This is a genomic window from uncultured Croceicoccus sp. (genome assembly GCF_947496385.1).
Classification (GTDB): Bacteria; Pseudomonadota; Alphaproteobacteria; order Sphingomonadales; family Sphingomonadaceae; genus Croceicoccus.
In genome coordinates this window covers 55,082-112,752 of the sequence record NZ_CANMCP010000001.1, presented here as the reverse complement: position 1 = coordinate 112,752, position 57,671 = coordinate 55,082, and the positions used below count along the sequence as shown (strand labels likewise).

The 57,671-nt window shown below is 65.1% G+C and carries 52 protein-coding genes, 1 tRNA gene and 1 riboswitch (2 of these 54 running past the window's edge); of the genes, 20 read left to right on the top strand and 33 right to left on the bottom strand.

What is annotated here, in order from left to right:
• The 6 genes from Q0897_RS00585 to Q0897_RS00560 all read left to right on the top strand — a co-directional run.
• Positions 1–119: the final stretch of a replication-associated recombination protein A gene (locus Q0897_RS00585; protein WP_299306953.1), read on the top strand. 1,219 nt of this gene lie to the left of the window's left edge; only the last 119 of its 1,338 coding nucleotides appear in the window; its start codon lies beyond the left edge, outside the window; its stop codon occupies positions 117–119.
• The gene (locus tag Q0897_RS00580) at positions 116–994 is read left to right on the top strand and encodes a hypothetical protein (protein WP_299306952.1); all 879 of its coding nucleotides are present in this window, start codon (positions 116–118) and stop codon (positions 992–994) included. The genes Q0897_RS00585 and Q0897_RS00580 overlap by 4 nt, the downstream gene beginning before the upstream one ends.
• Positions 995–1,253: 259 nt before the next feature.
• Entirely contained in the window at positions 1,254–4,004 is a 2,751-nt protein-coding gene (locus Q0897_RS00575) for a DNA methyltransferase (RefSeq protein ID WP_299306951.1), read from the top strand.
• Positions 4,005–4,054: 50 nt separating this feature from the next.
• The gene (locus Q0897_RS00570; protein WP_299306949.1) at positions 4,055–6,124 is read left to right on the top strand and encodes a DEAD/DEAH box helicase; all 2,070 of its coding nucleotides are present in this window, start codon (positions 4,055–4,057) and stop codon (positions 6,122–6,124) included.
• Positions 6,117–7,301, top strand: coding sequence for a GIY-YIG nuclease family protein (locus tag Q0897_RS00565; protein ID WP_299306947.1), 1,185 nt, complete (start codon positions 6,117–6,119; stop codon positions 7,299–7,301). Before Q0897_RS00570 ends, Q0897_RS00565 begins: the two co-directional genes overlap by 8 nt.
• 344 nt (positions 7,302–7,645) lie before the next feature.
• A tRNA-Thr gene (locus Q0897_RS00560) sits at positions 7,646–7,721 on the top strand.
• A 321-nt stretch (positions 7,722–8,042) separates the two neighbouring features.
• Here the strand turns inward: Q0897_RS00560 and Q0897_RS00555 are convergent.
• Positions 8,043–8,345, bottom strand: a complete 303-nt coding sequence (locus Q0897_RS00555) for an alkylphosphonate utilization protein (RefSeq protein ID WP_299306945.1) — start codon at positions 8,343–8,345, stop codon at positions 8,043–8,045.
• Between the two features lie 413 nt (positions 8,346–8,758).
• Here Q0897_RS00555 and radC point away from each other — a divergent pair, with 413 nt between their 5' ends.
• The 3 genes from radC to Q0897_RS00540 all read left to right on the top strand — a co-directional run bounded on the left by radC (position 8,759) and on the right by Q0897_RS00540 (position 14,782).
• Positions 8,759–9,487: a DNA repair protein RadC gene (gene radC, locus Q0897_RS00550; protein ID WP_299306943.1), complete on the top strand. Its 729-nt coding sequence runs from the start codon at positions 8,759–8,761 to the stop codon at positions 9,485–9,487.
• Positions 9,488–9,847: 360 nt separating this feature from the next.
• Positions 9,848–11,308 (top strand): methyl-accepting chemotaxis protein, encoded by a 1,461-nt coding sequence (locus Q0897_RS00545; protein WP_299306941.1) that lies wholly within the window; start codon positions 9,848–9,850, stop codon positions 11,306–11,308.
• Positions 11,309–11,443: 135 nt separating this feature from the next.
• Positions 11,444–14,782: an amidohydrolase family protein gene (locus tag Q0897_RS00540; protein ID WP_299306939.1), complete on the top strand. Its 3,339-nt coding sequence runs from the start codon at positions 11,444–11,446 to the stop codon at positions 14,780–14,782.
• A gap of 99 nt (positions 14,783–14,881) precedes the next feature.
• Here Q0897_RS00540 and rplT read toward each other — a convergent pair whose 3' ends face one another.
• The 8 genes from rplT to Q0897_RS00500 all read right to left on the bottom strand — a co-directional run bounded on the left by rplT (position 14,882) and on the right by Q0897_RS00500 (position 21,181).
• Positions 14,882–15,241 (bottom strand): 50S ribosomal protein L20, encoded by a 360-nt coding sequence (gene rplT, locus Q0897_RS00535; RefSeq protein ID WP_202083415.1) that lies wholly within the window; start codon positions 15,239–15,241, stop codon positions 14,882–14,884.
• Between the two features lie 13 nt (positions 15,242–15,254).
• Positions 15,255–15,458, bottom strand: coding sequence for a 50S ribosomal protein L35 (rpmI, locus tag Q0897_RS00530; RefSeq protein ID WP_239806162.1), 204 nt, complete (start codon positions 15,456–15,458; stop codon positions 15,255–15,257).
• Positions 15,459–15,592: 134 nt separating this feature from the next.
• Positions 15,593–15,763 (bottom strand): hypothetical protein, encoded by a 171-nt coding sequence (locus tag Q0897_RS00525; protein WP_202083409.1) that lies wholly within the window; start codon positions 15,761–15,763, stop codon positions 15,593–15,595.
• A gap of 117 nt (positions 15,764–15,880) precedes the next feature.
• Entirely contained in the window at positions 15,881–16,663 is a 783-nt protein-coding gene (gene hisN / locus Q0897_RS00520) for a histidinol-phosphatase (protein WP_299306935.1), read from the bottom strand.
• Positions 16,663–17,598 (bottom strand): ribose-phosphate pyrophosphokinase, encoded by a 936-nt coding sequence (locus Q0897_RS00515; protein ID WP_202083405.1) that lies wholly within the window; start codon positions 17,596–17,598, stop codon positions 16,663–16,665. Before Q0897_RS00515 ends, hisN begins: the two co-directional genes overlap by 1 nt.
• Positions 17,599–17,803: 205 nt before the next feature.
• The gene (gene glpX / locus Q0897_RS00510; protein ID WP_299306932.1) at positions 17,804–18,781 is read right to left on the bottom strand and encodes a class II fructose-bisphosphatase; all 978 of its coding nucleotides are present in this window, start codon (positions 18,779–18,781) and stop codon (positions 17,804–17,806) included.
• A gap of 109 nt (positions 18,782–18,890) precedes the next feature.
• Positions 18,891–20,207, bottom strand: coding sequence for a homoserine dehydrogenase (locus Q0897_RS00505; RefSeq protein WP_299306931.1), 1,317 nt, complete (start codon positions 20,205–20,207; stop codon positions 18,891–18,893).
• 137 nt (positions 20,208–20,344) lie between these two features.
• Positions 20,345–21,181, bottom strand: coding sequence for a hypothetical protein (locus tag Q0897_RS00500; RefSeq protein ID WP_299306929.1), 837 nt, complete (start codon positions 21,179–21,181; stop codon positions 20,345–20,347).
• A gap of 430 nt (positions 21,182–21,611) precedes the next feature.
• Here Q0897_RS00500 and Q0897_RS00495 point away from each other — a divergent pair, with 430 nt between their 5' ends.
• The 4 genes from Q0897_RS00495 to Q0897_RS00480 all read left to right on the top strand — a co-directional run bounded on the left by Q0897_RS00495 (position 21,612) and on the right by Q0897_RS00480 (position 24,327).
• Positions 21,612–22,304, top strand: coding sequence for an energy transducer TonB (locus Q0897_RS00495; protein WP_299306927.1), 693 nt, complete (start codon positions 21,612–21,614; stop codon positions 22,302–22,304).
• 76 nt (positions 22,305–22,380) lie between these two features.
• Positions 22,381–23,196, top strand: coding sequence for a MotA/TolQ/ExbB proton channel family protein (locus Q0897_RS00490; RefSeq protein ID WP_299306925.1), 816 nt, complete (start codon positions 22,381–22,383; stop codon positions 23,194–23,196).
• A gap of 177 nt (positions 23,197–23,373) precedes the next feature.
• A complete protein-coding gene (locus Q0897_RS00485; RefSeq protein WP_299306923.1) occupies positions 23,374–23,862 on the top strand; it encodes a biopolymer transporter ExbD in 489 nt (162 codons plus the stop codon).
• Positions 23,863–23,874: 12 nt separating this feature from the next.
• On the top strand, positions 23,875–24,327 hold the full coding sequence (locus Q0897_RS00480; RefSeq protein WP_299306922.1) for a biopolymer transporter ExbD: 453 nt from the start codon (positions 23,875–23,877) through the stop codon (positions 24,325–24,327).
• 55 nt (positions 24,328–24,382) lie between these two features.
• Here the strand turns inward: Q0897_RS00480 and Q0897_RS00475 are convergent, their stop codons facing one another.
• Positions 24,383–26,824, bottom strand: a complete 2,442-nt coding sequence (locus Q0897_RS00475) for a ligase-associated DNA damage response DEXH box helicase (protein WP_299306920.1) — start codon at positions 26,822–26,824, stop codon at positions 24,383–24,385.
• Here Q0897_RS00475 and Q0897_RS00470 point away from each other — a divergent pair.
• Positions 26,726–27,034, top strand: coding sequence for a hypothetical protein (locus Q0897_RS00470; RefSeq protein WP_299307594.1), 309 nt, complete (start codon positions 26,726–26,728; stop codon positions 27,032–27,034). The genes Q0897_RS00475 and Q0897_RS00470 overlap by 99 nt on opposite strands.
• Positions 27,035–27,144: 110 nt before the next feature.
• Here Q0897_RS00470 and pgmG read toward each other — a convergent pair whose 3' ends face one another.
• The 3 genes from pgmG to Q0897_RS00455 form a co-directional block, all read right to left on the bottom strand.
• Positions 27,145–28,557: a phosphoglucomutase/phosphomannomutase PgmG gene (gene pgmG / locus Q0897_RS00465; RefSeq protein WP_299306919.1), complete on the bottom strand. Its 1,413-nt coding sequence runs from the start codon at positions 28,555–28,557 to the stop codon at positions 27,145–27,147.
• Between the two features lie 119 nt (positions 28,558–28,676).
• Positions 28,677–28,964 (bottom strand): DnaJ domain-containing protein, encoded by a 288-nt coding sequence (locus Q0897_RS00460; protein WP_299306917.1) that lies wholly within the window; start codon positions 28,962–28,964, stop codon positions 28,677–28,679.
• A complete protein-coding gene (locus Q0897_RS00455; protein WP_299306915.1) occupies positions 28,961–29,872 on the bottom strand; it encodes a division plane positioning ATPase MipZ in 912 nt (303 codons plus the stop codon). Before Q0897_RS00455 ends, Q0897_RS00460 begins: the two co-directional genes overlap by 4 nt.
• A gap of 30 nt (positions 29,873–29,902) precedes the next feature.
• On the opposite strand from Q0897_RS00455, the gene panC reads away from it, so the two are divergent.
• Together panC and Q0897_RS00445 are read left to right on the top strand one after the other, a co-directional pair.
• Positions 29,903–30,763 (top strand): pantoate--beta-alanine ligase, encoded by an 861-nt coding sequence (gene panC, locus Q0897_RS00450; RefSeq protein WP_299306913.1) that lies wholly within the window; start codon positions 29,903–29,905, stop codon positions 30,761–30,763.
• A 227-nt stretch (positions 30,764–30,990) separates the two neighbouring features.
• On the top strand, positions 30,991–35,670 hold the full coding sequence (locus tag Q0897_RS00445) for an NAD-glutamate dehydrogenase domain-containing protein (protein WP_299307548.1): 4,680 nt from the start codon (positions 30,991–30,993) through the stop codon (positions 35,668–35,670).
• A gap of 83 nt (positions 35,671–35,753) precedes the next feature.
• On the opposite strand, the gene Q0897_RS00440 is transcribed toward Q0897_RS00445, so the two are convergent.
• From Q0897_RS00440 to Q0897_RS00400, 9 genes are read right to left on the bottom strand one after another with little or no spacing between them, the layout of a single operon-like run.
• Complete coding sequence (locus Q0897_RS00440) at positions 35,754–35,990, bottom strand: hypothetical protein (RefSeq protein ID WP_299306911.1); 237 nt, start codon at positions 35,988–35,990, stop codon at positions 35,754–35,756.
• Between the two features lie 56 nt (positions 35,991–36,046).
• The gene (locus tag Q0897_RS00435; RefSeq protein WP_299306909.1) at positions 36,047–36,487 is read right to left on the bottom strand and encodes a chemotaxis protein CheW; all 441 of its coding nucleotides are present in this window, start codon (positions 36,485–36,487) and stop codon (positions 36,047–36,049) included.
• A 14-nt stretch (positions 36,488–36,501) separates the two neighbouring features.
• Entirely contained in the window at positions 36,502–36,879 is a 378-nt protein-coding gene (locus Q0897_RS00430) for a response regulator (protein ID WP_202083377.1), read from the bottom strand.
• Positions 36,880–36,899: 20 nt separating this feature from the next.
• Positions 36,900–37,454 carry a chemotaxis protein CheD gene (locus tag Q0897_RS00425; protein ID WP_236672058.1) on the bottom strand — a complete coding sequence of 185 codons (555 nt, stop codon included), beginning with the start codon at positions 37,452–37,454 and terminating at the stop codon, positions 36,900–36,902.
• Positions 37,451–38,482: a chemotaxis-specific protein-glutamate methyltransferase CheB gene (cheB, locus tag Q0897_RS00420; RefSeq protein ID WP_299306903.1), complete on the bottom strand. Its 1,032-nt coding sequence runs from the start codon at positions 38,480–38,482 to the stop codon at positions 37,451–37,453. Before cheB ends, Q0897_RS00425 begins: the two co-directional genes overlap by 4 nt.
• Positions 38,482–39,357 carry a protein-glutamate O-methyltransferase CheR gene (locus tag Q0897_RS00415; RefSeq protein ID WP_299307547.1) on the bottom strand — a complete coding sequence of 292 codons (876 nt, stop codon included), beginning with the start codon at positions 39,355–39,357 and terminating at the stop codon, positions 38,482–38,484. The genes cheB and Q0897_RS00415 overlap by 1 nt, the downstream gene beginning before the upstream one ends.
• A gap of 2 nt (positions 39,358–39,359) precedes the next feature.
• Entirely contained in the window at positions 39,360–41,465 is a 2,106-nt protein-coding gene (locus Q0897_RS00410; RefSeq protein WP_299306901.1) for a chemotaxis protein CheA, read from the bottom strand.
• Entirely contained in the window at positions 41,462–41,725 is a 264-nt protein-coding gene (locus tag Q0897_RS00405) for an STAS domain-containing protein (RefSeq protein ID WP_299306899.1), read from the bottom strand. The genes Q0897_RS00410 and Q0897_RS00405 overlap by 4 nt, the downstream gene beginning before the upstream one ends.
• A gap of 21 nt (positions 41,726–41,746) precedes the next feature.
• Positions 41,747–43,087, bottom strand: coding sequence for a methyl-accepting chemotaxis protein (locus Q0897_RS00400; protein WP_299306897.1), 1,341 nt, complete (start codon positions 43,085–43,087; stop codon positions 41,747–41,749).
• A 420-nt stretch (positions 43,088–43,507) separates the two neighbouring features.
• Here Q0897_RS00400 and Q0897_RS00395 point away from each other — a divergent pair, with 420 nt between their 5' ends.
• The 3 genes from Q0897_RS00395 to Q0897_RS00385 all read left to right on the top strand — a co-directional run bounded on the left by Q0897_RS00395 (position 43,508) and on the right by Q0897_RS00385 (position 46,077).
• Entirely contained in the window at positions 43,508–44,551 is a 1,044-nt protein-coding gene (locus Q0897_RS00395; protein WP_299306896.1) for a response regulator, read from the top strand.
• 107 nt (positions 44,552–44,658) lie between these two features.
• Complete coding sequence (locus tag Q0897_RS00390; protein WP_299306894.1) at positions 44,659–45,198, top strand: GAF domain-containing protein; 540 nt, start codon at positions 44,659–44,661, stop codon at positions 45,196–45,198.
• Between the two features lie 9 nt (positions 45,199–45,207).
• Positions 45,208–46,077, top strand: a complete 870-nt coding sequence (locus Q0897_RS00385; RefSeq protein ID WP_299306892.1) for a TorF family putative porin — start codon at positions 45,208–45,210, stop codon at positions 46,075–46,077.
• Positions 46,078–46,099: 22 nt separating this feature from the next.
• Here the strand turns inward: Q0897_RS00385 and Q0897_RS00380 are convergent, their stop codons facing one another.
• The 10 genes from Q0897_RS00380 to Q0897_RS00335 all read right to left on the bottom strand — a co-directional run bounded on the left by Q0897_RS00380 (position 46,100) and on the right by Q0897_RS00335 (position 54,021).
• Positions 46,100–46,534, bottom strand: a complete 435-nt coding sequence (locus Q0897_RS00380) for an ATP-binding protein (RefSeq protein ID WP_299306890.1) — start codon at positions 46,532–46,534, stop codon at positions 46,100–46,102.
• Positions 46,518–46,835, bottom strand: coding sequence for an STAS domain-containing protein (locus Q0897_RS00375; RefSeq protein ID WP_299306889.1), 318 nt, complete (start codon positions 46,833–46,835; stop codon positions 46,518–46,520). Before Q0897_RS00375 ends, Q0897_RS00380 begins: the two co-directional genes overlap by 17 nt.
• A complete protein-coding gene (locus Q0897_RS00370) occupies positions 46,832–48,112 on the bottom strand; it encodes a SpoIIE family protein phosphatase (RefSeq protein WP_299306887.1) in 1,281 nt (426 codons plus the stop codon). The genes Q0897_RS00375 and Q0897_RS00370 overlap by 4 nt, the downstream gene beginning before the upstream one ends.
• Before the next feature lie 91 nt (positions 48,113–48,203).
• Positions 48,204–48,710 carry a bifunctional adenosylcobinamide kinase/adenosylcobinamide-phosphate guanylyltransferase gene (gene cobU, locus Q0897_RS00365; RefSeq protein WP_299306885.1) on the bottom strand — a complete coding sequence of 169 codons (507 nt, stop codon included), beginning with the start codon at positions 48,708–48,710 and terminating at the stop codon, positions 48,204–48,206.
• A gap of 36 nt (positions 48,711–48,746) precedes the next feature.
• Positions 48,747–49,703 carry a threonine-phosphate decarboxylase gene (locus tag Q0897_RS00360; protein ID WP_299306883.1) on the bottom strand — a complete coding sequence of 319 codons (957 nt, stop codon included), beginning with the start codon at positions 49,701–49,703 and terminating at the stop codon, positions 48,747–48,749.
• Positions 49,700–50,410: an adenosylcobinamide-GDP ribazoletransferase gene (locus tag Q0897_RS00355; RefSeq protein ID WP_299306882.1), complete on the bottom strand. Its 711-nt coding sequence runs from the start codon at positions 50,408–50,410 to the stop codon at positions 49,700–49,702. Before Q0897_RS00355 ends, Q0897_RS00360 begins: the two co-directional genes overlap by 4 nt.
• Positions 50,407–50,973, bottom strand: coding sequence for a histidine phosphatase family protein (locus tag Q0897_RS00350; protein ID WP_299306880.1), 567 nt, complete (start codon positions 50,971–50,973; stop codon positions 50,407–50,409). Before Q0897_RS00350 ends, Q0897_RS00355 begins: the two co-directional genes overlap by 4 nt.
• A complete protein-coding gene (cobT, locus tag Q0897_RS00345) occupies positions 50,970–51,986 on the bottom strand; it encodes a nicotinate-nucleotide--dimethylbenzimidazole phosphoribosyltransferase (RefSeq protein WP_299306878.1) in 1,017 nt (338 codons plus the stop codon). Before cobT ends, Q0897_RS00350 begins: the two co-directional genes overlap by 4 nt.
• Before the next feature lie 200 nt (positions 51,987–52,186).
• A riboswitch (cobalamin riboswitch) is annotated at positions 52,187–52,382 on the bottom strand.
• Positions 52,383–52,455: 73 nt separating this feature from the next.
• Positions 52,456–53,109: a dienelactone hydrolase family protein gene (locus Q0897_RS00340; protein WP_299306877.1), complete on the bottom strand. Its 654-nt coding sequence runs from the start codon at positions 53,107–53,109 to the stop codon at positions 52,456–52,458.
• 387 nt (positions 53,110–53,496) lie between these two features.
• Entirely contained in the window at positions 53,497–54,021 is a 525-nt protein-coding gene (locus Q0897_RS00335; RefSeq protein WP_299306875.1) for a nuclear transport factor 2 family protein, read from the bottom strand.
• Between the two features lie 503 nt (positions 54,022–54,524).
• Between Q0897_RS00335 and Q0897_RS00330 the strand changes: the two genes are divergently transcribed.
• Entirely contained in the window at positions 54,525–56,729 is a 2,205-nt protein-coding gene (locus Q0897_RS00330) for a CHRD domain-containing protein (protein ID WP_299306873.1), read from the top strand.
• A gap of 369 nt (positions 56,730–57,098) precedes the next feature.
• Here the strand turns inward: Q0897_RS00330 and Q0897_RS00325 are convergent, their stop codons facing one another.
• Positions 57,099–57,671: the 3' end of a sorbosone dehydrogenase family protein gene (locus Q0897_RS00325; protein WP_299306870.1), read on the bottom strand. The gene runs 780 nt beyond the window's last position; only the last 573 of its 1,353 coding nucleotides appear in the window; the start codon falls outside the window, past its right edge; it ends in the stop codon at positions 57,099–57,101.

The following is a 57,671-nucleotide window of genomic DNA, read 5'->3' as shown; positions in this document are numbered from 1 at the left end:
TGGCGGCGCAGGAATATTACCGCCCCGTCGCGCGCGGTTTTGAAAAGCGCATAGCCGAACGCATGGAATGGTGGGACGCGCGCCGCCGCGACATGCGCGGGCCGTCCGGCGAGGGATGAGCCGGTTTCGCCATTTCGCGGCGATCGACTGGTCCGGCGCGAAGGGGGAACGCCAACGCGGTATCGCCGTCGCGCAATGCACAGGCGATGGCCCGCCGACGCTCGTCCAAAGGGACAGGCCGTGGTCGCGCGGCGAGGTTCTGGAATGGTTGCGCAACGAGCTTGCGCCCGGCACGCTGGTCGGCATGGATCTCGGCATTGCGCTGCCCTTTGCCGATTGCGGGGCGTATTTCCCCGGTTGGTCGGATAGCCCCGCCAATGCCCGCGCGCTGTGGCAGATGGTCGATACGATCTGCGCCGATGACCCCAATCTGGAGGTCGGCAGCCTTGTCGATCATCCCCGGCTCAGCGCGTATTTCCGGCGGCATGGCGGGCGCGAGGGGGCGGCGTTCCACCACCCCCATGCCACCCATCGCCGGGGCCGGTTCCGGGTCACCGAATGGGCGCAGGAACAGCAGGGGTGCAAGCCCTACTCCAACTTCAACCTCGTCGGCGCGGCGCAGGTCGGCAAATCCAGCCTGACGGGCATGCGGGTCCTTGCACGGCTTGGCGGGGCGGTTCCGGTCTGGCCGATCGATCCCCTGCCCGAAGGCGGTTCGGTGATCGTGGAAATCTATACCGCGCTTGCGGCGATCGCCGCCGGACGCACCGCCGCGCGCAGCAAGATGACCGATTGCGCATCGCTGAACGCAGGCCTTCACGCCCTGGGCAGCGCCGCGGTTGCGCGCCGCGGCCCGATCGACGACCACAGCGCCGACGCGCTCCTTACCGCGGCATGGCTCCGCACCGCCGCGGATCGCCCCGAATTATGGGAGCCACAGAGCCTGAGCGCCGCGATTGCCGCGACCGAGGGGTGGACCTTCGGCGTGCCCTGACCCACGACCGGGCGGGCGCCCGAACGCTTGCATTCGCGCAAAGGCTCGCGACGCGGGCAGGTATTTCCGGTCGCGCATTACGAACCAAAGCCCTGCCCCGGCCATCCCCTTCACGGGACGGGCGCGGCCCGTTCGTCTTAGGCCCGGACCGGACCCCACCCCCGCTCCTCGCCAGAGAGCACGACAAGGCGCGCAAGCCCCGGCCCGCCGCCCGCTTCGGCCGCGTGACACCGGCGTGGCCAGGCGATAGAGAGTTGGCATGAACCCCGTCGAGATCGAAGACGCTGTCACCCAGCTCGCCGCCGCCCCGTTCGATGGTGCGGAATTCCCGTTTCAGTTCCTCGCCGCCTTCGGGAACAGGAAAACCACGATCGACCGCCTGAAAAAGGGCAACACCAATCAGTCGGACATCGCCGGCGGCGTGCTTCAACGCAGCAATATCCACATGGCGATCGCCGCACCGGGCCGCGTCGCCGCGACGCTCGATGCCCTGCGCAACAGCCCGAAAAGCGTCACCCACAAGGCCAAGTTCATCCTCGCCACCGACGGCCACGACTTTCAGGCCGAGGATATGGTCAGCGGCGAAACGGTCGTCTGCGAATACGCCGCATTCCCCGATCATTTCGGCTTCTTCCTCCCGCTCGCCGGCATCACCACGGTCGAACAGATCCGCGAAAGCTCGTTCGACATCCGCGCGACGGGGCGGCTCAACAAGCTTTACGTGACGCTGCTGCAGGACAATCCCGAATGGGCCGCGCCCGAACGCCGCACCGACATGAACCATTTCATGGCCCGGCTGATCTTCTGCTTCTTTGCCGAGGATACCGACATCTTCCACCCCGGCCACCGCTTTACCGCCACGGTGGAGAGGATGAGCGCAGGCGGCGCGGACAATACAGCGGACGTCATCGCGGAGCTTTTCCGCGCGATGAACACGCCCATCGCGGCGCGGGCGGAGGCGGGCATCCCCCGCTGGGCCGACGGCTTCCCCTATGTGAACGGCAATCTGTTCAGCGGCAGCATCGACGTCCCCCGGTTCAGCAAGATCGCCCGGTCCTATCTCATCCACATCGGCAATCTCGACTGGACCAGGATCAACCCCGATATTTTCGGCAGCATGATCCAGGCCGTCGCCGATGACGAGGAGCGCGGCGCGCTCGGCATGCATTACACGAGCGTGCCGAACATCCTCAAGGTGCTGAACCCGCTGTTCCTCGACGATCTGCGCGGGCGGCTGGAGGAGGCGGGCGACAATGCGCGCAAGCTGCGCAACCTGCGGGCGCGGATGGCCAAGATCCGGGTGTTCGACCCGGCCTGCGGGAGCGGGAATTTCCTCGTCATCGCGTATAAGGAAATGCGCGGGATCGAGGCGGAGATCAACCGCCGGCGCGGCGAGCCCGACCGCAAGACGGACATTCCGCTGACCAATTTTCGCGGCATCGAACTGCGCGATTTTCCGGCCGAGATCGCGCGGCTCGCGCTCATCATCGCGGAGTATCAGTGCGACGTCCTCTATCGCGGGCAGAAGGAGGCGCTGGCCGAGTTTCTGCCGCTGGATTCGGACAACTGGATCACCTGCGGCAATGCGCTGCGGCTCGACTGGCTGAGCATCTGCCCGCCGACCGGGACGGGGGTGAAGATGCGCGGCGACGACCTGCTCGAAACGCCGCTGGACCAGTCGGAGATCGATTTCGAGAATGCCGGGGGTGAGACGTATATCTGCGGGAATCCGCCTTATCGAGGGAGTCAGCAGCAGTCGTCCGAACAGAAAATTGATCTCGAAATTGCGTTCGAAGGCATCTCAGAATCTACTAAGGCTCTAGATTACGTTGCAGGCTGGTTTGCCAAGGCAACGAAATACATCACTGAAAACGATGGGCTGGCGGCATTCGTTGCCACAAATTCCATAAACCAAGGAAGACAGGTCGAGTTTTTGTGGTCCCCCATATTTTCTCGCGGCATCCGAATTTTTTTCGCGGCTCCTTCTTTTCTTTGGAAAAATCTTGCTTCTCATAACGCTGGTGTGACCGTTTCCATTGTTGGGCTTAGTCCACACAAAGAGAGGTCCGCCACCTTGTATTTCGATGTCGACGGCGAACACGTCATTAAGGAAGCTGAGAACATCAATGGATATTTGGTCGCGGCCCCAAACATAGAAGTTTCGGCTTCGCGCGCTTCACTATTCGACGCCCCGGAAATGTCATTTGGCAATATGCCGAACGATCGAGGTGCGTTATTGTTATCCCGTGAGGAAGCACGCTCTGCAAAGTTAGAAGCTGACGCAGATGAGCGATTTATCCGACAGTTCATTGGTTCGCAGGAGTTTATCAACGGGATTCAAAAATATTGCATTTGGGTACGGGCCGAGGATGCCTCAACCGCATCTGAAAACCCATTCTTCAACTCTCGGTTTGAGCAAGTTCGATCCGCAAGATTGGCTTCAAACCGTTCAGCGACAAATGCTTTGGCAGATACTCCTTTCGCTTTCGGAGAAGTGAGACAAAAGGGAAATGAGGCTGCAATTATAATCCCTAGGATAACTTCAGAACGCCGACCGTATTTGCCGGTAGGTCTCATTGAGGAAGGGGCCATCGTAAGCAGTCAGAATTTTGCGATATACGACCCAGACCTTTGGGTTCTTGCGTGTTTGGCCTCCCGCATACATCGCACGTGGATTGCTACCGTTTGCGGAAGAACCCGTACTGACTTTGCATACTCCAACACGCTCGGCTGGAACACCTTTCCCCTTCCCAAACTCACCGAGCAGAACAAGGCCGACCTCACCCGCTGTGCCGAGAATATCCTGCTCGCCCGCGAAGCGCATTTCCCGGCCACCATCGCCGATCTCTACGATCCCGACGCCATGCCCGACAATCTGCGCCGCGCGCATGAGGAGAATGACGAGGTGCTCGAACGCATCTATATCGGGCGCCGGTTCCGCAACGACACCGAACGCCTTGAAAAGCTCTTCGAACTCTACACGAAAATGACCGCCAGGGCCGCCGCGTAGACGACGCCCCCGCATGGCGCCCGCATGGCCCCTGCCCAAGGAACCGTATCATGACATCCGCCAAGCCGATCCCCGCCGTATCCATCGCAACGGCGCGCACGGGCGTTTCCTCCCGCGCGAACGAGATGGGCATGCGCCCGATGCAGGAGCGCGCCTATTCCCGGCGGGGCGAGCAATATCTGCTGATCAAGTCGCCGCCGGCGTCGGGCAAATCGCGCGCGCTGATGTTCATCGCGCTCGACAAGCTCCATCATCAGGGGCTGCGCCAGGCGATCATCGTGGTGCCGGAAAAATCGATCGGCGGCAGCTTCTCGGACGAGCCGCTCAGCCGGTTCGGGTTCTGGGCCGACTGGACCGTGAAGCCGCAATGGAACCTGTGCAATGCGCCCGGCGCGGACGAGGAGCGCGTCGATTCCTCAAAGGTCCGCGCGGTGGGACAGTTCCTCGACAGCGAGGACCGCGTGCTGGTGTGTACCCATGCGACGTTCCGTTTCGCGGTGGAGAAGATGGGCGTGGAGGCGTTCGACGGTCGGTTGATCGCGGTGGACGAATTTCACCACGTTTCCGCCAGCGAGGACAATCGCCTTGGCAGTCAGCTTGCCGAATTCATCCGCCGCGACAAGGTGCATGTCGTGGCGATGACCGGAAGCTATTTTCGCGGCGACGCGGTGCCCGTGCTCACCCCGGAGGACGAGGCGAAGTTCGAGACCGTCACCTACACCTATTACGAGCAGCTCAACGGGTACGAGCATCTCAAAGCGCTCGACATCGGGTATTTCTTCTACACCGGTCGCTATCTCGACGCGATCGAGGCGGTGCTCGACCCGGCGCGCAAGACGATCGTGCACATCCCGTCGGTCAACGCGCGCGAAAGCACGAAGGACAAGGTGAAGGAGGTCGAGCATATCATGGAAAGCGTCGGGGACTGGCAGATGGCCGACCCCGTCACCGGCTTTCATCATGTGCGCACGGCGGACGGGCGGATCGTGAGGATCGCGGATCTCGTCGACGACAGCGACCCGTCGCGGCGGAACAAGGTGCTCTCCGCGCTCAAGGATCCGGCGCAGCGGGGGAACCGCGATCATGTCGATATCATCATCGCGCTCGGCATGGCGAAGGAGGGCTTCGACTGGATCTGGTGCGAGCATGCGCTGACGGTGGGATACCGGTCGAGCCTGACCGAGATCATCCAGATCATCGGGCGGGCGACGCGCGATGCCCCCGGCAAGGCGCGGTCGAGCTTCACCAATCTCATCGCCGAGCCGGACGCATCCGAAGCCGCCGTCGCAGGCGCGATCAACGATACGTTGAAAGCGATCGCGGCCAGCCTGCTCATGGAGCAGGTGCTGGCCCCCCGCTTCACCTTCACGCCGAAGGATACAGGCCCGCTCGACGATTTCGACTATGGCCCGGGCGGATACAGGGACGGCGAAACGAACGTCGGCGTGCGCGAGGATACGGGGCAACTGCATCTCGAAATCAAGGGGCTGGTCGAGCCGAAGAGCGATGAGGCGCAGCGGATCTGCAAGGAAGATTTGAACGAGGTCATCACGCAATTCGTGCAGGACAAAAGCAGCCTGGAGCAGGGACTGTTTAACGAGGAAACCGTGCCGCAGGAGCTGACCCAGCTCAAGATGGGCAAGATCGTTCGCGATCGCTATCCCGATCTCAGCACGGAGGATCAGGAGGCGGTGCGGCAACACGCGATCTCCGCGCTCAACCTCACGCAAAAGGCGAAGGCGGTGGCGAGCGGCATGGCCGACGGTGATACGGAGCGGTCGAACACCGCGCTCATCGACGGGGTCCGCAGGTTTGCCATGGATGTCCGCGATCTCGACGTCGATCTCATCGACAGCATCAATCCGTTCGACGCGGCCTATGCCGTGCTCGCCAAGGCGATGAACAAAACCGTGCTGCAGCAGGTACAATCCGTCATCACCGCGAAGAAGATCAAGATCCCGCCGGAGGAAGCGCGCGAGCTTGCCGAACGCGCCTTGCGTTTCAAGAAGGAGCGCGGACGGCTCCCCGAAATCACGTCGCAGGATGCGTGGGAGAAGCGGCTGGCCGAGGGTGTCGCCGCTTTTGCCCGCCATCGCGCGCAGGCGGCCGCCCATGGCTGATCTCTCCGACGACGAACTGCTGTCCGAGCTCGGCGTCGACATCGCACCGGTCAAGGCGCGAACCTATACGCCGCGCGAGGAACGGATCATCGCAGGGTTCGAAGATATCGTCCGTTTCCGCGAACAGAACGACCGCGCGCCGCAGCATGGCGAGGATCGCGACATATTCGAGCGGATCTATGCCGTCCGGCTCGACCGCTTGCGCGCACTTGACGAGGCGCGCGAACTGCTCGCGCCGCTCGATACGCACGGGCTTCTCGCCGCGCCGGCGGTCGACGACAGTTTCGAGCCCGAAACCTTCGACGATTCCATGCTGCTGTCCGAACTGGGGGTCGAGCCTGTGGGCGGTGACGACATTCGTGTCCTGCGCCACGTGCCATCGGGCGAGGACCGGCGCGCGGCGGAGGAGGTTGCCAACCGCGAAAAATGCAAGGATTTCCGAACGTTCGAGCCGTTGTTCAAACAGGTTCAGGCCGAACTCGACAGCAAGGAACGCACCACCCGCCCCTTCGAACTCCAGGCCGAAATCAGGCCGGGCGCGTGGTTCATCGTGAGCGGCCAGATCGCCTATGTCGCCGAGATGGACGACATCTTCACGAATGCGCAGGGGCGGTCCGATGCCCGGCTCCGCGTGATTTTCGACAATGGCACGCAGAGCAGGCTCCTGATGCGCTCGCTTCAACGCGCCCTGCACAAGGACGAGGCGGGCCGCCGCATCACCGACCCGGATGCCGGCCCGCTGTTTTCGGACGAAAATGGCGAAGACGATCAGGCCAGCGGCACGATCTACGTCCTGCGCAGCAAGTCGGACCACCCCCTCATCGCCGACCACCGGGATCTCGTGCACAAGATCGGGGTCACCAATATGAGCGTCGAAAAGCGCGTGGCGGATGCGCGGCGGCAACCGACCTTCCTGATGGCGGAGGTCGAGATCGTCGCCGAATATCACCTTTTCAACATCAACCGGACAAAGCTGGAACGGCTCATCCACCGCGTCTTCGGTGCGGCGCAGATCGACATTTCGATCGCCGACCGTTTCGGCAATCCCGTGCAGCCGCGCGAATGGTTCCTGGTCCCGATCCACGTGATCGGCGAGGCTGTCGAACGCATAAGGGATGGGTCGATCACCCGGTTCGAATACGATGTCACGCAGGCTCGGCTCGTCGAAAGGGACTGAACCGATCGCTTGCGCGGCGGGCTAACGACCGGATGCGCGCGCCGCGCCGGAACGCGCCCCCGCGTTTGTATATATGCGGATCCTTTTTCGTGACAGGTATGCTGCCGCGACGAACGAAGCCACCTGAGGCCCTAGCGAACAGGCTCCTCCGCCGATGACCTCGTGTTTTCTGGCGTTGACTCATCAGCCGAAGCAGATCATCAGCGGCGTGTCCTGCCTGTCGCCACGTCGGGCCTGGGCGCGATACGGATGGAATAACAATGGAACCAGGCGCATTCGAAGGATCCTCGCGGCCCTTCCGATCTGCGCCTGAAAGTCTCAGGAACCGCAGACTTGTGCGGTATGCCGGCTTAGCTCAGTTGGTAGAGCACCTGATTTGTAATCAGGGGGCCACGGGTTCGAATCCTGTAGCCGGCACCAGCCCCCCTTCCCACAAGCGTCTGGCGAGGCATGAAGGCCGTACTTCTCGGTCGCAGCACTGCCAAAAACCAATCCCGCGCGCAGATTGGTCGGCTGAGATCGGGGACATCCGACGCAATTCAGCCGGGGCGTCAAGACCGTCCGTCTCTTGCCCAACGGCAAAAGCACGCAACCGGCGTTGGCGCGCGAGGATACGATGCGACAGCATGGAAACGTGCTCACCGGGCGGGGCCGGGCGCAAGCAGCGCCGAACGGTAGCCGTCCGGTCATCGCCGGTATCGTCGGGAGGGCGGGTACCATCCGCAGCCCCGCCCCGGCACGTCATCGCTTGCGAACGAACTCGGCGCGCAGGACCAGTCCCTTGATGCCTTCATATCGGCAATCGATTTCCTGTTCGTCGCCGGTCAGGCGGATCGACTTGATCACCGTGCCGCGTTTGAGAGTCTGCCCCGCCCCTTTCACGTTCAGATCCTTTATCAGCGTGACCTGGTCCCCATCGGTCAGGATATTGCCGACCGCATCGCGAACCTCGACCGTCGTGCGCGCCGCCGTGCGGTCCGCCAATTGCGAGGCGGGCATCCATTCGCCGCTCTCCTGGTCGTAAACATAGTCTTCGTCGCTCATGCAAAATCCCGTTCGATTGCATTGTAATCATTCGGCCCGTTTCCGCCCCGCCGGTCGCGCGTCCAACGAATTTCCCGGCAGCAGGCTCAGCCTGTCGGCCCCGATAGGCGCTTCACGCGCATGCCGTCCATCGGCATCGGTCATCGTGGCGGCCCGATTGATCGCGCACGGCGGCTGCGCTCCCCCGTGGCGAACCTGCCGCATCATGCCGCACCGGTACGCCCTCGGCACGTGCGGCACGTTCTGCGGCGCGCCCAGCCTCGCCCGGCGTGATCGACGTGGCGAAAATCGAAGGTGGCCAACCTGCCCGCGCCGGTTATCGTGAGCGGCACGAATTTTTCCGAATCGCAGCGGATCGAATCTATGCAGGACAACGACCAGCCTTTCGAGGATCCCGCGCCTGGCGCAGCAGGATGCCCGCCTCGCTCAACGAGCAGCGGCCCGGTCGCCCCGCCGACACAGGCCGAAAAACGCATGCCGGATGGGGTCACCGCGCCCGTCTGCGCAAGCGGCTGATCGAGGGGGACCATGACTCGCTGGCCGATTACGAGGTGGTCGAATTCCTCCTCTTCGCCGCGATCGAACGGCGCGATACCAAGCCGCTGGCCAAGAGGCTGCTCGAACATTTCGGGTCGATCTCCGCCCTGCTCAACGCCGATCCGAACGAATTGCGGCGGATCTACGGGGTCGGCGACATGGTGATCGGCGCGTTGAAAATCGCGCTCGTCGCGTCGAAACACCTCGCCGCGACCGAATTGCGCCAGGCGCCGGTGCTCAACAACTGGAAGACGCTGCTCGATTATCTTGCCACCGATCTCAATCATCTGAAGCGCGAGCGGGCGCGCGTGCTCTATCTCAATGGCAAGCTGGAACTTATCAAGGATGAGCACCTGAGCGACGGATCCATCAGCGAATCCAGCATGCACCCGCGCGAGGTCATTCACCGGGCCTGCAACCTCGGGGCGACCGCGCTGATCCTCGTGCACAACCATCCGAGCGGCGATCCCGAGCCGAGCCAGGCCGATATCAAGCTGACCAATCGCATTGCCGAGGCGGGACGATTGATGGACGTCAGCGTCGTCGATCACATCATCATGAGCAGCAGCGGCCACGTCTCGCTCAAGGAGCGGGGCTACGTCTGACCCGTCGGCGGCGAAAGGTCCGTAAGCGGACCCGATAGTACGGAACCGGCCACCGCATTACGCGATTGCCCCTATCCGTCTTGCAAGGCGGGCTTTCCCGATTTCCGCATAATCATCGTCATGTCAGATGCGCCGCAGTGATTTGGTCACCGGACAGGTTTTGATTTTTCCGGAGAAACGCATTCGGCGTTCTTCGGGTACAAGCGGGCGGACCCGATCCGCGCGGGGTATCAGGATGACACGCAGGATGCATCCGGGCGCCATGTCGGCGAACCGGCCTTGCCCGAAATGGCGCCGTCAGCCGAATGAACTGGATCGCTCATTCACCCCGTGTTTCCCGACGGTTCCTGGGGGCAGAACATGAAGAATTCCATTCACGATCGCGTCGCATTTTACGAGCTGGACGCTTCCGATGGCCGTTTGCAGAAGCTGGGACGCAAGCTCGACAAGTTCCTCGACAGCGCGATTTCGCGATTTTACGCCAAGATACAGGGTACGCCCCATCTGGCCTCGATGTTTTCGGGAGGTCAGCAGATCGCCCGCGCCAAGTCGGCACAGAAAACCCACTGGCAAAAGCTGTTCTCGCAAGGGCTGAACGATGCCTATCTCGAACGCTCGAAGGTCATTGGCGAGGTTCACGCCCGCATCGATCTGAAGCCGAAATGGTATATCGGCGGCTATTCGCTCATACTCGATGAAACCATCCACGCGCTCATCGCGCCGGGGGTCCAACGCTTCCTGCCCGGACGCAAAAGGCTGGCGGAGGATGTCTCGCTCCTAGTGCGCGCATCGCTGCTCGACATGGATATCGCGCTCTCCACCTATTTCGACCGGAACGAGCAGAACATCCATCTCGTCATCGAATCGATGAGCAAGTCGCTCGCCCGCCTGGCCGAAGGCGATCTCACCACCCGCATGTCCGAACTGCCCAGCGAGTTCGCGCAGGCGGAAAAGGATTTCAACACGGCGATGGAATCGTTGCAGGAAACCATGCTGGCCGTGATTTCCGGGGTGCAGTCGATGTCGACCGCCTCCGCCGAAATCCGCGCCGCATCGGACGACCTTGCCAATCGCAACGAACAGCAGGCCGCAAGCCTCGAGGAAACCGCCGCGGCCATGAACCAGGTCACCGGCATCGTGAAGGAAACCGCCGGCCGCGTCATCGAGGTGCAGCGCTCGATCAGCGCCGCGCATGAAGAGGCAACCGACGGCGGCAAGGTGGTCGAAAAGGCGACCGCCGCCATGGGCGAGATCGAAACCTCGTCGCAGGAGATTTCCCAGATCATCAGCGTGATCGACGGCATCGCGTTTCAGACCAACCTCCTCGCGCTCAACGCCGGGGTCGAGGCAGCAAGGGCCGGCGACGCGGGCAAGGGCTTTGCCGTCGTCGCGAACGAGGTCCGCGCCCTCGCACAGCGGTCGGCGGATGCGGCCAAGGACATCAAGGATCTCATCACCAACAGCTCCAAGCAGGTCACCAATGGCGTGAAGCTGGTAGGCGAAACCGGCGAGCTGCTGACCAAGATCGTCGGCCGCGTGGGCGAAGTCAGCGCGTCCGTCGACGAGATCGCGGTGTCGGCGGAAACGCAATCCACCAATCTGACGCAGGTGAACCTCGCGGTCGGCCGGATGGACACCATGACGCAGCAGAACGCCGCCATGGTCGAGGAATCCACCGCAGCGGCCCGCAGCCTCGCCAATGAATCGCAGGAGCTCACCGAACTGGTTTCCACCTTCCGGACGAGCGAGGGCGGAACGGCGACCCGCCCCTCGCTCGCCAACGACAATATGCGCGGCAATCGGACGGGGACGCACGGCTGACCGCGCGCGGACGGCACCATTTGCGCGACAAGGGGCGCGGCGGTTCGGCACCGCCGCGCCCCTTTCGCATCGCATCCTTGCAGTCGGTCGGTTCCGGTCTAGGGTGGCGATCCTTTTGATGCTTCGGGATCGTTCATGAAACTCGCAATCTGCCTTCTTACCTCCACGCTCCTTTCCACCACCGCCTTGGCGCAAGCCGCCGCCCCGCAGGAGCGGACGAACCCTGTCGAACAGACCGAAACGACGGAGGATCAAAACCGCCGCCCCGTCACCGCCCCCGACCCGCTCCCCCGGCAAACGGCCGAGGATGGCCCCACCGGTGCTTCGATCGCGGCGGATGCCGAAGCCGCGTCCTGGGACGTGAACGCCCCGCCGGGCGTTGCGCTCAAACAGGTGCCGATCCGCACTGACGAGGGCACCTGGATCGACATCGACGTGTCGCCCGATGGTCAGACCCTCGCCTTCTCCGTGCTCGGCGATATCTACACCATGCCCATCGCGGGCGGCACGCCGACGCGCATTGCCGAAGGGCTGGCCTGGGAGGTGCAGCCGCGCTTTTCGCCCGACGGGCGGCGCATTGCCTTCACCTCCGACCGGGGCGGCGGCGACAATATCTGGCTGATGAATGCGGACGGATCGGACAAGCGGCAGCTGACGAAGGAGGATTTCCGCCTTCTCAATCAGCCGACATGGTCCCCCGACGGGCAGTTCATCGCCGCGAAGAAGCATTTCACCACCGGCCGCTCGCTCGGCACGGGCGAGGTGTGGCTCTATCACGTATCCGGCGGAAGCGGCGTCGCGCTGGTCGAACGCCCGAACGAGCAGCATCAAAAGGAACTGGGCGAGCCGATCTACGCCCCCGATGGCGAGGCGATCTATTATACGCGCAATGTAACGCCGGGACCGATTTTCGAATATGCGCAGGATTCCAATACCGACCTGTTCGATATCGAACGGTACGACCTTCTCCGCGACGAGGTGACCACGGCGGTCAGCGGGCTCGGCGGCGCGGTGCGGCCCACCCCCTCCCCCGACGGGTCGAAGATTGCCTTTGTCCGGCGCGAAAACACGCGCTCGAAGCTTTACGTAAAGGATCTGAGGACCGGCGCGACGCGCAAGATCTACGACGATCTCGATCAGGATGTGCAGGAAACCTGGGCGGTCACGGGCGTCTATCCCAACATGGACTGGACCCCCGACAGCCGGTCGATCGTGTTCTGGGCCGGCGGCAAGATCCGGCGCGTGGACGCGGACGGATCGAACGCCCGCATCATCCCCTTTGCCATCGACGACACGCGCGCGATCGCCAGCGCGCCGCATCCCGCCATCCCGGTCGAGCAGGCCAATGTCGCGGTGACCATGCCGCGTTTCGCCGCGGTATCGCCCGATGGGCGCACGGTCGTGTTCGAAAGCCTGGGCCGGCTCTATACCATGCCGGCGGGCGGCGGCACGATGCGGCGGGTCACGGGGGACGACGCGCTCGAACTCTACCCCAGCTGGTCACGCGACGGATCGCGCATCGTCTATGTCCGCTGGACCGACGAGGGGTTGGGCGAAATCCGCACCATCGGCGCGAACGGGCGCGGCGGGCGCACCGTCACCGACCGGCCCGGCCATTATGCGCGGCCTGTGTTCTCTCCCGACGGCGGCACGATCGTGTTCGAACGCGGCGAAGGCGGCTATCTTACCGCCCCGGAATATAGCGACGATCCCGGCGTCTATCGCATCGCGGCGACGGGCGGGGCGCAGGTGCTGATCGGGCGGGGCATGGCGGCGCCCCATTTCGGCGCATCGAACGATCGTATCTTCATGACAGGCTCTGACGACGGGACGCAGAATCTGGTCTCGACCGACCGCAACGGCGAAGCGCAGCGCGTTCATGCCAAGGGCGAACTGGTCACCGGATATAGCGTGTCGCCATCGGGAAAATATTTCGCGTTCACAGAAAACTTCGACGCCTATGCGATGCCGCTGATGCCGGGCGGGCAGGCGGTGACGATCTCGGCCACGGCCAAGGATCTGCCGGTCGTCGAATTGTCCGACACGGCGGCGGATTACGTCCACTGGTCGAACGATGGGGAGCGTATCCACTGGTCGCTCGGTCCGACGCTCTATACCGCGCGATTGTCAGAGGTTTTTCCCGCGGCTCCTCCCGTGGAGGGGCAGGATCGCGCCGCCTTCACCCCCCCGCAGACCGGCGTGTCGATGCTCCGCACCGAACCGGCGGCGATCGCGTCGGGCATGCTGGCGATTACCGGCGCGAAGGTCGTCACCATGGCGGGCGGGGATGGCGGCATCGTCGACAATGCGGTCGTGCTGATCCGTGACGGGCGCATCGTTGCGGTCGGACCGGCGGCAACGACGACCGTTCCAGCGGGCACGCCGACCATCGACGCGGCGGGCAAGACCATCGTCCCCGGCTTCGTCGATGCGCATGCCCACGGCGCCTATGCCGATGGCGAGCTGGTTCCGCAGCAGAACTGGAGCCTTATTCAGAACCTCGCGCTCGGCACCACGACGATCCACGACCCGTCGAGCGGGACCACCTTTTTCGTGGCGGAGGACATGCAGCGCACCGGCCGCCTGCTCGGCCCGCGCATGTTTTCGACAGGGCGCATCATCTATGGCGCGCGGGCGCCGGGTGCCTATGCGCAGATCGACACGCTGAACGATGCGCTCGACCATGTGCGCCGGTTGAAGGCCGAGGGCGCGCCGAGCGTGAAGAACTACAACCAGCCCCGCCGCGACCAGCGGCAGATGGTGGTGGAGGCCGCGCGGCAGGAAAACATGCTCGTCGTGGCGGAGGGCGGCTCGCTCTACGGCATGGACATGAACCTCGTCGCCGACGGCAATTCCACGCTGGAGCACAATATCCCGGTCGGCACGATCTACGCCGACGTGCTGCAATTCTTTGGCCAGTCGAACACCAATTACACGCCGACGCTTGTCGTGGGTTATGGCGGGCTGGCCGGCGATCCCTACTGGCGCCAAGCGACCGACGTGTTCGCGCAGCCCTTGTTGCAGGCACATACCCCGCCCGCGATCCTGCGCGCCGCCAATGCCCGGCGCACCACCGCGCCGGAGGGCGATTTCATCGACGACGATGTCGCGCGCGAGGCAAAGAAGATCGCCGATACCGGCGTGCTCGTCTCCATCGGCGCCCATGGGCAGCAGGCAGGGATAGGCACGCACTGGGAAATCTGGTCCTTTGTGCGCGGCGGCATGACCGAGCTTGAGGCATTGCAGGCGGCGACCATCGTGCCCGCGCGTTCGCTGGGGATGGACCGGGAAATCGGCTCGCTGGAACCTGGAAAGCTGGCCGATCTCGTCATTCTGGATGGCGATCCGCTGGCCAATATCCGCAATACGGAGCGGGTCGACACGGTCGTTCTGGGCGGGCGCGCCTATGATGCGGCGACCATGAACGAGATCGTCACCGGCGATACGGTGCGTGCGCCCTACTGGTGGGAGTGACGGAAAGGCGCCGCCCCTTCACCGGGGTGGCGCCCATGAAAAAAGGCGCGGGAGGCATCTGCCACCCGCGCCTCTTTGCGTTCGGTTGCCGGCGTGGTCTTACGCGGGCAGTGCCTTCTTCGCCTGAGCGATGATCGCAGCGAAGGCCGCGCTTTCGTTCATGGCGAGATCGGCCATCACCTTGCGGTCGAGTTCGATGCCGGCAAGCTTCGTGCCGTGCATGAACTGCGAATAGGTCAGGCCTTCGGCGCGGACCGCGGCATTGATGCGCTGAATCCACAGGGCGCGGAAATTGCGCTTCTTAACCTTGCGATCGCGATAGGCGTACTGGCCGGCCTTTTCGACGGCCTGACGCGCGACGCGAATCGTGTTCTTGCGGCGGCCCCGGTAACCCTTGGCCTGTTCGAGAAGCCTTTTGTGCTTCTGACGCGTGGTCGTACCACGTTTGATGCGTGCCATTGTCTATGCCTCCTCAGTTCAGCCCGTAGGGCGCCCATTTCTTGATGGTCGCGGTGTCCGCATCGGACAACACCTTCGTGCCGCGCTGCTGGCGGATATACTTGGCGTTATGGCTCATCAAACGGTGGCGCTTGCCGGCCACGCCATGCTTGACCTTGCCGGTCGCGGTGAGCTTGAAGCGCTTCTTCACGCCGCTCTTCGTCTTGAGCTTGGGCATTTTCGTCTCCTTGAATAGAAACACGTCCGACCAGCCCTGGCAGCCCTTGTCGCCAGGCCGGCTTTGGAAATCACGTGTCGATGGAAGCCGCGCGCATAACCGGGCGCGACGAACATTGCAAGCCTTCGCGCACCCTATCGCAGGGAATCGAGCATGAAGGTGATCGACCAGCACAGGCCCAGCGCAATGCCCATCATCGGCCACGACCAATAGGTGCTCCAGTCGCCGATGATCACCCAGTGCACGTTAAGCACGCCGGCGCGCGTCCCCTGCATCGCCGCGACCTTCGCCACGATCCAGGTCATGAGGGCCGCCGGAAAAATCGCCTTGAACAAAGATATCACGATTCGTCCGCCCGTCATCCCCGGCCCATGCAGATGGCAGGGTTGCATGGGGATGCTTAACAACCCGTGACGGGCAGCCTAGTGATGACAGGCGAGCGCTTCAACCACCTCTTCGAGCCGCGCCGGTTCGCCCAGCGCGATCACGTGCCCGTCGCTCGTCGCATTGAGCGGATCGCCGTTCCAGTCGGCCATGGTCCCGCCTGCGCCCTCGACAATCGGGACCAGCGCGGCCCAGTCGTAAAGCTTCAGCCCGGCCTCGGCCACGATGTCGAGCTGCCCTGTCGCCAGCATGGCATAATTGTAGCAATCGCCGCCCATCACCATGCGCTTGTGATCGGTCTTTGCCGCAAGCCCCATGAAATGTTCGCCGTCGTGATCGTCGAAATAATGCGGCCCGGTGGTGGCCAGCGTCGCCTCGCTCAGCTCGCGGCACCGGCGCGTGCGCACCTCGGCCCCGTTCAGCGTCGTCTGCAGCCCCGCCGCCCCGATCCAACGCTCACCCGCGATCGGCTGATCCAGCACGCCGAGCACCGGCCAGCCATCCACCATCAGCGCGATCAGCGTGCCGAACATGGCCCGCCCCGCGAGGAAACCCGCCGTGCCGTCAATGGGATCGAGCACCCATTGCCGTTTCGCCCCGGCCCGTTCGACGCCGTATTCCTCGCCGATGATGCCGTCCTCGGGCCGCTCGGCGGTGAGAATGTCGCGCATCGCGGCCTCCGCCTCCCGGTCGGCGACGGTGACCGGGCTGGCATCGCCCTTGCGCTCTGTGTCGAGCGCGGTGCGGAAATACGGCCGGATCGCCGCCCCCGCAGCATCGGCGAGGCGCTCCGCCAGCGCGATATCGTCCGCGATCCGCATCAGTCGAACAGGCTCGACACGCTGCTTTCATCGGCGATGCGGCGAATCGCCTCCCCGATGAGCGTGGCGATGGACAGGATGCGGATCTTGTCGCTGTCGCGCGCGGCGTCGGTCGCGCGGATCGTGTCGGTAATGACCAGCTCGGTCAGCGCGCTGCCCGACACCTTGGCCACCGCGCCGCCCGAAAGCACGCCGTGGGTGATATAGGCCGCGACCGATTTCGCCCCCTGATCGAGCAGCGCCTGCGCCGCGTTGCACAGCGTGCCGCCCGAATCGATAATGTCGTCGATGAGGATGCAATGCCGCCCCTCGACCTCGCCGATGATGTTCATCACCTCCGATTCGCCGGGCCGGTCGCGCCGCTTGTCGACGATGGCGAGCGGCGCATTGTCGAGCCGCTTGGCCAGTGCCCGCGCACGCACCACGCCGCCGACGTCGGGGGATACAACCATGAGGTCCTGATCGCCGTAGCGCGCCTGAATATCCGCGGCCATCGCGGGCGCGGCGTAGAGATTGTCGGTCGGGATGTCGAAGAAACCTTGAATCTGTCCGGCGTGCAGATCGACCGACAGCACCCGGTCCGCCCCGGCGCGGGTGATGAGATCGGCAACCAGCTTGGCCGAGATCGGAGTGCGCGGGCCGGGCTTGCGGTCCTGCCTTGCATAGCCGAAATAGGGGACGACCGCCGTGATCCGCCGCGCCGACGCGCGTTTCAGCGCATCGATGCAGATCAGCAGCTCCATCAGATTGTCATTGGCGGGAAAGCTGGTCGACTGCACGACGAACACGTCCTCGCCGCGGACGTTCTCGTGGATTTCGACGAAGATTTCCTCGTCCGCGAACCGCCGCACGCTGACATCGGTCATCGGCGTTTCGAGATAGCCCGCGATGGCCCGCGCCAGCGGCAGGTTGGCATTGCCCGACATGATCTTCATTGCGCGTTCCCGCTATTGGTCGAAAGCGGCACCGGTCCGGGCCGTCCGTTGGTGATCCCTCAATGGCTTGCGTCCCTAGCGCACGGTCGCACAATTGCAACATTGGGCACGCGCCCCGCACGATAAAGGGGCCGTCACGGTCATCCCGCGCGGCCCCTCTCGTCCCATTCGGTTACAGGCGCAGGGCATCGGCCCCGTCGCCGCCTCACCCGTTGTGATGTTCGCCCCGGACCCAGCGCACGGTGCCCGACGATGCGCGCATCACGACGCTCTCGGTCGTGACCAGACCGCCCTTGCGGCGCTTCACCCCCTGAAGCAGCGAGCCGTCGGTCACGCCGGTCGCGGCAAAGATGCAGTCGCCCTTCGCCAGATCGGTGAGATCGTAGATCCGGTCGAGATCGTCGATCCCCCATTTCGCCGCACGCGCCCGTTCGTCGTCGTTTCGGAACAGCAGCCGCCCCTTGAACTGCCCCCCGACGCAGCGCAGCGCCGCGCAGGCCAGCACGCCTTCGGGTGCGCCGCCCGACCCCATGTAGATGTCGATCGTGGTGTCGGGATCGGTCGTCGCGATCACGCCGGCAACGTCGCCGTCGGGGATCATCACGATGCCGCACCCTATCGCGCGCAATTCGGCGATGATCTTTTCATGGCGCGGCCGGTCGAGCACGCAGGCGATGATCTCGTGCGGTTCCACGCCCTTCGCCTTGGCGACCGCCTTCACGTTATCGGTCGGGCTCTTGTTGAGGTCGATCACGTCCGCGGGATAGCCGGGGCCGACCGCGATCTTGTCCATGTAGACATCGGGCGCGTTAAGCAGGCACCCTTCTTCCGCCGCGGCCAGCACGGCGAGCGAATTCGGCCCCGCCTTCGCGGTGATCGTCGTCCCTTCGAGCGGGTCGAGCGCGATGTCGATCTTCGGCCCCGTCCCCGGTGCCCCGCCGACCTTCTCCCCAATATAGAGCATGGGCGCCTCGTCGCGCTCGCCCTCGCCGATGACGACGGTGCCATCCATGTACAGCTCGTCGAACGCCTTGCGCATGGCTTCGACGGCGGCGGCATCGGCGGCCTTTTCATCGCCGCGCCCGACCAGCCGGGAGGCCGCCATCGCCGCCGCCTCCGTCACGCGGACCATTTCCAGAACGAGCACGCGGTCGAGGGCATTGCTGGGGGCGGGCTTGGTCACGTTGGTCTTCCTGTCGCTATGGCCGGGATGGCGGCGTTCGGCGCCTATGCATGGGCGCCGGCCCGCGCGTTATGATACGAATGCAGACCGGGATAAAGCCCGACGCACCCTATTGCTTGAGAATATGCATGACGAGCGGCGCCTCGACGAGGCTGGGCGAGCCGGAGAGCAGCTCGACCGCCTTGTCGACGCAGGCTTCCTCGCCCTCGTGCGTGACCATCGCGACGAGCACGGGGCCGTCGCCCGCGCCCTTTTGGATGAGGCTTTCGATCGAGACGCCCGCATCGCGCATCGCGGCGGCGAGCTCGGCCAGGACGCCCGGCTTGTCGACCACCTGAAACCGCAGATAGGCCTTGCCGGTGCGGTGGCCGGTCTGTGCCGGCGCAGTGGGGTTGAGCTCGGACACGGGGATGGAGAACGGCGCGCCGATTTCGCCCCGCGCGATGTCGATGATGTCGGCAACGACAGCGCTGGCCGTCGGCCCGTCGCCGGCGCCTGCCCCCTGAAACAGCAGGCGGCCCGAAAAATTGCCCTCCGCGACGACGGCATTGGTCGCGCCGTCGACATGGGCGAGCGGGTGATCCTTGGGCACGAGAAAAGGGTGCACGCGCTGAAACAGGCGGACCGTGTCGCCGTCCGCGGCATCGGTGGCCGGTTCGACATTCGCCATGCCGAGCAGGCGAATCACGTAGCCCAGCGCATCGGCCTGCGCGATGTCGGCGGACAGGATGCGGCGGATGCCGTCGGCCCCGACATTCGCGAAATCGAGCTCGGTTCCAAAGGCGATGCTGGCCATGATCGACAGCTTGTGCCCGGCATCGATCCCGTCGATGTCAAAGCTGGGGTCCGCCTCGGCGTAGCCCATGGCCTGCGCCTCGGCGAGAACGTCGGCGAAATCGGCGCCGGTATCCTCCATCGTCGACAGGATGTAATTGCACGTCCCGTTGAGAATCCCGTAAACCCGCTCGATCGCGTTGGCCGCGGCCCCTTCGCGCAGGCCCTTGATCACCGGAATGCCGCCGGCGACCGCGGCCTCGAACTTCATGGCGACACCTGCGGCCTCCGCCTCGCGGGCGAGCGCGAGGCCGTGATGCGCGACCATGGCCTTGTTCGCGGTGACGAAGCTCTTGCCCTGCGCCACCGCGCGCCGCGCAAGCGTCAGCGCCGGCCCGTCGGACCCGCCGACCAGCTCGACCACGACATCGACATCGTCGCGCGCGGCCATCGCGGTCATGTCGTCTTCCCAGGCATAGGGCGACAGGTCCACGCCGCGATCCTTGCCGCGGTCGCGCGCGCTCACGGCGGTAATGCGGATTTCGCGCCCGGCCCGGCGGGTCAGCAGATCGGCATTGGTCTCGATCAGGCGAATGACCCCGGCACCCACGGTGCCAAGGCCGGCAAGGGCGATGCGCAGCGGCTCGGTCATTGAATAGTGTCCTCCATTTGGCCGGTGCGGGTTAGGCGAGCAAACGCCCGTTGGCCAGAGGGGAACCGCAATAGTGTTGCGCGACGGTGGTCGCGGACATCATCGGGAGCGCGAAGGAACGCGCCCCGATCGCAATTTCAGAATACCCGGGTGCGCCCGCATTCGCCCAGCTGTTCGATGACGAGCGCATAATCGGCCACAGCGGCCTCCCGTTGCGCCGGATCGCCGGAGGACAGCGCCGATTGCGGCAGGTTCGCCGGAAGCGCGCAGGCGAGCCGGTACCATGCCAGCGTGCCGCGTTCGGGCGGGCGGCTGTCGGAATTGACCAGTTCCCCGATCGACAGGCCCCATCGCGGCGCCTGCCCCGGGCGGCGGACGATGGTGATGGAGGCCGCTTCCTCGCCCGGCGTGTCGAGGAAGATCTGCGTCTCGCCCTCCCCGGCGAGATTACCGGGCGTGTGCCACGCATCGCGCACGCCCGTCACGACAGGCGGCGCCGCGGGGTCGAGCAGCTGCGCCGACAATTCGCGCAGCCGGGCCGTGCCGACCGCCTCGACCGGCAGCATCGCATCCGGCGCGACAAGCTGCAACTCGCCGGGACGTCCGGGTACGGGGCGCGCGAACAGCACGACGTCGCGATTTTTGAGCTTGGGCACCTTGCCGCGCCCATCCCGGCGCACGTCCGCGAGGAACTTGAGCTTTTGCCCCACCGGGGTCGTGCCCGCGATGAGGCGATTCGTTTCGACCTCCACATACACCCGCGCCCAGCCTGCGCGCACCGGCCCGGTGCGGTCGGCATCGAGCGTGCTGGCGCGCCGCACAGTGCCCAGCACGGTCAGCGGCGCCCCGGCCGCCAGATCGACGAGGTCGGCATAGGGAAGCTGCGATTCGACGGCGGCGTTCGCCTGCGTTGCGGCAGGCTGCGCCGTGGAAGGTTGCGCGGTGGCCGGGACGGAGAGAGCCGCCAGCGGCATCGTCCCTATCAAAAAGGAGAGGGCCAGACCGCGACCGAAGGATATTTGCATAAAGCTACACCAGGTTTGCGGATGCTCCGCCCATAGGTGGCGCGAGAGCATCGAACCGGGGCAGGCCTCCATGTCATAAACTGTTCAGGCAAAGAACAACAGACGTGCTGAATTAAGGGTTAATCGACAAAGCAATTGCGTGGCTGACGCTTCGCCGTTAAAGCTTCGAACATCAGCCGGCTTGAGACCGGTTTGCGTTTTGCGCGGGTTCAACGGTTTTCGAGGCTTCGAAGTCTCGCTGGCCGGCAGCCCTCGCCCGGTACAGCCGGCAGGGGTATACATGGGGCGTACGATCCGGTCGACAAGACTGGTTCGTTCTTTTTACACGGCCGTTCGCATCCGCGTTCTGCCCGGGGAAGTAATGGAGTGATGCATCTGAATGGCTTACGCTGACCAACAGATGAGCGGCAACAAGATTGCCGCGATCGTGATTGTCGCCTTGCTGCACATTGTGGCAATCTACGCCCTGGTCACCGGCCTGGCGTTCGAGGCGGTCGAGAAACTCAAGGAAACGGTGACCGCGGTCAATATCGAGGATCCGCCGCCACCGCCGCCGCCGCCGCCGCCGCCGGAGGAACCGCAGCCGCAGCCGGTTGCGCCGCCGCCGCCCGTCGCGCCGCCGCCGGCGGTCCGGATCGAACGGCCCGCGCCGCAGATCGACACCGTCCGCACACCGCCGCCGCCGGCTCCGCCCGTGCTGCGCATCCCGCCGCCGGCGCCCGTTCGCGCACCGGCACCGGCACCGGCACCGCCGGCTCCGCCGCCCGCCCCCTCGAAGGCACGCGGTGCGAGCCCCGACGGACAGGGCCGCTGGGCCGCCCGGATTCAGGAAAACTATCCGAGCCGTGCGATCCGTAACGAAGAAGAAGGCACCGTTGGCGTTCGCGTCACCGTGGGAACCAACGGGCGCGTGACCGCCTGCTCCGTCACCCGGTCGAGCGGTTCGTCCAGCCTCGACGAGGCGGCATGCGAAGGCATGGAGCGTTATGCACGCTACGATCCCGCACTGAACGATGCCGGAAACCCGATTTCTTCGACGGTGAACACCGCCATTACCTATCGTCTCAATTGATCGGTGGGGCGGATGGACCGACATCCGCCCGGCCATATCCGACTCATCAAATATTCGATCATAAGGAATTAACCCAATGCTCATCGAAATCCTTGCCGCGGCCGGCGAAGCCGCTCCGCAGAACAAGTTCGGTTTTGCCGAAGCGCTCGAGCAGGGCGGTTTCATCGCCTACGCCACCGTCGCCATTCTCGGCGTGATGTCCTTCGGTTCGTTCTACATCCTGTTCACGAAATGGTTCGAACAGAACAAGATCCTGAAGCAGGGCCGCGAAGTGCGCACGTCCTTCTGGCGCGCGCCCTCGCTGCGCGAAGGCGCTGGCAAGCTCGGCAAGAACACCGCCTATCGTCAGCTCGTCGATGACGGCATCGCCGCTCAGGAACAGCACACCAAGATGACCGACAGCCTCGAAGCGCACGACTGGCTGCACGGCTCGCTCGCCCGTTCGGAAGCGATGGTCAACGCCCGCCTCGCCGGCGGCCTGCCCTTCCTCGCCACCGTCGGCGCGACCGCACCGTTCATCGGTCTGTTCGGCACCGTGGTCGGCATCTACCGCGCGCTGATCAACATCGGCATCGCTGGTTCGGCCTCGATCGACAAGGTCGCCGGTCCCGTTGGTGAAGCTCTGATCATGACCGCGCTGGGTCTGCTCGTCGCCGTTCCGGCCGTGCTCGCCTACAACTACTTGCAGTCGCGCAACAAGCGCATCGCCGAGCAGCTGAACGGCTTCTCGACCGACGTGCTCGCCAACATCACCTCGGGCGGCAATGTGAAGCCCGCGGTTGCGACCGCTTCGACCAAGACCGCGACCACTTCGGCCGGTGCCACGACGAAGAAGCCGGCCACCGCGCCCGCGACCGGCACGACCACGACCACCACCACGGTCAAGAAGTAAGCGTTACCCGGCGGCATCGTGATCGGTGCCGCCGGTCTGCCCCTCGGGGCCAATTCTCCTGTCGCCCTCGCCATGCGGGACACGACAGGCGGCATGTTCCCGAACAGGGAGCGAACAAGTACGAGATAGGATGAGATAATGGCGATTTCTGCGGGATCCGGCGGCGAAGGCGCCCCGATGTCCGACATCAACACCACGCCTCTCGTCGACGTGATGCTGGTGCTCTTGATCATCTTCCTGATCGCGGTTCCCGTCGCGATCCAGACGATCGAAAATCTGGAGATACCGGTGCTGGTGTCCGAGGAATCGCAGGACAAGGTGGAAAACCTTCTCCTGTCGGTGACCTCCACGGATTCGGCCGGCCGCAGCCCGGGTGAACCCGGCTATACCGGTGCATCGCGCGACGGCCAGTGCCGCGTGTATTTCAACAATATCGTGCCGGTCAGCTCGGATGAGTTGCAGGAGCAGGCGTTCAATCGTCTCGACGCAATCATCGAACGCGAAGGCGGGCCCGAAGCGATTGCCAACGACCCGGACAAGATCCCGCAGGTCCACATTCGCGGTGACGTCGACGCACCGTGGAAATGCGTGGCCGGCGCGATCTATCAGATCCAGGCCGCAGGCTATCCCACTGTCGGGTTCATTTCGAACCCAGTCGAACCCTAAGGAGACGATACCATGGCAATGTCAGGTGGTTCCGACGATGGTTCGCCGATGATGGAAATGAACACGACGCCGTTGATCGACGTCATGCTCGTTCTCCTCATCATGTTCATCATCACCATTCCGGTCGCGACGCATGCGGTCAATATCGACCTCCCCGCGCCGAGCGACAATCCCTCCAACCCGCCGGTCAACCCGGTGAAGAACAAGGTTGTCCTGACCCAGAACGACGAGATTCTATGGAACGGCGAACAGGTTTCGGACAATCAGCTGGTCTCGCTGCTCAATGAATCGCTGGCCCTGCCGGTGGAGCCCGAGCTGCAGTTCCAGCCCGAGGAATTCGCGCGCTACGAACTGTCCGCCAATGTGCTTGAAATCATCAAGGCATCGGGCGCCACGAAATTCGGTTTTGTCGGCAACGAACAATATCGCGATTTCGGCAAGGGCGGTGTCCAGCCCGGCGTGTGATGCGCCAGATACCAACGGATGCAAAGGGCGGGCCATTCGGTCCGCCCTTTTTTTGTCAGCGTTCCCGCCGTTCCCCCGGCGTCATCGCAGCGGACGCAAGCGATTCCGCCTCCACCAGAAGGTCGTCATCCGCCGAACCGGTCGGCGTCCGTTCCCGCCCGATGCCCACCATCACCGGCACTGCCATCGGACTGACGCGGTCGAGCTCCACATGCACAAGCTGCCCGGCCGCGCGGTCGAGCAGGTCGCCGACGCGGCCCACATCGGTCATGCGCGTGCGGGCATCGGCCCATGCCGCCTCGATCAGCACATGTTCCGGTTCGTATTTTCGCAGCACGTCGTAGATCAGATCGGTGGAGAAGGTGACCTGCCGCCCGGTCTTGCGCTTGCCGGGCTGTTGCCGTTCCACGAGCCCGGAAATCACGGCCACCTCGCGAAACGCGCGGCGCAGGAGATGCGAATTCTGCACCCATTCAACGAATTCATGCGCGAGGATATCGGGCGAAAGAAGCGCAGCCGGTTCGCGAACGGGTTTCAGCCCCCACACCGCCAGCGAATAATCATTCGCAACGAAGCCCAGCGGTGACAGGCCGCGATCCTCCATCCGCCGGGTGATCAGCATGCCGAGCGACTGGTTCGCGTTCCAGCCTTCGAACGTATAGAACACGCTATATTCGCGGCCCCCGTGGGGAAAACTTTCGACCAGCAACTCGCCGGGGCCGGGCAGGTGCGAGCGCCAGTCCTGTACCTCCAGCCATTCGCGCACATCGTCGGGAAAGCGGGCCCAGCCCGGCCGGTCGATCAACATCGCCCGTACCCGGTCGGCGAGATGGGTGGTGAGCGGCATGCGCGCCCCGCCATAGCTCGGGATCATGGCCGATTTCTTCGCGGCGCGGACGATCACCTCCGATTCCTTGACCGCCTCGACCTCCAGATCCATGCCCGCAAACTGAAACGTATCCTTGGGCGAAAGCGTCGCGGCAAAGCGTTCCTCCACCTTGCCGAGCGCGCGGCCGTTGCGAAAACGCACCGTCATCATTTCGCCATCGAGAATGATCCCGGCATTCAGCCGATGGCGCGCCGCCTGGTCCGGATGGGTCAGCCGCCACCAGCCGTCCTTCTCCCGCGTGATGCGTTGAAAGCGGTCATAGGCCCGCAGCGCATAGCCGCCGTTCCCTACGAACGACAGAACACGCTGCCACACCGCATCGTCGACCCAGGCATAGGCGAGCGAGGACCGTATCTCGCGCAGCAGCGCGTCTTCCTGAAACGGGCCGGCACATGCGCAGGCCATGACATGCTGCGCGAGCACGTCGAGCCCGCCCGGACGGAAATCCTCGCCGTCGCGCTGCCCCTCGTCCACCGCGTCCAGCGCGGCCTGCGCCTCGAGGAACTCGAAACGGTTGCCGGGCACGAGGATGGCGCGGCTGCGCTGATCGAGGCGGTGATTGGCCCGGCCGATCCGCTGCAACAGGCGTGACGAGCCCTTGGGCGCGCCCATCTGCAACACGCAATCGATGTCGCCCCAGTCCACGCCGAGATCGAGGCTCGCCGTCGCAACCAGCGCGCGCAACTCGCCGCGCGCCATCGCCCCTTCGACCTTGCGCCGCGCCTCCACCGAGAGCGAGCCGTGATGCACCCCGATGGACAGCGTATCCTCGTTCACGCTCCACAATTTCTGGAAGATATATTCGGCCAGAAAGCGCGTATTGGTGAAGATCAGCGTCGTGCGATTGCGGCGTATCTCCTCGTAGATCTGCGGTATCGCCCAGGTCGCGGCATGCCCGCCCCATGGCACGCGCTCCTCCACCGGGAGCATGATCTCCACGTCGGGCGGTGCGCCGGGTTCGCCGATGACATGGCGAACCGCGTCGATATCGCCCCACGGCGTAAGCCATTCGCGATACGCATTGGGCGAGGCGACCGTCGCGGACAGGCCGATCCGCCGCATGTCCGGGGCCAGCGCCTCCAGCCGCGACAAGGCGAGCGCCAGAAGATCGCCCCGCTTGCCGGTGGCGAAGGCATGAATTTCGTCGATGATGACCCGCTTCACGCCTGCGAAAAGCGCGGCCGCATCGGGGTAGGATATCAGCAGCGACAGCGATTCCGGCGTGGTCAGCAACACGTGCGGCGGTTTGCGCCGCTGACGCTGCTTTCGGTTCGACGGCGTGTCGCCGCTGCGCGTTTCGACCGCGATCGGCAGCCCCATCTCCTCGATCGGCGCGACGAGATTGCGGCCCACATCGGTCGCCAGCGCCTTGAGCGGCGAGATATAGAGCGTATGCAGCCCCTCCGGCGGGGCGCGCCCGTCGAGGCGGTCCGTGCTGAATGCCGCCAGGGTGGGCAGGAACCCGGCCAGCGTCTTGCCCGCGCCCGTGTCGGCGGTCAGCAATGCGTGATGGCCGGCATCGTCAACCTCGAGCATGTCATGCTGATGCCGGCGGATGCGCCATCCTCGGCTGTCGAACCAGCGCGCAATCTGTTCGGGAACCGCCATGCATTCTCCCAACGCACGAACCCGCTCGATGGGTTCGGCGAATCTGATCGCAGCCTGATGGAATGGGACGAAAAAAAGGCCCGGCGGTTCGAAACCGGCCGGGCCGTGAAGTTTGGGAGAGGATGCCTAAAAGGCTCATTCTTTGTGCACCGCAGCACCCATCTTCGCAACCGCAAAATAAACAAGAGGCTTTGTAATTTGCGCAACTAACGGCAAAGCCCGGTAAATCAATGTCTTAGCGTGAGGCGCCGCTCATATTTTATATGACGTAAGCGGAAATTCGCGACACGATACGTATAGCGTGCCGCGAATCGCCCTTATCAGTGGCCGGCCTGTTCACCGCGTTCGAGACCGCTCTGCGCAAGCTGCCCGTCGATCTGCGCCATCAGCCGTTCCAGCCCCGCCTCGCTCTCGCTCTCCGCACGCGCGACGAGGACGTCCTGCGTATTGGACGCCCGCAACAGCCACCAGCCATCGTCATTGGTGACGCGCACACCATCGGTGTCGTCCACGTCGTCGGGGCTGTCGGCGAGCCGGGCCTTCACCTCGTCGATGACGGCGAACTTGCGGCTCTCGTCGACCTGGAAGCGCATTTCGGGCGTGTTGATCATGTCCGGCATCGCGCCGCGCATGGCCGTGACGGACCGGTCGAGACGCGCGCTCGCCGTGAGCAGGCGAATCCCTGCGTAGAGCGCATCGTCGAAGCCGTAATATTCATGCTTGAAAAACACGTGCCCGCTCATCTCTCCGGCGAGCGGCGCGCCAGTTTCCTTCATTTTGGACTTAATCAGCGAATGGCCCGTCTTCCACATGACCGGCGTGCCACCTTTTTCCGAAACCAGGTCGAAGAGCGCCCGGCTGGCCTTCACATCGGCTATAATGGTGGAGTTGGGGACGAGCTTCAGGAGATCCTCGGCATAGATCATGAGCAGCTGGTCACCCCAGATGACCCGCCCCTCGCCGTCGATCGCGCCGATCCTGTCGCCGTCACCGTCGAAAGCAAGTCCGAAATCGAGGTTCTTGTCGGCGACAATCGCCTTCAGATCGGCAAGGTTCTTCTCCTCGGTAGGATCTGGATGATGATTGGGGAAATTGCCATCAACGTCGGTAAACAAAAGGAAGTGCTCCCCGGGGAGCTTGGCCGTGAGCAGTTCGAGCGCGGGACCCGCCGCGCCGTTCCCGGCGTCCCACGCGACCCGAAGGGAGGCCAGCCGATCCTGGCAGACGGCGGGGAGTTGCCGGATGGGTTCGAGGAGGCGTTCGATATACTCGTCCATGATGTCCCGGGTCTCGGTCGTGCCGGATCCGTCGATCCAGTCTCCATTGAGAGCCAGCTCGCCGAGCTTGACGATATCGGACCCGAAAAACGGCCGGCCCTGAAATACCATCTTGAAGCCATTGTAATTGGCGGGATTGTGGCTGCCAGTTATCTGAATGCCGCCATCAACATCTTCGGATGACGCCTCGGCATAATACAGCATCGGCGTCGGCCCCATGCCGACGCGCACCACGTCGCAGCCGCTCGCCGTCAATCCCTCGCACAACGCATGCTCCAGCGTCGGGGAACTGACCCGACCGTCATAACCGACCGCGACCTTGCGCCCCCCCGTCTGGCGCAGCAGTGTGGCAAAGCCCCGTCCGATCGCGCGTGCATCGTCGGGACCGAGCGTTTCGCCGATGATGCCGCGAATGTCATATTCGCGAAGGACGGTGGAATCGAATGTATGAGCCATAATAACCTTTCAACAGGAGCGAAATCCGGTCGGGATTTCACGGTTTCGAAAACTGCCCGAATGGCAAGCAACCTCTGCGCCCCTGCGATACGAAACGCTGCGCGGCGTTGTTATGCCGGTCAGCGCGCTTCGCCGCCTTTATGTTCCAACAATAAATCGCGGGCCGCGTCAATTTCGTGAACCTTGCCCGCGCTGCCGCCGCGATCGGGATGCGCATCGTACATCAAACGCCGATGCGCCGCGACGATTTCCTCCCGCGTGGCCGAACGCGACACGCCGAGCAAGCTGCGCGCCTGTGCCCGTTGCTGCGAGCGTTCGCTCCTGCGCCACAATTCCCACGGCCATGCGCGGAACAGCATCCGGCAGATGACGGCGAGGGCAATGGCTATGACGACGAATTTCATCATCCCGCCATCGCCGCATCGGCGCGGGCGCCCACCTCCGGCAGGTTGAGCCCCTTGAGCAGCCCGCGCAATTCCTGCCGCGCGACGAGATGGCTCGTCGCGAGATCGCCGAGATGCCCCTTGTCGAGCAGGGTCAGCCCGCTCGGAAACAATTCGCGATAGATCACGCGTTCCGAAAGGCCCGGCGTCGTGCGAAAGCCCACGCGCTTCGACAATTCGGCGAGCGCCTCGTTGATGCGGCGCATGTTGCGCGCCTCGATATGCTGGGTGCGGTTGCGCACCACGACCCAGTCCATTTCCTTCGCCCCGTGGTGAAGCGTGCTCAACCCCCGCTTCTTCCGCGCGTCCCAGATCAATTCTGCATAAAAGGACAGGCGTTTGACCTTGAAGGTTTCGGAATCCACCTGCCCGATGAGGTCGAAATCGACGAAGCTGTCGTTGAGCGGCGTCACCAGCGTATCCGCCTTGGTCGCGACGTGGCGGGCATAGGGGTCGTCCTTGCCCGGCGTGTCGAAGATGAGGAAATCGCAGCCCTCCCCGATCTCCTCGCTCAACGCGTCGAGCTCCTCGATCGAGGGACCGTCGAACACCGCGACCGCCGCACCGGGAAGCGCGATGTCGCGCCTTTGTTCGGTGCCGACGCGGTTCTCGAAATAGCGATAGAAGGTGCGCTGCCGCGGGTCGAGGTCGATGGCGGCAACCTTTGCCCCCTGATAGGCGAGCGCCACCGCGATATGGACGGCGGTGGTGGATTTTCCGGTTCCGCCCTTCTCGTTCGCGAAGACAATACGATGCGGCTGGTTCACTGGGTCGCTCTCGCTCGATTGCTGTTGTGGTTCGTTCTTCCCACCCTGCTTGCCGGTGCGGCAGGCGGGGCGTAGGTATCGCATGAAACGGTCCTGCGACCGCATATATCGTTCCTTACGGAAGGCTTTCGACCCGTGCAAACCATCCACGCGCTCAATCCACTACGCCGCGCCATCGCGGAGTTGCGCGAAAACGCCGGTGCAGGGTGCAGACTTGCGCTCGTGCCCACGATGGGCGCGCTGCACGAAGGGCATTTGACGTTGGTAAAGGAGGCGCAACGGCGCGCCGACCTGACCGCCGTGTCCATTTTCGTGAACCCGCGTCAATTCGGCGCGAACGAGGATCTCGACGCCTACCCCCGCACGCTGCAACGCGATGCCGCCATGCTTCGCGATGCGGGCGTCGATGTGTTGTGGGCGCCCGATGCCGGTGAAATCTACCCCGATGGATATGCGACGAACGTGTCGGTCGACGGGGTGAGCGCCGGGCTTTGCGGTGCAGACCGGCCCGGCCATTTCGACGGGGTGGCGACCGTGGTGCTGAAGCTGTTCAACCAGGTCCGGCCCGATCTCGCCCTGTTCGGGGAGAAGGACTGGCAACAGCTCGCCGTCATTCGCCGCATGGCGCGCGATCTCGACCTGTCCCATCCGCATGTCGATGCCATTCACGGCGTTGCCATCGTGCGGGAGGCAGACGGCCTCGCGCTCAGCTCGCGCAATCGCTATCTCTCGCCGGCGCAACGCAGCGATGCGGCCGCCCTGCCCGCCGCCATGCGCGCCGCCATTGCGGACATGGCGCAAGGCACGCCGGCGGATGCGGCGCTCGCAACATTGCGGTCCACGTTGCGCGGGGCGGGCTTCGACACCATCGACTATGCCGAAATGCGCCACGCCGATACGCTCGCGCTCGCCCGGGCGCCCGGCCCGCATATCCGCCTGTTCGTCGCGGCGCGGATTGGCGGCACGCGGCTGATCGACAATATGCCGGTGCAATAGGTCCGGGCCTGCGCCGCGCCCGATTGGTGCTTTCGCCGCGCGGCCAGATTGCTATGGACCGGGCAAATGCGGGAACGATCGCTGCGCACCCGTGTAATAAAATAACGGGCCTTTGGAAGGCAGGAACGGAGACGATAATGGGTTCGAATGATCAGGATGAAACCGGCGGCATCGACCATGGCGCGGACAACCGCGCGGACGGGACGCACGCACCGGCGGATCCCGTCATGATCGCGGCGATCACGACCCATATCCGGCAATCGCTGCTCTCCGGCGATACGCCGCTGTCCGATGACGAGCTGTCCGACGTGGCGCAATTCCTGCTGGAGACGGCGGCGTGCCGCAAGGACGGTCCGGCGATCGGGCTGGCCTCGGCGAGCGAGGGACGCCGTTTCATCCGCATCGCGATCATCAATGACGACATGCCGTTCCTCGTCGATTCGCTGGCGCTGGCCATTGCGGAGCAGGGGCTTGTCATCGACCGGCTCATCCATCCGGTCGTGCCGGTGCGGCGCGACGGCGACGGCATGTTGCACGAGGTCGGCGCCGGCCCTGCGGAGGATGCGGCGCCCGATACCGCGAGCGAATCGATGATCTACATCGAAACCTCGCGCGTGGATGCGAAGCAGCGCCGCGCACTCGAACAGGCCGTTGCGGTCACGGTGGGCGACGTGCGCGCCGCCGTGAACGACTGGGCCGAGATGCGCGCCTTGCTGTCCGAGGATGCGGACAGCATCGCGGACGAGGAAGGCGCCGCCCTCCTGCGCTGGCTGAACGACGGGATGATGACGCATCTTGGCCATATTACCCGCCGCCGCGACGGGACCGAGGCGCAGACGATGGGCATCTGCCGCCGCAGCACGCGGCAGATTCTCGCCGATGCGTCCTATGACGCGGCGTTCGACTGGTTCGATCGGGAAACGCACGGCGGGCGCGGGCGGGCGCCGCTCGTGGTGAAGGCGAACCGGATTTCGCTCGTCCATCGGCGGGTTCCGCTCGACCTCTTCATCGTGCCGGTGATGGAGGATGGCGTGGTTGCCGCCCTGTCGATCCACGCCGGTATCTGGACCAGCGCGGCGATGAACACCCCGCCCGACCGCGTGCCCCGCATGCGCCGGCAACTTGCCAAGCTCATGGACAAGCTGGGCTTCGACCCCGGCGGACACACGGGCAAATCGCTGCTCAACGCGCTCACCAAACTGCCGCACGATCTCGTCATCGGATTTTCGGACAGCGACATCGAGCGCGTCGCGACCACCATGACGAGCCTGACCGACCGGCCGCGTCCGAAACTGACCTTGGTGGAGGCGCCGCTTGCGCGCCATCTGTTCGCGTTTGTCTGGTTGCCGCGCGACATGATCTCGACAAGCGCGCGCCAGCGGATCCAGACCCTGTTGAGCGAGGCGACGGGGGCCGAAATCCTCGACTGGAGCCTGCAGGTCGAAGGCGGCGTGCTCGCGATGATGCGCTTCGTCCTCGACATTCGCGACGCACAGACGGTGCCCGATGAAACCGCGCTCGACGACAAGCTTCAGGCGATGCTGCGCGGCTGGCCCGACGCGGTGGAGGCAGAGCTTGCCAAGGACGAGGAACCGGGCCGCGCCGCCGCGATTGCCGCGCGCTTTGCCGATGCGTTCCCCAATGGCTACCGCGCCGAATATGGCGCAGCGGAGGCCGCGCTCGACATTCGCCGCATCCGCCGGCTCGCCGCGGGCGAGCTGGAGGTGATTTCGGGCGGCACCGCGACGCGCGATGCGCGGCTGTACAGGCTCGATACCGATGCGCCCGAACGGCTGCGCCTCAAAATCTATCAGCATGAAGGCAATCTGCCGCTGTCCGACGCGGTGCCGGCGCTGGAGAATTTCGGCTTCCGCGTGCTCGGCGAGGTACCGACCATGCTGGAGGAAGGGAAGCTCGGCACGATCCACGATTTCACGCTCGCCCTGCCATCGGGCGACGATGCCGCGCCGCTGCTGAACCGCGCCGACATGATCGAGGGCGCCATCACCGCGGTGCTTAACCACGCGGCGGAAAACGACGTGTTCAACGGGCTGGTCGTGTCCGCCGCGCTGCAGGCCGAAGAGGCCGAGTGGATGCGCGCCTTCTATCGCTATTTGCGGCAGGCGGGCGCCAGCTTCACCATCTATACCGTGGTCGACGCGCTCGGCCATTCGCCCGACATTGCCCGCGCGCTGATCGACCTTTTCCGCGCGCGCCACGATCCCGCCTTTGCCGGGAACCGCGACGCCGCCGCCGACGAGGCGCGCGAAACCATCCGGGTCGCGCTTGTCAACGTGATGGCGATCAATGACGACCGGCTGCTGCGCCGCTATCTTTCGGTGATCGAGGCGATCCTGCGCACCAATGCGTTCGCCCCGGCGGCGAAGGAAGCGCTGGCGTTCAAGCTCGATTCCAGCCTCGTGCCCGGCCTTCCCAAGCCGGTGCCATGGCGCGAAATCTTCGTCTATTCCCGCCGGGTGGAGGGCATTCACCTGCGCGCCGGGCCGATCGCGCGCGGCGGATTGCGCTGGTCCGACCGGCGCGACGATTTCCGGACCGAGGTGCTCGGCCTGATGAAGGCGCAGCGGGTGAAGAACGCCGTGATCGTGCCGACAGGTGCGAAGGGCGGTTTCTATCCCAAGCAATTGCCCGATCCCGCCCGCGACCGCGCCGCCTGGGCCGCAGAAGGCCAGGCCAGTTACGAGGTGTTCATCCGCACGCTTCTGTCTATCACCGACAATATCGTCGATGACACGGTGGTGCATCCGCAGGACGTCGTCATCCACGACGGCGAGGATCCCTATTTCGTGGTCGCCGCGGACAAGGGCACGGCGCGCTTCTCCGACGTGGCCAATGGCATCGCGGAAAGCCGGGATTTCTGGCTCGACGATGCCTTCGCGAGCGGCGGGTCCAACGGGTACGACCACAAGGCGATGGGCATCACCGCGCGTGGCGCATGGATTTCGGTGCAGCGGCATTTCCGCGAAATGGGTATCGACGTACAGAGCGATACGGTCCGCGTGGTCGGCTGCGGCGACATGTCGGGCGACGTGTTCGGCAATGGCATGCTCCTGTCCAAAGCGATCAAGCTGGTCGCCGCGTTCGACCACCGCCACATCTTCATCGATCCCGACCCCGATCCGGCGCAAAGCTGGGACGAGCGCAATCGCCTCTTCGCGCTCCCCCATTCGAGCTGGGACGATTATGACAAGGCGCTGATCTCGGAGGGCGGCGGCGTATTCGCCCGCACGATGAAGCGCGTGCCGCTGTCCCCCGAAGCGCGCGCCGCGCTCGGCATCGAGGCCGAGGAGATCGAACCCGAAGCCTTGATTTCGGCGATTTTGCGCGCGCCGGCCGATCTGCTCTGGTTCGGGGGCATCGGGACTTATGTCAAATCGTCGAAGGAAAACAACGTCCAGGTCGGCGACACGGTCAACGATGCACTGCGCGTGGATGGCGAAAACCTGCGCGTGAAGGTCATCGGCGAAGGGGCGAACCTCGGCATCACGCAGGCCGGGCGTATCGAATTCGCGCTGAACGGTGGGCGGATCAATACCGATTTCATCGACAATTCGGCGGGCGTCGACTGTTCCGACAACGAGGTGAATATCAAGATCGCGCTGGCCGCCGCCCGCCGCGCGGGGGAGTTGTCGGAGGAGGAGCGCAACCGGCTTCTTGAGGACATGACCGACGAGGTCGCCCAGCTCGTGCTCGAGGACAATCGCCTGCAGGCTCTCGCCCTGTCCGTCGCGTCGCGCGGCGGCGCGCAGAGCGCGGCGTCCCACATGCGGCTGATCGAGATGCTCGAGGATAGCGGCGATCTCGACCGCAGGACCGAGGGACTTGCCGAATCGGAGACGCTGGCCCGCCGGGCGAGCGAGGGAATGGGCCTGACCCGTCCGGAGCTGGCCGTGCTGCTGTCGAGTTCCAAGCTGGTATTGCAGGACGCGGTCGAGAACAGCACCCTGCCCGACGATCCTGCGCTGGTCGACCTGCTGCTGTCCGCGTTTCCCACGCCGATGCGGGAAAAATACCGCGAATTCATCGAAGGGCACCGGCTGCGCCGCGAAATCATCGCGACGAAACTCGCCAATCGCGTCGTCAACCGGCTCGGTCTCGTGCACCCGTTCGAACTGGCCGAGGAGGAAGGCGCCGAATTGTCGCAGGTCGTGGCGGCCTTCGTCATGGCCGAATGGCTGTTCGACCTTTCGCCGGTATGGGACCGGCTCGAACATGCAGACATGTCGGAAGATGCGCGGCTCTTGATGCATGACCGGCTCGCGCTGGGCATCCGCAGCCACATGGCCGATCTGCTTCGTATTGGCGGGGGCCGGATCGAACCGTCGCAACTCTACGCCCGGCTGCGGGAGCCGGTCGCCGCGATTTCGAGCGATACCGACGAATTGCTGGGCAGCGAGGCGCGCGATCATTCGGTGAAACTGCGCGAGAGTTTCGCCGCGGCGGGCGCTCCCGACGAATATGCCCGGATCGTATCGCATGTCTTCGACCTCGACGGGGCGGTCGGCATTGCCGATCTCGCCGCCGCCGTGGGCATGGATCCGCGCCGCGTGACGCATTCGTTCACCGATCTGGGCGCACGACTGCGGCTGGACTGGGCACAGGGGACCGCGGCGATCATGAACCCGTCCGACCCGTGGGAACGGCTGCTGGTGGCGGGGCTCGCCCGCGACTTTCAACAGATGCGCCTCGATTTCCTGCGCGCCCTCGCCCGCGGCGAAGCAGCGCAGCGCGCGCCGGGCGACGCCGTGCAGCAATGGGCGGTCGAGCATGAAAGCGCGATTCGGCAGTTCCGCGCGATGGTCGGCCGTGCGCAGGCCAGCACGCCGGTGACGCCCGCCATGCTGGCGCAGATCGCGAGCCAGGCGCGGAACCTGCTCTCGCGCTAAGGGCTGACGCGTTAAGCCCTGAAACGAAAGGGGCCGTGCCTTGGGTGAAAGGCACGGCCCCGATTGTTGTCCGGACGGGTTCTTTACTGGCAGGCGACGCGAACCGGCTCCATCTCCGCCGCTTCCTGCAACTGATGGCGCAGCGCGTCGATGCCGACGTGTTCCACCGCATCGGCGGGATGTTCGGCGTCGAGCACGGTGGCGAGCTGCCGTGCGACCTGCGCGATGCGGTCCACATCCTGCAGGCTGTGGGCATGGCGGGCGGCAATCTCCGCATCGGCGCACAGCGACGCGCCGAGCGCCTCTATGTCGCGTGACATCACGTTCAAAGCCTCGACCACGCCTGTCACCAACGGCCGTGTTAAACGGGCTTGGATCATGCCGCGATGTCCATTTCTTCGTCCATCATCAGCTTCTGCAGGTCGAGCACCATGACCATGTCCTCCTCCATCGGGGCGACCCCCTTCAGGAAGTGGGAGATGCCGTCCTGCGCGGCGGCGTCGGGCTGCTGTATGGTATCCTCGTCGATCGAGACGATATCGTTCACCCCATGCACGATGAGACCGCGCGACTGCCCTTCGTGTTCGGCCACGATGATCGGATTGCGCGGCGTCGCCTCCATCGCGTCCCAGCCGAGCCGCACCGAAAGGTCGAGCACGGGCAACACCGCACCGCGCAGGTTGACCACGCCGGCCACGTATTTCGGCACGTGGGGAAGCCGGGTCACGGGCGACCAGGCCCGGATTTCGCGCACCGCCATGATGTCGATCCCGAACAGCTGTCCGGAGACCTGAAAAGTTATGAGTTCATAAGTCATTGTCTGGTCCTCGTTCAGGCCGAATGGGTCACGCGCCTGACCGCATTGGTCAGTTTTTCCGCATCGAAAGGTTTCACGATCCAGCCGGTCGCCCCGGCATCGCGGGCCCGGCGCTTCTTCTCGTCCGAGCTTTCCGTGCTCAGCACCAGGATGGGGCGGTTCGAATGGCGCGCGCTGCTGCGCAGCCTTTCGATCAGCCCGAACCCGTCGAGGCGCGGCATGTTGATATCGGTCAGCACCACATCGACCTCGTTGGAAGCAAGCCAGTCGAGCGCCTCCTGTCCGTCTTCGGCCTGTTCCACCTCGAAACCATTGGTGGTCAGCGCATTGCGGAGCAGGGCTCGCATGCTCGGACTGTCATCCACGGTCAGTATTCGTGTCGCTTGCTTCATGGCGTGTGCTCCCTCGCCCCTCAAAATAATGTCACATCGCCACTGCCGGCTTTCCGGGGCGCTAGTGGTTGTTGCGTAGGTGCCGCGGTGTTTACCGTGGTGCGGCAACGCACCTGTCCGCTGGCGGGAAGGAAATGGACGCGGCGCGCATTGCGCCCTTCCATGTCCTCGTGAACCATCTCGATTCCCTCATCCCTGAGGAATTTGCGCGCAAAGGCGGCGTTGACCGACCCGATCGCGGCCATCCCCTCGCGCAGATTGGCGCCGCCATACAGACGCGCCTTCATCCGCGCCTTGACCGCGCCGAGGCTGAACATTTCGTTCACCAGCAATTCCATGAGGAAGAGCCCATAGTGATCGTCGAAGGTCGTCCGGTCGGCATAGGATGGCGGTTCGGCGAGGAGGAAGTGATTCATGCCCCCGATTCGCGCGACGGGATCGAACATGCATGTCGCCACGCAGCTTCCCAGAACCGTACTGAATTCCACGTTCGGATCGTCACTGGCCTTGGCTTCGCCCTGCAGGATGGTGACGCGGACCCGTTCGGCGACCTCCGGAATAGCGGCGTGTTTCACAGGCAAGCTCCTTCGCTTGTAAAAATATGCTCGGCGATCCGGGTCAGCGGCCTTACCGCGCACGCCCCACCCATCTCGATCGCCGCCTTCGGCATGCCGAACACGACGCAGCTTTCCTCGTCCTGCGCCACGGTCCAGGCGCCGGCCTGCGCCATCTGGTACAGGCCTTTTGCCCCATCCTGCCCCATGCCGGTCAGGAGAACACCGATCGCGCGCGCGCCCATGTTCTGCGCGACGGATGCGAACATCACGTCAACGCTCGGCCGGTGGCCCGATACGGGCGGACCGGGGCGCAGCAGGCTGATGATGCCGCGCTGTGTCGCGGAAATGCGCAGGTGCCGGTCATTGCCCGGCGCGAGATAGACATGCCCCGGTTTCAGCACGGTATCGGTCTGCGCAAGCACGACCCGCGGCGGCGCGAGCGCATCGAGCGCATCGACGATGTCGCCGGCAAAGCGCGCCTTGACATGCTGCACGATGACGGTGGGCGGGCACATGCGCGGAAAATCGACCAGCAGCTCCCGCAACGCCTCCACCCCGCCGGTCGACGATCCAATCGCGATCAATTCGGGCAAGCCGGGCGGCCGCGTGCGGACCGGCGCGGCCCGCGCCGATGCCGCCAGACCAGCCCGCCCGGTTCGCGCCGCCTGACGCACCAGGGACACGAGCGGATCATCGCGCCCGTCGAACGGCCCGAGCGGCGCCATGTCGCGCGCGCAACACCCCACCGCACCCAGCTGTCTGGCGCGGGCCGCGGCCGGATTGCCCGGCGTGGCCATGTCGGCGACCATCACGACTGGCGTCGGGCGCAGCGTCATGATCTTTTCGAGAAAGGCCAGCCCGTCGAGACCCGGAAGCTTTGTATCCATCACGACGACATCGGGGTCGAGCGCCTTGATCATGGCGCGCCCCTCCTTCGCATCGCGGGCGTAATCCACGATTTCGAGATCGTCATGCGGCGACAGGCGCGCGGCCAGCCGCCGTTGCACGACGGTGGAATTCTCGACAATGAGGATGCGAATCGTCATCAGTCACGGCGCCGGTAGACGGTCGGCCCCACCAGTTCGAGCATGTCGGCGGCCTCTCCCGACACGCGTTCCGAATGACCGATATAGAGATAGGCCCCCGGTTGCAGTTGCTGCGCGAGGCGCAGAACGAGCTGTTCCTTCGTCGGCTGATCGAAATAGATCATGACGTTGCGACAGAATATCACGTCGAACAGCGTCTTGAACGGCCAGGCCCGCAACAGGTTGAGCCGGCGAAACCGGACCATGTTCCGTAACGCGGCGTCGACCTGCGTTTCCTTGCCCCCGTTCGTGCACCAGTTCCGGCGAAGGGCTTCGGGAACCGCCTCCATCGCCTTGCTTTCGTAGCGCGCCTCTGCCGCCGCTTTGAGGGCATGATCGGCGAGATCGGTGGCGAGCGCCACGATGTCGCGGTCCGCGATGTGCCGGCCCGCCGCCTTGTCCTCCCCCAGAAGGACCATCATCAGCGTCCAGATTTCCTCCCCGCTGGAACAGGCCGCGGACCACAGGCGTACCGGCTGCCGCGCCTCCGCCAGCTGAAGGAGGTGCGGGCGCACGACCTTGGCAAAATGCTCGTAATGATGCGATTCGCGGTTGAAATAGGTGTGGTTCGTCGTGAGCGCGGCGACCGTGCGCGTGCGCAGGGCGGCATCCTCGCCGATCTTGCGCAGATAGGCGTCGAACGTTTCGCAATGCGTTTCGCGAAGCAGCGGCGCGATCCGCGAATAGGCCAGCATCTTCTTGTTGTCGGACAGCACGATCCCGGCCTCGTCGCGCAGCAGCCGGGCGATCGCCTCGAAATCGGCGGACGAGTAGATTTGCGGGCTGACACCGGGCACGAGCGAGCGGGTATCGGCCACGGCGGCGGGAACGCCCATCGTCACGCAGCCGCCTGAAGGGTGGGATGGGCGTTTTCGCTCTGCACCAGATTGTCGACATCGATGATCAGCGCGACCCGCCCGTTGCCCAGGATCGTCGCACCCGCCACGCTTTCGACGGCGCGGAAATGGGTGTCGAGATTCTTGATCACGAACTGACGCTGATCGGTGATGGAATCGACGAGCAGCGCCGCCTGTCCGCACCGTTCCGTATCCACGATGACCAGTACGCCCTTGCACGGATCGTCGATGGCGAGTTCCTCACCCGCCAGATGGTCGAGCCGGACGATCGGCACGAAATTGCCGCGAATGTTGATGAGCTGCCGGCTCGTGCCCATGCCCTTGAGGTCGGAGGCGAGCGGGCGCAGGCTTTCGACCACATGCGCGAGCGGCAGGACCAGCGACTGCCCGCCGACCTGCACCACCATGCCGTCCGAAATCGCCAGCGTCAGCGGCAGGGCGAGCACGAAGGTCGTCCCCTTGCCGGGGCAGGATTCGATCGTGATGCGCCCGCCCAGTTCCTTCACATTCTGGCGCACGACATCCATGCCCACGCCGCGACCCGAAATATTCGATACCTGCTCCGCCGTGGAGAAGCCGGGCGCGAAGATCAGGTGGTCGATTTCCTCGTCAGGCAGATCCGCATCGGGCGAGATCAGGCCATTGGCGACCGCCTTTGCAAAGACGCGTTCGCGGTCGATTCCGGCGCCGTCGTCGGCGATGCGGATGACGACCCGGCCCGATTTCTGTTCGGCCGAGAGAGTCAGCGTGCCTTCGGGATCCTTGCCCGCGGCCTTGCGCCGTTCGGTGGATTCGATGCCGTGGTCGACGGCGTTGCGGATGAGATGGGTGAGCGGCTCGCTCAACCTGTCGACGACCGTCTTGTCGAGCTCGGTCGTTTCGCCCGTCACCTCCAGGTTGACATGTTTTCCCGTGCTCGACGCGAGTTCGCGCAGCAGGCGGGGCACGCGGCTGAAGACCGCGCTGATCGGCTGTGCGCGGAAGGCCATCGCATGTTCCTGCACATCGCGGACGAGCGCGTCGAGCACGGCCAGTTCCTCGATATGCATCAGGTTTTCATCGGCAAGCCGCTGCGCCAGCATGGCCTGCGCGATGACCAGCTCGCCCACCCCGTCGTTCATCTTGTCCAGCTTTGCGAGATCGACGCGGATCGATTGCGGTTTGGGCGAACGGGAGGCGGCCTGTGCGGCGTCGGGGCGCGCGTCCTTTGCTTCTTTGCCAGCATCGTCGCCTTGCGCCGGCACCGGACCGGCCGCGGTTTCGACGCTTGCCGTCGCGGCCTGCTCGACGGCGTCGGGATGCATCGGGGGAATGCCTTCCTCCGCCCCGAACGCGAGCGCGCAATCGTCGCCGACGAAGTCGAAGATTTCGCTCACCTGCTCCCGGCTTACCGAAGCCGGCATCGCGAAGCTCCAGCCCAGATAACCATGCTGCACGTCGAAATCGTCGAGCGGCGGGACGTTCGCGCTGTCGCATGCAACGCATTCGCCACCCATTTCCTGCAATTCGCGCAGCCAGTAAAGCGGTTCGCTGCCATTGTTCATGGAGCCGCCGTGCGGCCGCATGTGGAACAGCCACGGTTCCTTCGGCGCGGCAGGCGTTGCCGGGCCGAGCAGATCGTCGAGCATCGCATCGAGATCGTCGTCTGCCGGGACAGCCGCCGGTGCCGCTTCCCCACCGGCGCTGCTATCCGGCGCGTCGGCGGTGCCTGCCTTCTCGTGCGCCTCGTTCAACTGCGCCATCAAGGCCGCATCGTCCGGCGCAGTTCCGCCAAAGCGCGCAGCCTCAACGTGATCGCGCACGCAATCGAGCGACAGCAGCAGGAGCCCCGTCAGATCGTCGGTGATCGCAACCGTGCCCTCGCGAACATCGGCAAGCAGGGTTTCGAAGACATGGGTGAACGCCTGAAGCGGGCCATATCCGAACGCACCCGCCCCACCCTTGATCGAATGCACCGCGCGAAAGATGGCATTGATGGTTTCGCCATCGTGCGTTCCGTTCCGGCACGCCTCCAGCCCAGCTTCGGCCGCTTCGAGCGATTCCTCGCACTCGACGAAGAAGATGTTCTGAATGTCTTCGCTGTTCACGCTGTTTCCCCGCGATTGAATTTCGATGCGAGGCCCGCAATGCGCAGCGCCTCTTCAAACTGGTCGGACGGGTCGACGACGGCGACCCCCCCTGCCGTATGCGCGGCAGACACCAGCAACTGGAGCATTGCGACGCCGATGCGCTCGACCGCGGATGCGTCGACGCGGACGGGCTGCTCACCCACCGCTTCGCGCAGTTCGGGACATATCGCGATGGCCGCATCCCGGTCGCACAAGGCTGGCAATTCAATCACTGACATCTGCTTTTCCTTCCTCGCGAGTTAGAACTCGCTCCAGTCCTGATCGTCATAGGATTCCGCAACGGCCAGGTTGCCCTCGACACGGGGGACGGCGCGGGCCGGTGCGGCGGTGGCGACCCGCTTGATCGCGGGCACGGCGTTGGCGGCGGACGGCACCCGCTTCGCAGCGGTCTTTGCGCGCGTCGCACCCGGCTTGGCGGCGCCGGTGCGGAATTGCTTGACCAGCTCGCCCAGCTCGTTCGCCTCTTCGGCAAGGCTGCGGGCCGCTGCGGTCGACTGCTCGACCATGGCGGCGTTCTGCTGTGTCATGCGATCCATGTCGGCCACCGAACCATTAACCTGTTCGAGGCGCGAGGCCTGCGATGCGGCCATCTGCGCGATATTGTTGACCTGCGTGTGGACGTCGTCGACCCCGCTGACGATCTGCGAGAGCAGCCCGCCGGTTTCGCCGACCAGTTGCACGCCGGCGCCGACCTGCTTGGAACTGGCGTTGATCAGCTCCTTGATGTCGCGCGCGGCATCGGCGCTGCGCTGCGCAAGAGCGCGGACCTCGTTGGCGACCACGGCAAAGCCCTTGCCCGCGTCGCCCGCCCGGGCCGCTTCGACCCCTGCGTTGAGCGCAAGCAGATTGGTCTGAAACGCGATGCCGTCGATGACGTCGATGATCTGCGTGATTTCGTTGGCGGATTTTTCGATCGCGGCCATCGCGGACACGGCCTTCTCGACCACTTCGCCGCCATTGGTGGCCTGCTGATGCGTTTGCGACATGGCGGTCTGCGCATCGGCGGCATTTTCGGCGGCCTTCTTGACCAGGTCGGTCACCTGGCTCATCGCGGCGGCGGTTTCCTCCAGGCTCGCGGCCTGCTGTTCGTTGCGGATCGCCAGATCGTCGGACGCGGCGCGGATTTCATTGGCGCCGGTGTTTACCCCGCTGGCCGAGGCATGCACCTGCTGAATCATGTCGGACAGGCCGGAGACGGAGCGGTTGAACGCGTCGTGCAAGGCGGCATATTCGCTTTGACCCGTCTGCTCGATGCGCACGGTAAGATCGCCGTCGGCGAGGCGGTTGAGAGCGGTGGAGAAATCCTGAACGACCTGCTCGGAGCTTTTCTGCGCCCGGCGGACCTCTTCCGCGTTGTCGCGGAACGTGGTCATCGCCTTGTTCATGCGTCCGACGCAATCGGTATAGTCTTCGTAACCGATGCGCGACTGGGTATCGCCCGCCGCGAGACCCTCCATACGTTCCACCGTATCGACATAGGGATCGCACACGCGCCGTTTCGCCAGATAAATGGTCGTCATGGTGAGAAGCGCGCTCGATATGATCACGCCCTCTTCGAAGGTGGCCCCGATCACGTCCATCCGCCCCAGAAAGACAACGGCAATTTCAATAATCGAGAGAGACGCGAATACCGTGATAAGCGTATCGAATTTCTTGCGAATGGGAGCTGATTTCTCAAACCAGTCAAGCATGTCAGTAACTTTCATAATTATCGAATGTAGCGACGGCGAATCCCTCACCATTGCCGGTAAACTACATCCGAAAGTGGACCGATCGCGTGTCGTATGTCCTACGGACAAATCCATAGCATCGACGCGACCGCTTCTGTCTCCCTGCCCGCTTCTTAGGCGCCCTGGTGCTGACGGAGTCGCTATGTCCGGTTAAGGTCCATTCCCTAGGGCGGGGTAAGGCGAGGTTTGGGAGTACGCGCGGCATAGGATGACGAAAGGACAGCCGTTCGAAACGGCCGTTCCGTCCAGACCATGCAAAGGATTAGCGCCATGAGTACGGCCCGCGTTTTGATCGTCGATGATTCCACCGCGATGCGCGCATTGTTTCGCGACATTCTCGAACAGGCGAAAGGCGTGGAAGTCGTCGGCGATGCGCGCAGCGCGGAGGAAGCGCGCAAGCTCATTCCCACCCTGAAGCCCAATGTTCTCACCCTCGATGTCGAAATGCCCGGCATGAGCGGGATGGAATTCCTGGCCGAGCTGATGGAAAACGACCCTATTCCGGTCATCATGCTGTCCAGCGTGACGCAGGATGGCACGGGCACCGCGCAAAAGGCGCTGGAGCTCGGCGCGGTGGGCTGTTTTCCCAAACCGCTTCACACCACCCCGGAACAGTTCAATGCAACCGTCGCCAAGCTCGGCGCGATCGTGAACGAAGCGGCCAATACCGACCTTAAAAATCGCGAGGCACCGCAGGGCGGGGCCTCCGTCTCGCTCGCCGATTACCGGCCGGACGGGCGCATCGTCGTTCTTGCCGGCGCGACGGAAAGTATCGAGGTCATTCGCGAAACGATCGCGGGCTACCCTGCCAATTGTCCGGAAACCGTGGTCCTCATCGATGCGGACGAATCCTTTATCGACCGCATGATCGACCCCCTCCGGCCGAGCGTCGCGTGCAAGATCGAAACGGCGGGCGATGAAACCATGATGGTGCCCGGCACGGTCTATCTCGTCTATGCAAAGCACAAGCATGTCGTGTTCGAAAACGATTTCGCCCCGCTGCTGAAGCTGGTCGAGAAGGAGCCGATCGGCGGGGCGCGGCCCTCTGCGGACATGCTTTTCGCAAGCTTCGCACGGGCGGGCACACCGGTTCTGGCGGGCCTGCTTTCGGGCACCAGCAAGGATGGCGCCCGCGGGCTTCAGGCGCTTTCGAAGAGCGGTGCCGACGTGTTCGTGCAGGATTGCGTGGAAACCGGCGGCGAGAGCCGCAAGCCCGCGCTCGACGAACTCGGCGTCGCGGCCGAAGCGGTCACGGCTGCTGAGGTGGGCAACTGGATCCTCGCGAAGACGAAGGAGAAGGCCAAGGCGGCCTGACACGATCGACGACGCCGGCAATTTTCGTGGGGGCGGTGACGACGTCCGCCCTTGATGGTCGAAGTGCCGGCAGCGCCATGCGCGGCATCGAATCGCGAGGGCCATGAATGCCGCGACGTTTTCTCGAATCGGACCGACTGTCGCAGCTGTATCGTCTCGACGTTCTCGATACCGATCCCGACCCCTATCTTGATGGAATCGTCGATGAGGCGGCGGGCGTGACCGGGTGCCCCATCGCGGTCATCAGCCTCATCGATAGAACGCGGCAATGGTTCAAGGCGCGGCACGGCCTGCATCTGTGCCAGAGCCGCCGCGAATACGCATTCTGCGCCCATACCATCCGTGAGCCGCGCAGGCTGGAGGTGTTGAATGCCGCACAGGATCCGCGTTTTGCGAACAATCCGCTCGTCACCGGTCGTTTGCACGTGCGCTATTTTGCCGGCGTTCCCATCGTGAGCCGGTATGGAGCGCGTATCGGCGCGCTATGCGTCATCGACAGGACATGCCGCGCGCCGCTTCCCGAAAGCCAGTGGCGTTGGCTGCGCAGCGGATCGCGCGCGGTCACGGCCGCGGTCGAATTCGGCAAATATCGCGTGCCGCTTCCACTGCCCCCTGCGCCGTCCACACCGTCTCGCCCACACTCATAGGCGCGGCGCGTGGTCGCCCGCGCCAGGGATGGAAATTTCGTTTCATACACATTGCAGCAAGCCCATTGCGTTAAGCGCGCGGCCTTGTTCGAACGCCTTTGTGGGAGACGACCGATTTCTTCAGACCCGACCCGATTTCTTTCCAGCACATCGTGCATCCTCCTTGCCGTGGGCGCTGCGGTTTCGGTGTCGCCCGCAGCGCACGCACAGACCGGACCCACGATCGAAGCCGGCGTGACGACCGATGAACGCGTCCGGGGGCTGAGCTGGAGCGAGGGACGGACCGCCGCGCATGTTTTCGGCAGCCTGCCCGTGACCACGAATATTGCCGTCGGCGCGGAGGCCACCACGCTGCGCGGTTCGAAGCGGCATGGCGGGGCCGAGATCGGCGTCGATCTCAACGCAAGCTATGGCGGCCGGATCGGCCTTGCCAATTACTACGCAATGGCGATCGGCCATGTCTTTCCCGGCGGCGACGGGGAGCAGGATTATGCCGAGGCGCAGGCCGGCATCGGCGGCGCGCTGGGCCCGGCCTCGCTCACCCTCCTGGCGAGCTACGCCCCGCCGCAGGACGCGATCGGCGGCAGCAATTTCTACCGCCGGCTGGAGGGGCGTTTCGGTTTCTGGGGCTCCCCGCTGGCGCTCAACGCCCATGTCGGGCGGTCGAGCGGTTCCGTCGACGACCCCGCCCGCGCGGAACGTCTGCGCCCCGGCGGGGCCTATAACGACTGGGCGATCGGCGGCGAATATAATCTGGCGCCGCTATCCTTCACGCTCCGCTACAGCGACACGGATATTCGGAGCGAGGATATACGCGTCCCCGCGGCCAGCGCCGATTATGGCGCGCGTATCACGGCGGGCGCCAATATCCGGTTTTGATGCCGGACTATCGGATTTGGCATTATCGCGCGGGCAGGCGCCGGCACAACTCCAGCCGGTTGCGCCCGTTCGCGCGGGAATATTCGAGCTCGTCGATGCACAATTGCAGGATCGTCATGCCGCGCCCCGTTTCGGCGAGCGGGTTGGCGGGCTTCGTCGCGGTCGTGAACGTGCCCGCCGGCGCGGCGGCGCCATCGTCGTTCAACGTGAAGCGCACCGCCTCGGCGGTAAAATGCGCGGTGCAGGTGATTTCGCCGACCGCATCCGCGTTGCCATCGCGCGGCATGGCGTGAACCACGATATTGGTCGCCGCCTCGACAAGCGCGAGTTCGAGTTCGAGCGCAATATCGTCGGCGACTCCTGCATCGCTGCACGCGCCCTGCGCCCAGGCGGCGAGGTCGCGCACCGCCTCCAGATTGGCGGGCACGCGGATAAACGGATCAGAGCGAGAGGGCATCGCGTGCCTCCTCCTCGCTCCCGCAGATCGGCAGCAAGGTATCGAACTGGGTGAGCCGGAACAGCGTGGCGACCGCCGGGCGGGTTCCGGCAATGGCGATGGCGCCCCGGTCCCCCACATGCTTCACCAGCCATACGAGCACGCCGAGCCCTGTGGAATCCATGAACTCCACCGCCGACAGGTCGAGAAGGACGCGGGTACATTCCGGCCCCACTTTCGTGTCCAGCATTGCGCGGAAATCGGGCGCTGCTGCGGCATCCAGCCGGGCATGCGCGACATGTATGATAGCCGTATCGGTCAAGAATCGGTCCTGTCGTGAAGGGCGCCGGATGCGCAATCCGGCTCGATAGCAAGCAGCGAGACATCGTCGGCAAGCGGCATGTCGCCGTCCCTGTGCGCGAGCAGCCGCTCCACCAGGGCGCCGATGGCGGCGATGGGCCGGTCGCGGCAGGTGTCGATCCGCGCGGCCAGCGATTGGGCATCCGGCACTCCGGCGGCGTCGCAGCAATCGAGCAGCCCGTCGGAATAGATGACGAGCCGTGTGCCCGCCGCAAAAGGAAAGCGCGTCGCCCGAAATTCGGCCTGCGAGAACCAGCCGAGCGGAAAGGCGGCCGCGGTATCAAGCCGGCGGGTTTCGTCAGCCGCGCCGCCGCCCGTCTGCATGACGAGGGGTTCGGGATGCCCGGCGCGGATGATCCACCCCTCCCCGGCGGGAACATCGACGATGCCGGCAATGGCGGTCGCGTAGATCTCCTCTTTCTCGGCGAGGATTTCACGGTTCAGCCGCTGCATCGCCAGCGACAGCGCGTCCGCATCGGCGGGCGCCATCTGCTGCAGGCGGCGGTGGTAGTGAAAGCTGGCGAGGCTGGCGCGCACGCCATGGCCCTGCACATCGAGGAGGAAAAACAGCGTGCGCCCCTCCCCCACCGTGACAGCGCCGATCGTATCGCCGCCCAGCATCGTGGCCGGGCGATAGACATGCGTCATGCGCAATCCGGGCAGTTGTTCTTCCCGCGGGAGCAGACGCCGGTGCATTCCCGCCGCCGCATCGAGGTCGTCGCGCAGTTCGCACAAGAGCGTGCGCATCCGCTCATGCGTCCGCGTCAGCATCGTGTTGCGCCGTTGCAGCATGCGATGCAGTCGCACCGACCGCCGGGTGCGCGACAGGACGAGCATCAGCTTGACCGGATCGACCGGCTTGAACAGGAAATCGTCCACCCCGGCCTCGGTCGCGAGGCCGATCGTTTCCTCGTCCTTGCACGCGGTGATCATCACGACATGGAGCGGGGCCCGGTCGTGCGATCCGCGCAGCGCCCGCACGAGGTCCATGCCGTCGCGGCCCGGCATGCGCAGGTCGGTCACGACCATGTCGATGCCGACATGCATCTGACGGATCGCCTGGTCGAAATCATGGGCCAGCGATATTTCGCAACCCATGCCCGCCAGCGCATCGCCGAGGAACCGCGTCACGGCGTCGTCATCGTCCACGATCAACACGCCAAGACGATCGGACCCGACGGTCAGCGCCGGGTCATCCGCATCGAAAATGCGGGGGCGGATGTTCGGCGCCTGCACCATCTCGCCTACATGATAGGGGCAATTGGTTAAGGCTTGATCGCCACCCCCCTGGGCATTTCCCGCAGGGGCGCAGGCATGATCCGGCGCATGTCTATTTCAGGGGGAGAGGCAATCCCGCCGCGACGAAAACCACATGGTCCGCGATGGCGGCAATACGCTGATTCAGGCGGCCGGCCTCGTCGCGAAACCGGCGGGCGAGCGCATTGTCCGGCACGATCGAAAGCCCGACCTCGTTCGCGACCAGCGCGATGGGAACGTCGCACGCTGCAATCGCCTGTTCGAGCGCGCGAGTGCCCGCGTCGATATCCCGCTCCGCCAGCATGCAGTTCGACAGCCACAATGTCAGGCAATCGACGAGGATCGCATCATGGTGCACCGCCGCCTGCCCGATGGCGCCCGACAGGTCGAGTGGCGCCTCCACAGTATGCCAGCGTTCGCCGCGATCCTGGCGATGCCGGGCGATGCGGTCGGTCATTTCGGCGTCGAACGCCTGCGCCGTCGCGATATAGGCGAGGCGCCCCGGCGTGCCCTCGGCCCAAAGCTGCGCGTGGCGGCTCTTGCCCGAACGCGCCCCGCCGAGCACCAGAAGCGCGCTCATCGTGGGTCTCCGCAATAGTTCATCGACGCCCTTCCCTCATCCATCGCGCAGCGCCTCGTCGAGCCTCTCCCATTGATCCTCCCCACCCGGCAGGCCGAGGCGGAGCCAGCGCGGCGCATAATCGAACCGCCGCGTCAGCACGCCATTTTGGGCAAGCCGCTCGAACAATTCGGGCGCCGCATCCGTCTCGACCAATGTAAAAAGCGGGCAATCGCCGACCGGTGCAAACCCGTGGCCCCGGAGCAGGCGCGCAAGACGATCCGCCCGCGCATCAATATCCGCCCGCGCCGATGCGATCCATTCGCCATCGGCATAGGCCGCCGCCCCGATGGCGAGCGCAGCCGCATGAACGGGCCAGTCGCCCAGCCGCCGCCGATAGGCCGCGATCACCGCCACAGGCCCCAGCACGAAGCCGAGCCGCACCCCGCCCAGCCCGAAAAACTTGCCAAAGGACCGCAACACGATCAACCGGCGCCCGTCCGCCACCGCGGCGGCCATGCTATGTTCCGGCCGCGCATCGGCAAAGGCCTCGTCGATGATGAGCCATTCGCCCTGCTGCTCCTGCTGGTGGAGCAGAGCGTCCATCTCTGCCCGGGACCGGCAGTGCCCGTCGGGATTGTTCGGATTGGCGAGCAGCAATGTGCCGCCGCCGTCGCTCGCCGGGAAAACGGCGCCATGGCTGCGATAGGCGGGCGCGATATGGCGCCCCGGCCCCGGCACGATTCCGGAGAGCAGCCGCAGGGCGATCTCGCTGCCCGGAACGGCGCAGAGATGAGCGGGGTCGAGCCCGAAAAACCGGGCCGCCACCTGCTCCAGCCCGGCGAGCGCCGCCACCGACGGCAAGGCCGCCCAGTCCCAGTCCGGCGCGCGCGCGACCGGCCACGGCACGGGGTTGAGCCCGGTCGACAGATCGACCCATCCCTCGCGCCTGTCGCCGTAATGCGCGCGCGCCGCGTCCAGACGCCCACCGTGCCAGACGAAGGCGTCGCTCATCCCGCGACCACGAGCGCGAGCAACATAGCCGTCTCGCACAGCTCGATACCCGCGCCATGGCCGTCACCGGAAATCCCGCCAATCCGCCGTTTCAGCCACACAGCCCACAGCGCCCATACCACCGGCGCGAGGAGCAGCGGCGGCGCGAACCACGCAGCGATGATTCCCCCGACGCTCCACACCACCATCGCCGGCCCATGGCGAACCGCGGCGAACTGGCTCCCCAGCCCTGCCCCCCGCTGCGGGAGGAACCGGTTCCACATCAACGTGCCCAGCCGCGCAAGCGCCGCCACGGCGAGCAGCGGCCAGCCCGCCCCCCGTTCCAGGAGCAGGACGAGCAGCGCGAATTTGGCCAGCAGCTGAAGCGCGATGACGGTCACCGCGAAAGTCCCGGCATGCGGGTCCGCAAGAACGGCGTCGAGGCGGGCCGGATCGCGATGCGCACCACCCGCCGCATCGGCGATGTCGCCCAGCCCGTCGAGATGCAGCGCGCCCGTGACCGCCACCCACATCACCAGCGCGAGCAACCCGCCCAGCATCGGGTCCACCATGGCCCCTGCCGCCGCCGCGCCCCAGACCATCGCCCCGACGATCATACCGACAAGCGGGAACCAGCGCATCGACGCGGCGAAATCACCCGACTCCATCCGGACCCGGGGCATGGGTATGCGGGTCATGAATTGTATGGCGATGATCGCGGATCTCACGGCTGCAACGCCAATATGCGGGCGCCGCCCGGCTCGAACCGGTGCACCTCCAATGTGACCAGCACGCCATAGGGCAGGTCGATCGCCCAGGATTGCGCGTAACCGAACCCGCAAAGCCGGCATAGTGCCGCCCGGATCGATCCCGCATGCGCCACGATCAGCGTGTCCGGCCCGACCCGGCCCAACGCGCGCGTCACTCGGTCGCACAGCGCGGACCAGCGTTCGCCGCCGGGCGGCGGATCGGCATCGGGATCGGCCCAGAACCGCGCCAGCGCCGCATCGTCGAGATCGGCTGGCGATTGCCCCTCCCATTCGCCGAAATGCAGTTCGCGCCAGTCCGGGTCGCTCCGCACCGCAACGCCGTGCCATGCCGCGATCCGTTCCGCCGCGAGGCACGCCCGCATGAGATCGGACGAGATGACCGCATCGAGGTAGAGGCCCACGCTCTTCTCCATGCAGGCCGCCGTGCCCGATTCCAGCGGCGCGGGATCCGCATGGCCAATGAGTGCCCCGGCCCCAACGGTCCGGCCATGCCGGATGAAATAGAGCCGTTGCCCGGTCATGCGCGATCCGTGACCGCGGCTTCCTCGAAGGTTGCCATGGAACTATGCGCCATCACCGCCGCGCGCACGATCGGGACCGCGAGCGCAGCGCCCGTCCCCTCGCCCAGCCGCATGCCGAGATCGAGCAACGGATCCAGCCCCAGCGCCGCGAGCAGGCGGCCATGCGCCGCCTCCGCCGAACGATGCGCGGCGAGGCAATGGTCCAGCATGTCGGGATGCGAAAGCGCAAGCGGCAGCACCGCCGCCGCCGCGATGAACCCGTCGACGAGCACCGGGATACGCAGCTGCCGCGCGCGCAGGACCGCGCCCGCCATCGCCGCGATCTCCCGCCCGCCGAGCCGGCGCAGCGTTTCGAAACCATCGGTGCAATGCGCGCGGTGGAAGGCGAGCGCCCGGTCCACCGTGGCCCGTTTATGCGCCAGCGCCGCATCGTCGACGCCGGTCCCGCGCCCGACCCATTCCGCCGCCCCTTCGCCAAATCCGCAAGCACAGATCGCCGCCGCAGGCGTGGTGTTGCCGATGCCCATCTCGCCCACGAAAAGCAGCTGTGCCGCAGGATCGACCGCCATCGCACCGGCGGACAGCGCGGCAAGGCACTTCGCCTCGTTCATCGCGGGGGCTTCGCAGATGTCGGCGGTCGGTCCCTCTGCGGTCAGGTCCACGACCGAGAGTTCCGCCCCGCATGCCTGGGTGAGCGCGTTGATCGCCGCGCCGCCTGCGTTGAAATTGGCGACCATCTGCGTGGTGACTTCGGGGGGGAAGGCGCTGACCCCGCGTGCGGCGACGCCGTGATTGCCGGCGAACACCACCGCCTGCACCCGGTCGAGCCGGGGCCGGGCCTGCCCCTGCCACCCGGCGATGAAGACCGCAATCTCCTCCAGCCTGCCGAGCGATCCGGCCGGCTTGGTGAGCTGCGCCTGCCGTGCCCGTGCCGCCGCGATGGCCGCCGCATCCGGGCGGGGCATGGCGGCGAATGCGGTGTGAAACGCGTCCCGCGTCGCAAAACCGGTCATGATACGGCGCCCATCCTGATGTCGGAAACGGTCATTGCATTGTCCTCGCACGGCGTTCGCCCCGCGTGACCGTACCGTGGGAGAGCATGGCCGTGACACCTCGCACGGCCCGGCGCCCCCGGGCGGCATCGACGCACGAGGCAGGTTTCATCCGTCGCTGCGCGAGGCGAGCCCCGTTCGGCCGGGGCACCCTGCCCGGACGAAGAACGACCGCGACCGGCAGGTCTCCTGGCTTGCGGGTCGATGCCATGCGTGCCGCCTTCTCGGGACATGAAACACCGTCCCAATGGCGCCTGGCCCGATGGCTCTCCGCTTACAGTTGCAGGGGCAGCGCGGGGCTTTCACCCGACTTCCCTTTCAATCCCCGCGCGGGGAACCTGTCGCATCCGCCGGGATATGGCGCGCCCCGTCGTTGCGCAAGCGTGAAATGCCCGGCCTGCATCGGGCGGCCTTCACCGCCCATGCGGCCTCAGTCCGCGAAATGCCGCGCGATGAATTCGGCGCCCAGACGCAACCCTTCGGGATCGACCGAATGGCCGATGCCGGGCGCCGCGTGGCTGGCGACATCGAAGCCGCACGCGGCGAGCGCGGTTTCCGCATCCGCCATCGCGGCAAAGGGGACCACCGGATCGGCATCGCCATGCACGAGCAGCACCGGCGGTTTCGTCACCGCCTCGTCGCGAAGCTGCGCCGCGCCGGTCAGTATGCCCGAATACCCCACGATAGAGGCCACCTGCCGCGACCGGCGCGGCCCGATATGCAGCGCCAGCATCGTGCCCTGGCTGAACCCGACAATGGCGAGATCCGCCTCGGTCAAATCATATTGCGCGAGCTTTCGCGTGATGAAGTCATCGACGGCGCCCGCCGCATTCTGCGCCCCGCGTGCCAGCGCATCGGGCGACAGGTCGGCGAGCGGCCACCATTGATACCCCATGCCCATGTCGCAGGGATTGGGCGCATCGGGTGCCAGGAAAAGCGCGTCGGGCAGGGCATGCTGCCACATGGGCGCAATGGAGATAAGATCCGCCCCGTTCGAGCCGTAGCCGTGCAGCAAAAGCACGATCCGGCGCGGCGCCGCCCCCGACAGGGGCTGACAGCTTTTCCCATTGACGATCTTCGACATGAAAGGCCTCGCTCGCTCTTCCGCCACGAAACGGGCGGAACGGCCCCGCCCATGGCGCAGCATGCGGGCGAAGTCCACATGGGTCCGACCGCCGGCATGCTGAACCCCATCGCGAAATTGCGCGTGGCGGCACACCCCGGTGATCCCGCCCGCGATCGGTTCTGCAAGCTTTACGATGGCCGGCCGGGGCCACCCGCGTGCCTGCCCCGCGCCAAATCCTTGGCCCTCGCACAACCCACCCATCGCAGTCGCCGAGAGACGCCTCGACCCGTATCATGCCGCGCGGATGCGGTGCCATCCACCCGCCCCGCCCATGTTTCGCAATGAGCAGCAGAAATGCACACGCCCCCCGATAAGGCGCGGCTTCGCGAGCGCACCAATGGCGGATCAGGCGTTTTCAAGCCACTCCCGGTCATAGGAACGGTCCTGCATGTCGTGACGGCCCAGCACGCAGGCGGCAAGATCCGTCGCGAGAAAGCCATCGCTCGCCGCATCCTTGCGGGCCCAGTCGACAAGCTCGGTCCGGTGGGCAAAGCGCCACTCATCGCCGCGCCGCTCGTACCGGTCGAGATACCGGCCGCAGATCAGCATGTCATACGGCGCGCCTTCCTCCACGATGCGATGGAAGGCATAGTAATACACTTCCCCGAACGCGACATCGGGCCGGTCCGGATCATAGTCGATGAGATGCTGATTGATGATATGCTGATTCGCGAGATGCGCCTTGAGCAGGTCCTGCGCAAAGTCGACGAATTCAGGCCCGCTGCCCGTAAAGATACCGTAGTCGGTCGTGGAATCCGGCCAGAACGTCGAAAGTTGAAGCGATCGGTCGAGCCGGTCCTGACCCCGCATATATCGCGCCGCCAGATCGCGGATGGCATCCTTGGCAAGCAAGGTCGCAAGTTCGGTCACTGATCTCTCCGCGCTTGCGCAAGGGCACCGGACATCGGCCTTCGCGCAGGGAGGGTAGGTCGCACTTGCACGCGCGCCGGGCGACTGAAGTTTTGGAGAGGGGCAATCTGCGCCAAGATTGGCCGTGGGGGCGCCGCACCGTTCCGACAGGCAATTTCCCCGCGCGCCATGTGTGCGACACGGCATCGCAATACGCCCTCGGATCCCGAACGATCCTTTTAATTCCATCGGCCTGCCCCGCGTTTGCCTCGCCCCGTCGTATACGGGTCCGATTATGGAATAAGTTCGGACCTTTTCCCGCGACGCCCGGTTGGTCCTACGGCTTCTCGGGACAATCGGGATCGATACGTGCCGCGGTAAAACCGATTTGAAAACCGGCACATACGGCACGTTCGCTCCATCGCGATCGCCCCGCACACAGCCATTTTTGCAAGCGCTCGCATGCGCGACAGCCGTTCGCGCACGCCGATGTTCCAGGCGCGCGTATACCAAAGGGAGAATTCATGATGTCCACCGATACGCCCACGACCGCCGCCATGGCGGGCAACGCCGCGCCCGATACCGGCCCCGCGCCGCAGCAGGGCGCCGCGCCGTCCGCCAATCCCGAAACGCGTGCCGCCGAACCGGCAACGCCGCCCGTCGCGAACCCGTATTACAGCTTTGCCCCGCCCACCGCGGATCGTCAGGCCGAAACCGCGGCGCTCGCCGCCGCCGGGCTCGTCGCGCAGCCCGAGCCGGAGACGGCCGAAACGCCCGCCCCCCCGGCGCAGACTGTCCTCGCCTTCGTCGACGATGAAAAGGACGAAGACGAAGAAGGCGCCGAAGACGCAGCCGAGGATCTGCCCGCAAGCGCATCGATGGACTGGGGCTTTCAGGTGGATGCCGCCATCGCCGCCGCCGATGCCGAGGCCGTTCGTGCCGCGCCGGGCGAGGATGGCGAAGGCGCCTCCGCCCTTGCCGGGATGGGCGACGGATCGGGCACCCTGCTCGCCATCGCCGGGATCGCCGCGGTGGGTGCGGGTATCTATCTTCTTGTCGATGACGACGACAACGATGTCGACATCCCGCCGCCGCCGGTGAACGAGGCGCCGACGATCACTTCCGCCGAGACGATCGATGTCGATGAAAACACGCCGACCGACACGGTCGTCTATACCGCCACCGCGACCGATCCCGAAAACGACGACATCACCTTCACGCTTGAAGGCGACGACGCCGATGCCTTCACCATCGATGGCGATACCGGCGAAGTGCGCTTTGTCGCCTCGCCCGATTTCGAGATGATGGACAGCTTCGACATCACCGTCGTCGCCACCGACAGCGACGGCGCGACCGATTCGCAGGACGTGTCGATCACCATCAACGACATCGACGAAGGTCCGACGGAAGCGCAATATAACACGCTGCTCAACCAAGTCGCGTTCAACCTTACGGGCGACGACGCGTATCTCGATGCGGAGAATATCTTCGCGACCGAATTTACCGCGCTCAACGGTTCGGGCGTGTCGGGCGTCGGGATCGCCGGTTATGACGCGGATAGCGGCACGGTGACGGTCACGATCATGGCCGAAGGACTGGAAGCGAATCAGCTCCATCCGCAGCATATCCATGGCTTCATGGCGGGCGAGGATGGCTCGGTCATGGAATCCATGGTGCCCACGCTGGATTCCGATGCAGATGGCGACGGCTTCATCGAGCTGATGGAGGCGGCCGGCGATTACGGGCCGGTCCTGCTCAGCCTGACCGAAAACGGCGAATTCCCGACGGCGAACGCCGATGGCTCGCTGTCCTTTACGCAGACCTACACCCTGCCGGAACAGGATCTGGGCGAGAACCCGATGCTGGCCTTGCGGGAATTCGTGCTGCACGGGCTCACGCTTGAGGCAGGCGAAGGTTCGAACGGCGGCGAGGCCGATGGCACCGCGGGCTATAAAGCCACGCTGCCCGTGGCGGCGGGTGCGCTCGACGCAGTGGATGCCGATGGCGGGGACGGTATCGTCGCGCTCATCGACGCATTCGGGGCGGACGGCGATTTCGCCAGCGAATTCGGCCTGATCGCATCGGCGCTGACCGGGGAGGACGCGTATGAGGAGGCCGACCGCTTCTTCTTCACGCCCTATACCCCGCTCAACGAATCGGGCGTGTCGGGGATCGGCCTTGTTGGCTTTGACGAGGATACCGGCACCATCACCGTCACGATCCAGGCGAGCGGCCTCGAGGCAGGGCAGGTCCATGCGCAGCATATCCACGGCTTCATGCCGGGTGAGGATGGCTCGGTCATGGAATCGATGGTGCCCACGATGGACGTGGACGACGATGGCGATGGCTTCATCGAACTGATGGAAGCAGCCGGAAGCTACGGCCCCGTCCTGCTCAGCCTGATGAGCGATGGCGAGTTCCCGACGGCGGATGAAAATGGAAACCTCTCCTTCACGCAGAGCTTCCAACTGCCGGAACAGGATCTCGGTGCCGACCCGATGCTCGACCTGCGCGAAATCGTGCTCCACGGGAAATCGCTCGCCGAGGGCGAAGGCAGCAATGGCGGCGAAGCGGACGGTACCGCGGGCTACAAGGGGACTTTGCCGGTCGCCGCGGGCGCGCTGGACGAGATTACCGCGCTCGATCAGGTCGACCTTCAAATGATGATCGATGCCTTTGCGCAGGGCAATGTGCAGATGGACATGGCATCGAGCGCTTCGTTCGCCTGACCCCGCCATGACGGTGCGCCGCGGGGGCGGGTTAGCCCCGCCTCCCCGCGGATCGCATCGGCATCGACGCTAAGAAAAGGGCGCCGCGCAATGCGGCGCCCTTTTTCGTGGCCTCCATGCGCGGGCGAACCACCGCCGCAGGTTGGCGCATGCGGCATGTGGCGGCCAATCCGGTGGGGCTTACTGCCGTGAGTGGGGGCGATGGCGGGCGCGGGCCTATTCCGTGATGGAGAGGCGACGACCTGCAAGCGCGTAAGCGCGCCCGCGGATTGGGTCGCCAACACCGGCAAGGCCGCTGCGGCAGCCCTTCCGTCGGCGACGTGCGGCGCTCTATGTTGCGCCTGTCGCCTCGCCGAAGCGATGCGGAGTTCAGCGGGCCACGGCGGCGGCGTCCGGCCGGTTGCCCGCCATTGCGGGCGGACGCGTGCGTCGTTCGGGCGCGATCCGCCACACCGTGTTCGACACGTCGTCGGCGACCAGCAGCGCGCCGCGCGCCGCATCGAATGTCACGCCGACCGGTCGACCGCGCGCATGTCCATCCTTCAGAAAGCCGGTGAGCAGATCGACCGGCTTGCCGGAGGGGAGTCCGTTGCGAAACGGCACGAACACCACCTTGTATCCCGACGGATCGCTCCGGTTCCAGCTGCCGTGTTCGCCGACGAAGGCGCCCTCGGCAAAGGCCCCGCCGAGACCGCCGCCGCGCGCGAAATCCACGCCGAGCGCCGCGACATGCGAGCCCAGCGCATAATCCGGCGCGATCGCTTTTTGCACGAGATCGGGCCGCTGCGGCCGCACGCGCGGATCGACATGCTGCCCGTAATAGCTGTAGGGCCAGCCATAGAACGCCCCCCGCCGCACCGAGGTCAGGTAATCAGGCACGAGCTGCGGCCCCAACTCGTCACGTTCGTTCGCCACGGTCCAGAGCGCGTTTGTCTGCGGATG

Bases quoted from the DNA above. Each gene is read 5' to 3' on its own strand.
- Q0897_RS00580 (WP_299306952.1), top strand. From the start codon at position 116: ATGAGCCGGTTTCGCCATTTCGCGGCGATCGACTGGTCCGGCGCGAAG.
- Q0897_RS00575 (WP_299306951.1), top strand. From the start codon at position 1,254: ATGAACCCCGTCGAGATCGAAGACGCTGTCACCCAGCTCGCCGCCGCC.
- Q0897_RS00570 (WP_299306949.1), top strand. From the start codon at position 4,055: ATGACATCCGCCAAGCCGATCCCCGCCGTATCCATCGCAACGGCGCGC.
- Q0897_RS00565 (WP_299306947.1), top strand. From the start codon at position 6,117: ATGGCTGATCTCTCCGACGACGAACTGCTGTCCGAGCTCGGCGTCGAC.
- Q0897_RS00555 (WP_299306945.1), bottom strand. From the start codon at position 8,345: ATGAGCGACGAAGACTATGTTTACGACCAGGAGAGCGGCGAATGGATG.
- radC (WP_299306943.1), top strand. From the start codon at position 8,759: ATGCCCGCCTCGCTCAACGAGCAGCGGCCCGGTCGCCCCGCCGACACA.
- Q0897_RS00545 (WP_299306941.1), top strand. From the start codon at position 9,848: ATGAAGAATTCCATTCACGATCGCGTCGCATTTTACGAGCTGGACGCT.
- Q0897_RS00540 (WP_299306939.1), top strand. From the start codon at position 11,444: ATGAAACTCGCAATCTGCCTTCTTACCTCCACGCTCCTTTCCACCACC.
- rplT (WP_202083415.1), bottom strand. From the start codon at position 15,241: ATGGCACGCATCAAACGTGGTACGACCACGCGTCAGAAGCACAAAAGG.
- rpmI (WP_239806162.1), bottom strand. From the start codon at position 15,458: ATGCCCAAGCTCAAGACGAAGAGCGGCGTGAAGAAGCGCTTCAAGCTC.
- Q0897_RS00525 (WP_202083409.1), bottom strand. From the start codon at position 15,763: ATGACCTGGATCGTGGCGAAGGTCGCGGCGATGCAGGGGACGCGCGCC.
- hisN (WP_299306935.1), bottom strand. From the start codon at position 16,663: ATGCGGATCGCGGACGATATCGCGCTGGCGGAGCGCCTCGCCGATGCT.
- Q0897_RS00515 (WP_202083405.1), bottom strand. From the start codon at position 17,598: ATGAAGATCATGTCGGGCAATGCCAACCTGCCGCTGGCGCGGGCCATC.
- Q0897_RS00505 (WP_299306931.1), bottom strand. From the start codon at position 20,207: ATGACCGAGCCGCTGCGCATCGCCCTTGCCGGCCTTGGCACCGTGGGT.
- Q0897_RS00500 (WP_299306929.1), bottom strand. From the start codon at position 21,181: ATGCCGCTGGCGGCTCTCTCCGTCCCGGCCACCGCGCAACCTTCCACG.
- Q0897_RS00495 (WP_299306927.1), top strand. From the start codon at position 21,612: ATGGCTTACGCTGACCAACAGATGAGCGGCAACAAGATTGCCGCGATC.
- Q0897_RS00490 (WP_299306925.1), top strand. From the start codon at position 22,381: ATGCTCATCGAAATCCTTGCCGCGGCCGGCGAAGCCGCTCCGCAGAAC.
- Q0897_RS00485 (WP_299306923.1), top strand. From the start codon at position 23,374: ATGTCCGACATCAACACCACGCCTCTCGTCGACGTGATGCTGGTGCTC.
- Q0897_RS00480 (WP_299306922.1), top strand. From the start codon at position 23,875: ATGGCAATGTCAGGTGGTTCCGACGATGGTTCGCCGATGATGGAAATG.
- Q0897_RS00470 (WP_299307594.1), top strand. From the start codon at position 26,726: ATGGCCGGCATCGTCAACCTCGAGCATGTCATGCTGATGCCGGCGGAT.
- Q0897_RS00475 (WP_299306920.1), bottom strand. From the start codon at position 26,824: ATGGCGGTTCCCGAACAGATTGCGCGCTGGTTCGACAGCCGAGGATGG.
- pgmG (WP_299306919.1), bottom strand. From the start codon at position 28,557: ATGGCTCATACATTCGATTCCACCGTCCTTCGCGAATATGACATTCGC.
- Q0897_RS00460 (WP_299306917.1), bottom strand. From the start codon at position 28,964: ATGATGAAATTCGTCGTCATAGCCATTGCCCTCGCCGTCATCTGCCGG.
- Q0897_RS00455 (WP_299306915.1), bottom strand. From the start codon at position 29,872: ATGCGGTCGCAGGACCGTTTCATGCGATACCTACGCCCCGCCTGCCGC.
- Q0897_RS00445 (WP_299307548.1), top strand. From the start codon at position 30,991: ATGATCGCGGCGATCACGACCCATATCCGGCAATCGCTGCTCTCCGGC.
- Q0897_RS00440 (WP_299306911.1), bottom strand. From the start codon at position 35,990: ATGTCACGCGACATAGAGGCGCTCGGCGCGTCGCTGTGCGCCGATGCG.
- Q0897_RS00435 (WP_299306909.1), bottom strand. From the start codon at position 36,487: ATGACTTATGAACTCATAACTTTTCAGGTCTCCGGACAGCTGTTCGGG.
- Q0897_RS00430 (WP_202083377.1), bottom strand. From the start codon at position 36,879: ATGAAGCAAGCGACACGAATACTGACCGTGGATGACAGTCCGAGCATG.
- cheB (WP_299306903.1), bottom strand. From the start codon at position 38,482: ATGACGATTCGCATCCTCATTGTCGAGAATTCCACCGTCGTGCAACGG.
- Q0897_RS00415 (WP_299307547.1), bottom strand. From the start codon at position 39,357: ATGGGCGTTCCCGCCGCCGTGGCCGATACCCGCTCGCTCGTGCCCGGT.
- Q0897_RS00405 (WP_299306899.1), bottom strand. From the start codon at position 41,725: ATGTCAGTGATTGAATTGCCAGCCTTGTGCGACCGGGATGCGGCCATC.
- Q0897_RS00400 (WP_299306897.1), bottom strand. From the start codon at position 43,087: ATGGACGTGATCGGGGCCACCTTCGAAGAGGGCGTGATCATATCGAGC.
- Q0897_RS00395 (WP_299306896.1), top strand. From the start codon at position 43,508: ATGAGTACGGCCCGCGTTTTGATCGTCGATGATTCCACCGCGATGCGC.
- Q0897_RS00390 (WP_299306894.1), top strand. From the start codon at position 44,659: ATGCCGCGACGTTTTCTCGAATCGGACCGACTGTCGCAGCTGTATCGT.
- Q0897_RS00380 (WP_299306890.1), bottom strand. From the start codon at position 46,534: ATGCCCTCTCGCTCTGATCCGTTTATCCGCGTGCCCGCCAATCTGGAG.
- Q0897_RS00370 (WP_299306887.1), bottom strand. From the start codon at position 48,112: ATGGTGCAGGCGCCGAACATCCGCCCCCGCATTTTCGATGCGGATGAC.
- cobU (WP_299306885.1), bottom strand. From the start codon at position 48,710: ATGAGCGCGCTTCTGGTGCTCGGCGGGGCGCGTTCGGGCAAGAGCCGC.
- Q0897_RS00360 (WP_299306883.1), bottom strand. From the start codon at position 49,703: ATGAGCGACGCCTTCGTCTGGCACGGTGGGCGTCTGGACGCGGCGCGC.
- Q0897_RS00350 (WP_299306880.1), bottom strand. From the start codon at position 50,973: ATGACCGGGCAACGGCTCTATTTCATCCGGCATGGCCGGACCGTTGGG.
- cobT (WP_299306878.1), bottom strand. From the start codon at position 51,986: ATGACCGGTTTTGCGACGCGGGACGCGTTTCACACCGCATTCGCCGCC.
- Q0897_RS00340 (WP_299306877.1), bottom strand. From the start codon at position 53,109: ATGTCGAAGATCGTCAATGGGAAAAGCTGTCAGCCCCTGTCGGGGGCG.
- Q0897_RS00330 (WP_299306873.1), top strand. From the start codon at position 54,525: ATGATGTCCACCGATACGCCCACGACCGCCGCCATGGCGGGCAACGCC.